The following is a 56,166-nucleotide window of genomic DNA, read 5'->3' on the forward strand; positions in this document are numbered from 1 at the left end:
CTCCGTGGCGACGACCGTGCGCGCCCGGCTCGACGTCGAGACCGAGGGCGTGTTCACGCGCGGTGCGACGAGCGTGGACCTCCTCGGCGCGCTCGGCACGGCGCCGAACGCCACGATCGCGATGGATCTCGACGTCGACCGGTTCTGGGCCCTCATCGAAGAGGCGGTCGGCACCCTCGCCTGAGCGATGCCCGCGCCTACGCGGCCCTTGCGCCGGGGCGCTGAGCGCTTGCCCCGCACGGACGAGCACGAGGGCGCCGGCCCGCGGGCCGGCGCGGGAACCTAGGGTGGAATCATGACGATCCCCGGAATCCTGCTCAACGACGGCCACACGATCCCCCAGCTCGGCTACGGGGTGTTCAAGGTCGATCCGGCCGACACCGAGCGCGCGGTCAGCGAAGCCCTCGAGATCGGATACCGCCACATCGACACCGCCGCCATCTACGGCAACGAGGCGGGCGTCGGGGCGGCGATCGCCAAGAGCGGCATCCCGCGCGACGAGCTGTTCATCACGACCAAGCTGTGGAACGACCGGCACGACGGCGACGAGCCGGATGCCGCCATCGCGGAGAGCCTGGAGAAGCTCGGCCTCGACCACGTCGACCTCTACCTCGTGCACTGGCCGACCCCGGCGAAGGACAACTACGTGCACGCCTGGGAGAAGGTCGTCGCGATCCGCGATCGGGGGCTCGCGCGTTCCGCCGGTGTCTCGAACTTCCTCGTGCCGCACCTCGAGCGCATCGTCGCCGAGACGGGCGTCACCCCCGCGGTCGACCAGATCGAACTGCACCCGGCGTACCAGCAGCGCGACGTCGCCTCCTGGGCGCGCGACCATGACGTCAAGATCGAGGCCTGGGGCCCGCTCGGCCAGGGCAAGTACGACCTGTTCGGGATCCCGGCCGTCGCCGAAGCGGCCGCCGCGCACGGCAAGACCCCGGCGCAGGTCGTGCTGCGCTGGCACCTCCAGAAGGGCAACATCGTCTTCCCGAAGTCGGTGCACGCCGAGCGTCTGCGGGAGAACCTCGACGTGTTCGACTTCGCGCTGAGCGATGCCGAGTTCGCCGCGATCTCGGCGCTCGACCCGGGAGACGGATCCGGTCGCGTCGCCTCGCACCCGGACGAGGTCAACTGACCTCCGCACCCGGGATCGCGGGGGAGCACGGTCGCGGCGCCCGCGGCCGGCGTAGCGTGAGGCCATGAGCAACCGCCTCGCCGGCACCGGCAGCCCCTATCTGCGCGCGCACGCCGACAACCCGGTGGACTGGTACCCCTGGGGCGAGGAGGCGTTCGCCGAGGCGCGGCGCCGCGACGTCCCGGTGCTCATCTCGATCGGCTACTCCACGTGCCACTGGTGCCACGTCATGGCGCGCGAGTCGTTCCAGGATCCGGACACCGCTGCGCAGCTCAACGGCGGCTTCGTGTCGATCAAGGTGGATCGCGAGGAGCACCCCGAGGTCGATGCCGCATACCTGGCGGCTGCCTCGGCGTTCACCCGCGATCTGGGCTGGCCGCTCACGGTCTTCGCCACGCCGTCCGGGCGGACCTTCCACGCGGGGACGTACTTCCCGCCGGTCGATCGCGGCCGGATGCCCGGATTCCGCACGGTGCTCGCGGCCGTGCGCGAGGCGTGGACCGATCGTCGCGGGGAGGTGGAGGCGCAGGCCGGGGCGGTCGCCGAGGTCCTCGCGGCCTCGGCGGCATCCGAGGCCGCGCCGCTGCCGGACGAACGCGCGCTCGCCGCCGCCGCGGACGAGATCGTCGCCCGGGAGGATCGCCGGTACGGCGGCTTCGGCACGGCGCCGAAGTTCCCCGTCGCCACGACCCTGCGCTTCCTGCAGGCCGAGGGCCGCACCGAGGTCGTCGCGCGCGCCCTGGACGCGATGGCGGCCTCGGAGCTCCGCGACGAGGACGGCGGGTTCTTCCGCTACGCCACGCAGCAGGACTGGTCGGTGCCGCACTACGAGCGGATGCTCATCGACAACGCCCAGCTGCTCGATGTGGCGATCGATGCCGGACGGGCCGATGTCGCGCGGGGCATCGCGGACTTCCTCCTCGCCGTCCTGCAGCGCCCCGGAGGCGGTTTCGGCGCCGCGCAGGACTCGGAGTCGTGGATCGAGGGGCAGCGCAGCGAGGGCGGCTACTACCGTGTCCCGCTCCACGCGCGGGCACAGCTGGAGCCGCCCGCGGTGGACGGCAAGATCATCACGGGCTGGAACGGGCTCGTGATCGGTGCGCTCGCCCGGGCCGGGGCCGATCTCGGCGAGTCCTCGTGGATCGACGCCGCCGTGCGCGCCGCGGGGCTCGTGCTGACGGTGAACCGCGACGCCGGCGGGCGACTCGTGCGCACCTCGCTCGACGGCGTCCCCTCGGCGGCCGTCGCCACCGACGCCGACCTCGGGCTGCTCGCCGACGGCCTGCTGGCCCTCGCACTCGCCACGGGCGACCCTCGGTGGGCGGCACGGGGGCTGGAGGTGCTGGCGGCTGACGCGGTCGCCGACCCCGTGCTCGCCGGGCAGGGGATCCCCGGGTCCGTCGACGGCGGAGACGGCGATCTCCCCTCGGGCGCCTCCGCCCGCGCGGCCGCGCACCTCACCGCCTGGCGGCTCGGCGCGGGGGAGCAGCATCGCGAGCGCGCGGCCGCCCTCGTCCGCGCCGGCGCGGCGCAGGCGCTGCGCCACCCGTTCGGATCCGGTGCGCTGCTGCGCGCGGCGGCGGGCCTGGCCCGCCCGCCGCGGCAGATCGTCGCGGTGACCTCGGATCCGCGAGGACCGCTCGCGGCGGCGGTGCGCGCGGCGGACGCCGACCTCGCGGCGGTGCTGAGCCCGCAGCAGGTGCGGGCCTTCGCCGAGGTCGGCTTCACGCTGTTCGAGGGGCGCGACGGCGTCGACGGCGTCGCCTATGACTGCCGCGGCTTCGTCTGCCGTCTGCCGGTGTCGGATCCGGCGCTCGTTCCTGCGGCACGCTGAGCGCCGCGGATCGATTGCTGTACATTCTGACCAGGGTTGAGCGGTAGAAGGGCGACAGGCTGTGCGACATGCGCAGGCTCAGCTGTCCCGTTTGTCCAGCGATCGTCGCCCTGGATACAGTGGCCGGACCCCCGGCGACGTCGCCGCTCCGGCCCTGCCGCCCGACGCGCCGCCCTCCGGCCCGAACGAACCGCAGCAAGGACGCCACGACGATGCCCCTCCCTGTCACCCCGCCCGCCGAGACCCCGCCCACCAATCCGCGGCTCGACGCCGTTCCGGCCTACAAGCAGGGACGCTCCGCCCCGGCCGGCGCCTCGAAGCTCTCCTCGAACGAGTCCCCGCACCCGCCGCTGCCCTCCGTGGTCTCGGCGGTCGCCGACCGGCTCGGATCCCTCCACCGCTATCCGCAGATGGCGGCGCCCGAGATCATCGGCCGCCTCGCCGAGCGCTACCGGGTCGACCCCGCTCTCGTCACAGTCGGCGCCGGATCCGTCGAGCTGGCCTCCCAGCTCATCCACGCCGTGGCGGGCGAGGGCGATGAGGTCGTGTTCGCCTGGCGCTCCTTCGAGGCGTATCCGTCGCTCGTCCGCATCGCGGGTGCGACCCCGGTGATGGTCCCGCTGGACGCGGAGCACCGGCACGACCTCGACGCGATGCTCGCGGCGATCACCGACCGCACCCGCCTCGTCTTCGTCTGCAACCCGAACAACCCCACCGGCACGGTCGTGGGCCCGGAGGAGCTCGAGCGCTTCGTGGCGGCGGTGCCGCGCGACGTGCTCGTCGTGATCGACGAGGCCTATGTGCACTTCGACGGCTCGGCGTACTTCGCCGATGCCCCCGGGGCGACGGATCCGGAGCGCGGTGCGGGCCTCGAGCTGTTCCGCCGCCACCCGCACGTCGCCGTGCTGCACACGTTCTCCAAGGCCTACGGGCTTGCAGGCCTGCGGATCGGCTACGCGATCGCGCCCTCCGCGATCGCCGCCGCGCAGCGCAAGGTCGCCGTGCCCTTCGGCGTCACCGACCTGGCGCAGGCCGCCGCCGTCGCCTCGCTCGACGCGCAGGACGAGCTCGCGGTGCGCATCGCCGAGGTCACCGCCGAGCGCGACCGCCTGCACGACGTGCTCGTCGACGCGGGCTGGCCCGCGGTGCGCTCCGAGGCGAACTTCGTGTGGGTTCCGGCGGGGGAGCGCTCCGCCGAGCTCGACGGCCTCCTGCACGACGGCGGCGTCGTCGCCCGCACGTTCCCGGGCGAGGGAGTGCGCATCTCGGCCGGATCCGCCCAGGACGTCGACCGCGTCGCGGCGGCCCTCGCCGCCTCGACGGACCCCGCCCACCCCACCGCTGCCGTTCGCGAGGAGGCGACCGCATGACCACCGAAGTCCCGCTGACCACGACCACGACCAAGGGCCTGCATCCCGGGCTCACCCGTCGGCAGATCTCGATGATGGGCCTCGGCGGCGCGATCGGCGCCGGCCTCTTCGTCGGCTCCGGCCAGGCGATCGGCATCGCCGGCCCCGCCGTGATCGTCTCCTACCTCGTCGCGGGCACGATCGTCGTGCTCGTGATGGCGATGCTCGCCGAGATGGTCGCCGCCAACCCGTCCTCGGGCGCGTTCAGCTCCTACGCGCAGAAGGCGATGGGCCGCAGCGTCGGCAGCGCGGTCGGCTGGCTGTACTGGATCCAGCTCGTCGTCGTGATCGCCGCGGAGGCGACCGGGGCCGCCGGCATCGTCGCGCACCGCTTCCCCGGCCTGCCCGAGTGGGCGTGGGTGCTGCTCTTCGTCCTCGCGCTCACGATCGTGAACCTGCTCGGGGTGCGCAACTACGGCCGGTTCGAGTTCTGGTTCGCGGCGATCAAGGTCGCCGCGATCATCGCGTTCCTCGTCGTCGGCGTGCTCGCGATCGTCGGACTGATCCCCGGCACCCCCGCGACCGGCGTGGGGAACCTCGTCGACCAGGGCGGCTTCGCGCCCACCGGCATCGCCGGGATCGCGGGCGCCCTGCTCATCGTGGTCTTCGCATTCGGCGGCACCGAGGTGGTCGCGATCGCGGCAGCCGAGTCGGACGACCCCGCGCGCAACATCAGCCGCATCGTGCGCCAGGTGATGGTGCGGATCCTGGTGTTCTACGTCGGATCCATCTTCGTGATCGTCGCGGTGCTGCCGTGGAACTCGAAGGAGGTGCTCGCCGGTCCCTTCTCCGCCGTGCTGGACACCCTGAGGATCCCGGGCGTCGGTCTCGTGATGGACCTCATCGTGATCGTGGCGCTGCTGTCGGCCATGAACGCCAACATCTACGGCGCCTCCCGGATGGCGTTCTCGCTGGGCGAGCGCGGTCTCGCCCCGCTCGCGCTCACCCGGACGAGCCTCGCCGGGGTGCCCCGCGTCGCCGTGCTGGCCTCGGTCGCGTTCAGCTTCGTCACGGTGATCCTGAACTGGATCTGGCCCGAGCAGGTGCTTCCCACCCTGCTGAACGTGGTGGGATCCACCCTGCTGGTGATGTGGACGGCGACGGCGGTCACGCAGCTGATCCTGCGCCGCCGCGCCGACGCCGAGGGCACCCCGCTGCCCATGCGCATGTGGGGTTTCCCGTGGTTGTCGATCGTCACCATCGTGCTGCTGGGCGCCGTGATCGTGCTCACCATGTTCGACGCCGGCGCGCGCACGCAGCTGCTGCTCACGATCGGCCTCACCGTGGTGCTGCTCGTGGTGGCGCGCCTCACGCGCGGCCTCTCCCGTCCCGGAGTGCTCAAGGACTCCGCCGACGAGGTGTTCCGGAGCTGACGATGCGCATCGATGCCCTCGACGCGGCCCTCATCCGGCTGCTCACCGACTCGCCGCAGCTACCCGTGCTGGAGTGCGCGCGGCGGCTCGGCGTGGCGCGCGGCACCGTCACCAGCCGGCTCGCCCGGCTGCACGAGAACGGCGTGATCGAGGGCATCGTGCCGCGCATCGACCCGCGCGGCTTCGGATACGCCCTGACGGCGTTCTGTCAGGTCGAGATCGACCAGAAGGTCGGGCACGACGACGTCGCGGAGGCTCTGGCGTCGGCGATCCCCGAGGTCGTGGACATGTACACCGTCACCGGGGCGAGCGACATGCAGCTGCGCCTGGTGGCGCACAGCGCGGAGCAGCTGCAGGAGGTGCTGGACCGCATCGCGCTGGTGCCCGGGGTGGCCCGCACCGCCAGCTCGATCGCGATGCGCACGCACCTCAGCGGACGGGTGCTGCCGCTCGTGGAGCACGCCGCCCGCGGCTGACGCGGCGCGGGCCGCAGGGGCGGGATCCGGCTCAGCCGCTGTTGCGCGGATGACGCCGCGCGGCCCGCTCGTTGCCGCGCCGGTAGTTCCCCGTGACCCGGGCCATGAGCAGCTGGGGGTCCTGCGTCTGCACCTGGTCGAGGAACTCGGCGGCGCGACGGCCGCGCAGCGTGGTCGCGACCGCGCCGCGGTGCGTGATGACGACGTCCTCGCCGCGCACGGCGTAGGTGAAGCCCGAAGGTGCCGGCATCGTCCTACTCGTCGTTCCCGGTCCAGCCCTTGCGGCGGAACCACCACCACATGATCGCCCCCGAGATCACCATGGATCCGATGCCGAGCAGGAAGAAGGACCACGGACCGGACAGCACGTGGGCGATCGACCAGTCGAAGTTCATCCCGAAGAAGCCGGTGAGGAAGCTCAGCGGCAGGAAGATCGATGCGATGATCGCGAGCTGCTTCGAGGTCTCGCCCTGACGGTTCGCGACCATCGAGAGGTAGAGGTCGGTGCAGCCGGCGACCATGTCGTGGTAGCCGTCGAGCTCATCGGTGATGCGGATGAGGTGGTCGTAGATGTCGCGGAAGTAGTCGTGGCTGTCGGCCTCCAGACCCGCGAGATCCGTGATCACCTCGACCTGCCGGGCGAACAGGTCGCGCATCGGCACCACGGCGCGGCGCAGGGTGAGCAGCAGGCGCTTGAGGCCGAAGGTCTGCTGCAGCTCCTTGCGGCCGCCGCTCGCGACGATCGCGTCCTCGAGGGCGTTGATCTCCTCGTCCAGGTCGCTGAGCACGGGGAAGTAGCTGTCCACGATCACGTCGATGATCTTGTAGACGTAGTACCGCTCGGTCTTCGGACTGGTCGAGTTCTGCAGCAGGGTCCGCACCTGGCTCAGGTCGGTGAACCGGCCGCCGTGCACCGTGATGAAGTAGTCGCCGGTGAGGTGGCAGTGCACCTCTTCCAGCGGATGGTCGTTCTCGTCCTCCGGGTGCGCGGCGATCGCGGCCTGCAGCACGAGCAGCGCCCCGTCGCCGTACACGTCCAGCTTGGGCCGCTGCCCCATCCTCTGGGTGTCCTCGATGGACAGCGGATGCCAGCCCAGCGCCGTCCCGATCCGCTGGATCTCCTCGGCGGAGGGCGCGATCAGATCCAGCCAGAAGAACTCGTCCTGCGCGCGCAACTGCGCGATGAGCTCCTCGTCGAACGTGTCCAGGATGCGCATGTCAGATCCAGGTGATCATCCAGTTGTGGGCCTGCCAGAACCACCACGGCACCGGCAGCCCGATCCACAGCGGATACCAGAAGGCGCTGACGAGCAGGATCAGCACCACGATCACCAGGACGGTGCGCTGACCGGCCTGCCGGCGATGGCGAGGAGCGCTGCGTCGTCCGGCGATGTCGCGCAGCGCGAGCACCAGGGCGAGGATCAGGAACGGCGCCATCACCACCGTGTAGAACTGGAAGATCGTGCGCTCGGGGAACGCCAGCCACGGCAGGTACGTGGCGGCGAGCCCGACCAGCGGGATCGCGTAGCTCCAGGGCATCGGGGAGCGCAGCACGAGGCCGCGCACGAAGCGCACCAGCAGGTAGACCGCGGCGGCGACGCCGAGGTACCAGATGAGCGGGTTCGGGATCGACGTGATCGTGCCGATGCAGTGATCGGTGCCGAAGCAGGGGGCGTCCTGGCCGCCGACCCAGAACGCGGTGGGGCGGATGAGCAGCGGCCACTGCCACGCCGGGCTGGCGTACGGGTGCGAGGAGGTGAGCCCCACATGGAACGCCAGGATGTCCGAGTGGTACTTGAGCCAGGAGGCGAGCGCGCCGTCCGCCGCGTTGCGGTCGTAGCCGCCCGAGGTCAGGAACCATCCGCTCCAGGACGCGAGGTAGGTGGCGGCGGCCACCGGCACGAGCAGCAGGAAGCTCACCGGCCCCTGGCGCAGCACGGCATCGGTCGGCCACAGGGCGACGCCCGCGCGGCGTCGCGCCAGCGCGTCGGTGACGACGAGATAGATCCCCGCGGCGGCGAGGACGTAGGCGCCCGACCACTTCACGCTGGTCGCGGCGCCGAGCGCGAGTCCGGCCAGGACGACCCAGGGGCGGCCCCAGAACACCCGGCCCCACAGCGTCGGCGCGTCGCCGCGCTCGTGCGAGGTCCGGTCCTCCAGGCGGGGCATCACCCGCTGCCGGTCGTACACGAGGAAGAGGATCCCGAGCACGATGAAGAACGTCAGGATCCCGTCCAGCAGGCCGATCCGGCTCAGCACGATGCCGAGCCCGTCGACGGCCAGCAGGAGTCCGGCCAGGGTGGCCGCGACGACGGAGCGGGTCAGCGCCTTGGCGAGCAGGTACACGACGAGCACCGTCAGCGTGCCGATGATCGCCGTGGAGATGCGCCAGCCGAAGCTGGATCCGGGGCCGAAGGCGGCGATGCCCAGCGCGATCAGCCACTTGCCGAGCGGCGGGTGCACCACGAAGGAGCCCGCGGTCTGCAGGGCGCTCGTGTCGCCGGACGCGAACAGCTCGTTCGCCTTGTCGCCCCAGGTGCCCTCGTAGCCCTGCACCCACAGCGACCAGGCGTCCTTGACGTAGTACGTCTCGTCGAAGACGATCGCGTGCGGATGCCCGATCCCCGTGATCCGCAGCACCGCGGCGAGCAGCGTGACGAGGGCCGGGGCGAGCCAGCTCACCAGCCGCAGCCTCGCCGGATCCCCGAGCCACGCGTCGCGCAGACGCTCCCAGCCGGTGGGACGGTCGTCGTGCCGTTCCTCGAGGGGCGGCAGCAGGGGCGCGGTCACCCGCTCAGCCTATGCTGGGGCGGGTGATCATCCTCGCGGCCACTCCGATCGGAAATCTCGGCGACGCGTCCCGCCGCCTGGTCGAGGTGCTGGAGGGCGCCACGATCATCGCCGCGGAGGACACCCGCACCACGCAGCGGCTGCTGCAGGCCCTCGGCATCGCGAACCGGCCGAGGCTCATCGCGCTGCACGACCACAACGAGAAGGCCAAGGCCGCGGAGCTCGCCGAGCTCGCCGCCTCCGAGGACATCGTGGTGCTCAGCGATGCGGGCATGCCGACCGTGAGCGACCCCGGGTACGGGCTGGTCGCCGCGGCCGCCGCGCGGGGCGTCACCGTCACCGCGATCCCGGGGCCGAGCGCGGTCGTGACGGCCCTCGCCGTGTCGGGGCTGCCCACCGACCGGTTCACGTTCGAGGGGTTCCTGCCGCGCAAGCCGGGGGAGCGCCGCTCCGCACTCGCGGCGCTCGCGACCGAGCCCCGCACGATGGTGTTCTTCGAGTCGCCGTCGCGCCTGGCCGCGACCCTGGACGACATGGCGACGGCGTTCGGCGCGGACCGCCGCGCCGCCGTGTGCCGCGAGCTCACGAAGCTGTTCGAAGAGGTGCGTCGCGGCGGTGCGGCCGAGCTGGCCGCCTGGGCGGCCGAGGGCGTGAAGGGCGAGATCGTCGTCGTCGTGGAGGGCGCGGCGCCCCGCGTCGTCTCGCCGGAGGACGCGCTGTCCCAGGTGCAGGCGCTGGTGGCCTCGGGGGTGCGGCTGAAGGACGCCTGCGCCGAGGTCGCCGCCGCCACGGGACTCGGATCCCGCGATCTGTACCAGGCGGCGCTCGCCGCCCGCAGCGCCTGACCCCTCCGGCGCCGTGCCTCCGGCGCCGGCCGCGCGCCCGCTGCGCCGTCGAGCGCACGCCGTGCCGTCGAGCGCACGGGTCTTCCGCGCGGAGTTCCCGTGCACTCGACAGGATCCGGTGCCTTCGAGGAGCACCGGATCCTGTCGTCGCGTCACTGCCGCGGGTCGGGGACGGCGGGATCGGCGGGCGGTCGGAAGATCGGCGGCACAGGCACGCTGATCGTCGGCGGCAGCGTCAGCGCGGAGGGGGTGAGTGCGGGTCGCATCGCCGTCACCCGTTCTCGTCGCGCGCGGGCGTGGTCGCCGGCGGTGCGGTGTCGACGACCGTGACGGACATCGCGGTCAGGACCGTCTGCTCCTCGCCCGCCGCCACCGCGCCCGCGGGGAAGAACCGGCGTTCTCCGATGACCTGGCCCGTGCCGGGGTCGATGATGATCTCCTGGCGCTCGCCCGAGCGCTGCGGCTCGTCACGCCCGATCGCCACGCCGACCCGCCCGTCGAGGTTCGCCACGCCGTCGGTCGACGTGGTGCCCGGGATCAGCGCGAGCGCCTCGAAGAGACGCGCGCGCACGGGAGCCGGCACCGGGTAGGTGCGCAGCAGATCCGTGATCCGCACGAAGTCGTCCTCGTCCCGGCTCGCCGAGCCGCCCTGGTACTGCGCGTCGAAGTAGGCGAGGGTCTCGGCGCCGGATCCGATCGGGATCGCGTTCAGGTCCTGCGAGGCCCAGGGGCTGCCGTAGAACCGGCCCTCCGGGGCGTGGATCGTCTCAGCGACGAACGCGCCGTCTCCCGTCTGGCCGTGCTCCCAGTCCCGGTACAGCGCCCATTCGGCGCTCGGATCGGAGGGGATGTAGACGTCCACGTTCTGGATGTTCGACGGCAGCCTCGTGACCGTCTGGTCGGACGTGCCCTGGTAGCTGGCCCAGTCGGAGCGGGTGTGGAACTTCAGATACTGCCCCGGTCCCGCCTCGGGATCGCTGTAGGTGATCGCTTCGGCGGCGGCCTGGCGCAGCACGATCGCCGCGGCGCTCGCCGATTGCGGATGCGGCGGGGCGAGCACGCCGCCCACGACGACGGCCGCGGCGACGGCGGCCGCGGCGGTGAGGCCGACGGCGGCCCAGCGCACCGGGTGCCGGCGGCGCGGCGCGCGGGATGCGGAGGTCTTCTCGGCCGCGCGCATCGCGGTCTCGAGCTTCCGGTACGCAGGAGCGAGCCGGGCCGCGTCGGGCTCGGCGACGTCGTCACGCAGTCTGCGGAGCAAGGTCAGGTCGTCCATTTTCACCCTCCTCAGGTGTGGAGCGGAGCAGGCGCCGGGCGCGGTTGAGTCTCGACTTCACCGTGCCGACGGGGATGTGCAGGGCCTCGGCGATCTCGTCGTACGAGAGCTCGGCCCAGGCGAACAGCAGCAGGCAGTCGCGGTCCCCGGCGGAGAGCCGGCGGATCCGCCCGGCGAGACGTCCGACCGCGAGCTGCGCGTCCAGCGCCTCGTCCGGGTGGTGCGTCGTCACCGGCGATGGCGCGCTGCGCTCCATCGCCTTCAGCACCCGCGCGGTGGCGATGCGATGGCGGTGGATGAGGTTCGTCGCGATGCCGAACAGCCAGGGTCGGGCATCCTCCCGTGCGGGATCGAACCGGGCGCGGCGCTGGAACGCGATCAGGAAGGTCTCGCTCGTGACGTCGTCGGCGACGGCGTCACCGGCCCGTCGGGCCGCGTAGCGATGCACTGCTCCTGCGTAGCGGTGGAAGATCTCGCCGAAGGCCGACGGATCCGTCACCGACCTCGCGATCACCGTGTTGTCGTTGTTCACATCCTGTATTCCTCGGAGGAGTCGTTCGTGTTCACGATTCTTCCGGGTGGGGCCTCCTCGGCGTCCTCGACGGCGCGGCGCGGGCCGTGGATCCGCGTCGAAGGGAAGGCTGGGGGGATGCGGGACGAGCAGGTGGCGGCGGCCTACGACGCGCGGGCGGCCGAGTACATCGCGCTGATCGGGAGCATCGAGCAGTTGGAGGACGCCGATGTGGCGCTCATCGCGCGCTGGCGGGACGAGACCCCCGGACAGCTCCTCGACGCCGGCTGCGGGCCGGGCCTGTGGACCGCGTTCCTCGCGGAGAGCGGACGGGACGTGATCGGGGCGGACGTCTCCGTCGAGTTCCTCGCCGCGGCGCGTGCCGCGCATCCCGGCCTGCGTTTCGAGGCGGCGTCGATCCGCGACCTGCCGTACCCCGACGGCGCCTTCGGAGGGATCCTCGCCTGGTACTCGCTGATCCACGCGGAGCCCGAGGAGCTGCCGGGGATGCTCGCCGAACTGGCGCGGGTGACCGCCCCCGGAGGCCGGATCCTCATCGGCTTCTTCGACGGCGCACCGGGCGAGGAGTTCGCCCACGCCGTCGCACCCGCCCGCTACTGGTCGGCGCCGGCCCTTGCCGCGCTGCTCGGCGACGCGGGGCTCGACGTCGTGCACGCCGAACGACGGGAGCGAGAGCCGGGCGCCGCGGGCAGCGTCCGACCGCACGGGGCCGTGATCGCCGAACGCCGTTGAAGACGGGTCGAGACAGGGTCCGGGCCCCTGGCAGGGGGTTCCGCTGCGCGGAGGGGCGTGCGCGCCGCTCGGAGATGTGCGATTGCTTCGGACGAAACGGGTGATTCCGTCCGATCGAAGCGCACATCTCCGCGCGAGGCGCCCGCCGGGCTCGGACCGGATCCGCGGATCCCGTCCGAAGATCGCGTCCTTCTCCGAGCGAAGCGTCCGCCGTCGTCATCGTCGGAACCGCGCCCCGCATCCCGCCTAGAATCGAACGCATGCCCGCAGGCGAGTCCTTCTACATCACCACGCCGATCTACTACCCCTCCGACGTGCCCCACATCGGGCACGGCTACACCAGCGTCGCCGTGGACACCCTCGCGCGCTGGCACCGCCAGTCGGGTGACGACACCTGGATGCTCACCGGCACCGACGAGCACGGCCAGAAGATGCTGCGTGCGGCGGCCGCGAACGGCGTGACCCCGCAGGAGTGGGTGGACAAGCTCGTCAGCGAGAGCTGGTTCCCGCTGCTGAAGACCCTCGACGTCGCCAACGACGACTTCATCCGCACCACCCAGGAGCGGCACGAGACCAACGTGCAGGTGTTCTTCCAGAAGCTCTACGACGCGGGCTACATCTACGCGGGCGAGTACGAGGCGCTGTACTGCGTGGGCTGCGAGGAGTTCAAGCCCGAGTCCGAGATCGTCGACGGCACCGGTCCCTTCGAGGGCCTCAAGGTCTGCGCGATCCACTCCAAGCCGCTCGAGCTGCTGCAGGAGAAGAACTACTTCTTCAAGCTCAGCGAGTTCCAGGACCGCCTGCTCGAGCTCTACAAGACCGAGCCCGACTTCGTGCGCCCCGACTCGGCGCGCAACGAGGTCGTCTCCTTCGTCTCGCAGGGACTCAAGGACCTCTCCATCTCGCGCTCCACGTTCGACTGGGGTATCCCGCTGCCGTGGGACACCTCGCACGTCATCTACGTGTGGGTCGACGCGCTCCTCAACTACGCGACCGCCGTCGGCTACGGCTCCGACGAGGAGACCTTCGCGCGCCGCTGGCCGGCGTACCACGTGGTGGGCAAGGACATCCTGCGCTTCCACGCGGTGATCTGGCCGGCGATGCTCATGGCGGCGGGCCTCGAGGTGCCCAAGGGCGTGTTCGCGCACGGCTGGCTGCTCGTGGGCGGCGAGAAGATGTCGAAGTCGAAGCTCACCGGCATCGCGCCGACCGAGATCACCGACGTCTTCGGATCCGACGCCTACCGGTTCTACTTCCTCTCCGCGATCGCGTTCGGGCAGGACGGATCCTTCTCCTGGGAGGACCTCTCCGCCCGCTACCAGGCCGAGCTCGCGAACGGGTTCGGCAACCTCGCCTCGCGCACGATCGCGATGATCGAGCGCTACTTCGACGGCGTCGTGCCGGCGGCGGGGGAGTACACCCCGCAGGATCTCGCGGTGCAGGAGCTCGTGGCGAAGGCCGCGGTCGACGCGGACGCCGCCGTCGAGCGGTTCCGCATCGACGAGGCGATCGCCGATGTGTGGACGATCGTCGACGCGCTCAACGGCTACATCACCGAGAACGAGCCGTGGGCGCTCGCCAAGGACGAGGAGCAGCGCGACCGCCTCGGGACCGTGCTGTACACCTGCGCCGAGGGGCTGCGTGCGCTCGCGGTCCTGCTGTCGCCGGTGATGCCGCAGTCGACCGCGAAGCTCTGGGACGCCCTGGGTGCGGAGGGCGGCCTCGGCGCGCTCACCGCGCAGCCGCTGCGCGACGCCGGGCGCTGGGGGCAGCTGCCGGCGGGGATCCGCGTGCAGGCGCTCGCACCGCTCTTCCCGCGCATCGAGGCCAAGGCCTGACCGCATGAGCGAGACCCCGGACACCTATGTGCGCGAGCGGGCGACCGAGGGGCGCAAGGACCTGCGCTACCCCGAGGCGCCCGAGCCGCTCGCGGTGCCGGTGTACGACAACCACTGCCACCTCGAGATCGCCGACGGCGACGTGGGCCTGTCGCTCACCGAGCAGCTGGACCGGGCTGAGGCCGTCGGGATCGCCGGCGTCGTGCAGGCCTCCGGCGACATCGAGTCGTCGCGCTGGGCCGTCGATGCCGCCGAGTCGGATCCGCGCGTGCTCGCCGCCGTCGCGATCCACCCGAACGACGCTCCCGCCTACGCCGACGCCGGACGTCTGGACGAGGCGCTCGCGGTGATCGACGGTCTCGCCGCCCGCCCGCGCACCCGGGCGATCGGCGAGACCGGGCTGGACTACTTCCGCACCGAGGAGCCGGGGCGCGCCGCCCAGCACGCCTCGTTCGAGGCGCACATCGCGCTCGCGAAGAAGCACGGGATCGCGATGCAGATCCACGACCGCGACGCCCACGACGACGTGCTGGAGACCCTGGGCCGCGTCGGCGCCCCGGAGCGCACGGTGTTCCACTGCTTCTCGGGCGACGAGGCGATGGCGCGGGTCTGCGCCGATGCCGGGTACTACCTCTCCTTCGCCGGGAACGTGACGTTCAAGAACGCGCAGAACCTGCGCGACGCGCTCGCCGTCACGCCGCGTGAGCGGATCCTCGTCGAGACCGATGCGCCGTTCCTGACGCCGGTGCCGCTGCGGGGGCGCCCGAACGCGCCTTACCTGATCCCGATCACGCTGCGCTTCCTGGCTGCCGAACTCGGCGTCGACGTCGACGAGCTCGCCGCGCAGATCGCCGCGAACACGCTCGAGGTCTACGGCTCGTTCGCCTGAACCTCGTCGAGCACGGGACGCGCGGAGACGATCTGCGAGATCGGCCGCCAGACGAACAGCAGGGTGAGCGCCGCTCCGGCGAAGGCGAACCACCACGGCGCGGTGAGCCCCCACGCCTGCGCGAGCACCCCGCCGAGCGCCTGGCCGATGACCATCCCGCCGAACACCCCGACGGAGTTCACCGACGACACCCGGCCCTGCAGCTCATGCGGCACGAGCCGCTGCCGCACCGTGGTCGAGATCGTGCCCCAGACGAACGCGTAGAAGCCGAACACGAACATGATGATCAGGGCGATCCAGCCCTGGGTGGTCAGGGCGAACGCGAGGTGCATGACGACCTCGAGCGAGAGGCAGACGCGCATCATGGTGGCGAACGACACGTGCCGCTCCAGCCAGCCGAAGCTCATCGTCGCGAGCAGTCCGCCGGCGGCCGACGCGGTCGTGAGCATGCCGTAGCCGATCGCCCCCATGCGCAGATGCTCGGTCGCGTAGAGCACGAGCACGCCCCAGGGTGCCGCCCAGGTCACGTTGAACAGCAGGATGATCACCACGAGCATCCGCACCGGAGGGTTCCGCCACAGCCAGCGCAGGCCCTCGGCGATGCGATGCACTGAGCTCGTCGAAGTGTCGGTGTGCACCTTCGCGGGGCGCGGATCCGCAGCGGCCGTCGTCGAGCCGCCCGCGTCGCGCGGAGGCACCGAAGTCCGCGCGATCCGGGAGATCAGCACGACCGCCAGGCTCACGCACACGGCCTCGAGCAGGAACGGCCAGGCGTGGCCCGCGGCGAACAGGAACGCGCCGAGCGGAGGACCGGCGAACTGGTTCGCGACGAGGAACCCCGCCTGCAGGCGGGCGTTGCCGAGCCCGAGGTCCACCGGCTTCAGGAGCATCGGCAGCAGTGTGGATCCCGCGGTGTCGACGAACACCTCCGCGGTGCCGTAGAGGAACGCGGAGGCCAGCACGATCCAGATGTTCGCCATGCCGGTCACGAGGAACGCGCACAGCGCGAGCAGCACGAGCGCGCGCGCACCGTTCGCCACCATGACCAGCCGGCGGCGGTCGAAGCGGTCGGCGATCGCGCCCGCGTGCAGGCCGAACACCAGCCAGGGCAGGAACTGCAGGATCGCCCCGGCCGCCACGAGGATCGGCGAGGAGGTCATCGACGCGATCAGCAGGGGAGCGGCGGCCAGCGCCACGCCGTCGCCGACGTTGCTGGTCCAGCTCGAGGCGAGCAGCCAGCGGAAGTCGGTGCCCAGGCGGCGCGGCGCGACGACTTCACCGATCCAGGACATCCGAGAAGACTATCGACGGTAGGGGACAATGGTCAGATGACCGTCTCCCTGCTCGGCGCCGCCGATATCCGCCGGCTCGCCGCCGAACTCGATGTGACGCCCACCAAGAAGCTCGGCCAGAACTTCGTCGTCGATGCGAACACCGTGCGCAAGATCGTCCAGGCCGCCGCCGTGCAGCCGTCGGAGCGGGTCGTGGAGATCGGCCCGGGTCTCGGATCGCTGACCCTGGCGATCCTCGAGACGGGCGCGAGCGTCACCGCGGTGGAGATCGACCACCGCCTCGCCGCGCGCCTGCCGCAGACCGCGCGCGACCGCGGCGTGCCGGAGGGGGCGCTGACCGTCGTGGACGCCGACGCGATGCGGGTGACGGAGCTGCCGGGCGAGCCGGCCGTGCTCGTCGCGAACCTGCCCTACAACGTCTCGGTGCCGGTGCTGCTGCACTTCCTCGAGACCTTCCCCTACCTCCAGCGCGGCGTCGTCATGGTGCAGGCCGAGGTCGCGGAGCGGCTGGCGGCGAAGCCCGGCTCCAAGATCTACGGAGCCCCGAGCGTCAAGGCCGCCTGGTACGGGCCGTGGAAGCTCAGCGGCACGGTGTCGCGACAGGTGTTCTGGCCGGTGCCGAACGTCGACAGCCTGCTCGTCGGGTTCCATCGGGATCCGCAGCCGCGCGGATCCGACCAGGAGCGTCTGCGCACGTTCGCGATCGTGGACGCCGCGTTCAACCAGCGGCGCAAGATGCTGCGTCAGGCGCTGTCCGGGATCTTCGGCAGTTCCGCCGAGGCCTCCGCCGTGCTCGAATCGGCCGGCGTCGCGCCGACGGCGCGGGGTGAGGATCTCACCGTGGACGACTATCACCGCATCGCGCGGGTCGCGCCGAAGGACTGAGCGGATCGAGCCCGGATCCGTTTCCCCCGAAGTTGTTCCCTCTCGGGTTTCGGGTTCCCGAGAGGGCACATTCACTTCACTTGGAGGTACCTTCACGTCGACCGAGTCCCCAGATCCCGGTCGACTTCCTCAGCTGAGGTCTCGACAATAACACCGGATCACCTTGTCCCCCAAATGGGGGACAAGGACAAATGCTGAGAGTTTGCCGTGAATGGGCGCGGCGCGGCGGGGCGCGGGCGCCGTACCCGCGTCTCGAGGGTGTGCAGCCAGGCGATCACGGAGCCGAAGGCGAGCGCCTCGAACACCGTGAGCGTGATGACCCCGGCGACCAGGGCCGTCATGCCGACGGCGAGCACGATCGTCGCTCCGACGGCGAGGCGGTCGAGCGTGCGGGACGCCCCGCGCAGGTGCAGGCGATGCATGAGGAGCAGCCCCGCGGAGGAGGCGAGGGCGCCGTTGGCGGCGCGCTCATGCGCGAACACGTTGTAGGAGAGCGGCAGGACGCCGACGAGCGCGAGGCTGAGGCCGAGCCCGACGATGAGCAGCGGCACGACCGTCGAAACAGCCGCATTCGCGCCGATTCCCGCGAGGGATCCGCTCTTGAGGCCGCGACGGACCGGCACGGCGGCGAGGGCGATCACCGCACCCGCGAGCACCATCCCGAGGTTGAAGTACGCGCTGGAGTCGTCCTGCATCGCTCCGAGCCTGCTGAAGCAGGAGAGCCACCACCGGGGGTCGGCGGTGGTCAGCGCGGCTGCGGGAATGCATACGCAGAGCACTCCCGCGGCCAGGAGCACGAGGGGGGTACGCCGAGGCCAGTGCATGACGGATCCTGTCGCCGCACGCTCGGGCGAATGCACTTTTCGGGTGGAGATCCGCACTGGGGGCGAGCGTGATCGGACGCGGATCGGGCTCGGTCCGCGGTTGGCCGATCATCCTAGCGAGTCTGCGAGATATCGGCGAGCGCCGCCCAGGGCCCCGGCCCGCCCGAACCGCGGAAAGAGAGCCGGGGAATCGGGTGCGACGAGGCGCAGCGCCGCTAACCTGGGACGGTGACCGAGCCGCGCTTCCGCCCAGACGTCCTCGACATCCATCGCCCCCACACCGCCGCCGCGGACCGCTATGAGGGGGCCCATTTCCGGCAGGTCGGGTCGTCCGGCCTCTTCCTGCCGGCGATCTCGCTCGGGCTGTGGTGGAACTTCGGCGACAACATCCCGATGGACGGTCAGCGCGCCCTCCTGCGGCACGCGTTCGACCGGGGGATCACGCACTTCGACCTGGCGAACAACTACGGCCCGCCGTACGGCTCCGCGGAGAAGAACTTCGGGCGGATCTTCGCCGAGGACCTGCGGCCCTACCGCGACGAACTGATCATCTCGTCGAAGGCGGGCTGGGACATGTGGCCGGGGCCGTACGGAGACCTCGGCAGCCGCAAGTACATCCTGGCCAGCGCCGAGCAGTCGCTGACCCGGATGGGGCTGGACTACGTCGACATCTTCTATTCGCACCGGGTGGATCCGGAGACGCCCATCGAGGAGACCATCGGCGCGCTGGACACTCTCGTCCGGCAGGGCAAGGCGCTGTACGTCGGCATCTCGTCCTACAGCGCGGAGCGCACGGAGGCCGCGGCGGACATCGCCCGCGAGCTCGGCACGCCCCTCGTGATCCATCAGCCCTCGTACTCGATCCTGAACCGCTGGGTGGAGGACGGTCTCACCGAGACGCTCCGCGAGGAGGGGATGGGGGCGATCGCGTTCACACCGCTCGCGCAGGGGCTGCTCACCGGCAAGTACCTCGACGACGGCACCGCCGAGCGCGCCCAGAAGCGCGGCTCCCTGCCGGACCGCCCGCTCAGCGACGAGGGCCTCGGGGTCCTGCGTGCGCTGAACGACCTCGCCCGGGAGCGCGGACAGAGTCTCGCCCAGCTGGCCCTGCAGTGGGTGCTGCGCGACGGCGTCGTGGCCTCGGCGCTCATCGGCGCCTCGCGGCCCGCGCAGCTCGACGAGAACCTCGGGGCGCTCGACGCGCCCGAGCTCACGGCCGAGGAGCTCGCGCGCATCGATCGGGTGGCCGGCGCGGGTCTCGATGTGAACCTGTGGTCGGTCTCCTCGGAGCTCTGAGGCGATGAGCATCGCGGAGGAGGCGCCGGACGACCAGCCCGTGCGCCGGGTGCACGTGCGGGCTCCGGGGAAGGTCAACCTCTTCCTCGGCGTGGGAGACCTCGACGACGACGGCTATCACGAGCTGTCCACGGTCTTCCAGGCGGTGTCCCTCTACGAGGACGTCATCGCGACGCCCGCCGACGACTTCACGATCAGCGTGTCGGGCGTCGCGGATCCGTCCACGGTCCCGCTCGACGACCGCAACCTCGCGATGCGCGCGGCGAAGCTCCTCGCCGCGGCCACGGGGTACGCGGGGGGAGCGCACCTGGACGTGCGCAAGAGCGTGCCGGTCGCCGGGGGGATGGGCGGCGGATCCGCGGATGCCGCGGCCGCCCTCGTCGCCTGCAACGAGCTGTGGCGCACGGGGCTCGACCACGGTCGCCTGCAGGAGCTCGGGGCCAGGCTCGGCGCCGATGTGCCCTTCTCGCTCCTGGGCGGCACCGCCGTCGGCTCGGGGCGCGGCGATGTGCTGACCCCCGCGCTCTCCCGTGGCCGGTACCAGTGGGTGCTGCTCCTCGACGACGAGGGGCTGTCCACTCCCGCGGTGTACCGGGCTTTCGACCTGGTGATGGCGGAGGACCGGCAGAGCGATGCGGAGCGCCACGCCGAGCGGCGCCGGCTGGACCCCGTGCAGGTGCCTCCGTCCTTCTTCGAGTCGCTCCTCTCGGGGGAGGCGTTCGAGCTCGGGCAGAGCCTGCGCAACCAGCTGGAGGCGGGATCCTTCCGGCTGCGCCCGCAATTGGAGGAGACCATCGACAGGGTGATCGGCGGAGGCGGCGGGCCGGTCGTCGGCGGGATCGTGTCGGGGTCCGGTCCGACCCTCGCGTTCCTCTGCGAGACGGCCGAGGGGGCGGACGCCACCGCCGAGATGCTCCGCGGCTGGGGGCGCACGGCGCTGCGGGCGCACGGGCCGGTGCGCGGCGCGCACGTCGTCTCGATCGAGTCCTGAGCCGATCCTCCGTCTCGCGCCGGGCGGATCGGGTCCGTGCGTGCGCGTCGGCGGCTTGGCCTCCATAATGGACTCATCCATGTGACCGTGCACATCGAGGAGGCTCTGCATGTCGACCTCCTCCGAGCGTGCCCGGATGCCCAGCATCCGCGACGTGGCACGCCTGGCCGGGGTCTCGCACCAGACCGTCTCGCGGGTGCTCAACGACCACCCCAGCATCCGGCCGGAGACGAAGGAGCGGGTGCTCGACGCGATCCGCGTGCTGGACTACCGGCCGAACGTGGCGGCGCGCGCGCTCGCCACGAGCCGGTCGAACATCCTGGGCGTGCTCTCGGCGACCACCGGCGAGTTCGGCCCGACGTCCTCGATCGCGGCGATCGAGGACGCGGCGCGGGCCGAGGGCTACTCGGTCAGCACGCTCAACCTGCCCGACACCACCCCGGAGGCGATCGGCGCCGCGGTGCGGCAGCTCGTCGGCGAGTCCGTCGACGGCATCGTGGTGCTCGCGCCGCAGGTGCGGGTGTTCAACGTGCTGCGGGGGATGGCGGTGACGGTGCCGTTCGTCAGCCTGCAGACCGCCTCCGGCTCGGACGGCTTCAGCCATTCCGCGGATCAGCTCGCCGGCGCGCGCATGATCACCGAGTACCTCATCCGGCTCGGGCACAGCGACATCCTGCACCTGGCGGGTCCGCAGGACTGGATCGAGGCCGAGTCGCGCATGCGCGGGTACCTGGATGCGATGCGCGACGCCGATCTGCCCACCATCCCGCCCATCCGCGGCGACTGGACCGCCGACTTCGGCTACTTCGCCGGTCAGGAGCTCGCGCGGCGCCGTGACTTCACCGCCGTGTTCGCCGCCAACGACCTGATGGCGATCGGCCTGATGCACGGCTTCCGCGACGCGGGGCTGCGGGTGCCGATCGATGTGAGCGTCGTGGGCTTCGACGACATCCCGGTGGCGGCGCACGTCGCGCCGCCGCTGACGACCGTGCACCAGGACTTCGCCGAGCTCGGCCGGCGGGCGGTGCGGATCCTGCTGGCGCAGCTGCGCGGGGACGCGGCGCCGGAGTTCGGGCCGGTCGTGCCGGTGCTGTGCGGACGCGAGTCCGCCGCGTCACGGTAAGGACACGAAATCGGCGTCGGCACTTGACACTGCCGAAGCGCGCAAGGCACCATGTAACCCGATGTGAACGGTAACATTGACCGGAACATCATCGGACCTGGTATCGAAGGAGATCCGTGAGCGAGACGACGGCGTTGCCCACCGTGGCGGGACCGATCCTCGAGATGCGCAGCATCACGAAGGAGTTCCCGGGCGTGAAAGCCCTCTCCGATGTGTCCATCACCGTCCGCACCGGCGAGGTGCACGCCATCTGCGGCGAGAACGGCGCGGGCAAGTCGACCCTGATGAAGGTGCTGTCCGGGGTCTACCCCTACGGCACGTACGACGGCGAGATCCTGCTCTACGGGCAGGAGCAGCGCTTCCGAGACATCGCCGCGAGCGAACATGCCGGAATCGTGATCATCCACCAGGAGCTCGCGCTGATCCCCGAGCTCTCGATCACCGAGAACATCTTCCTCGGCAATGAGATCCGCCGCGGCGCCCGCATCGACTGGACCGCGCAGAAGCAGCGCACGGTCGAGCTCCTCGCCCGCGTCGGCCTCAAGGAGGATCCCGACGTCGCGATCAAGCACCTCGGCGTCGGCAAGCAGCAGCTCATCGAGATCGCCAAGGCGCTCAACAAGGACGTCAAGCTGCTGATCCTCGACGAGCCCACCGCGGCGCTCAACGAGAACGACTCGCAGCACCTGCTCGACCTGATCCTCGGCCTCAAGGCCAAGGGGATCACGTCGATCATCATCAGCCACAAGCTCAACGAGATCGAGCAGATCGCCGACGAGATCACGATCATCCGCGACGGCCGCACGGTCGAGACGCTCGACGTCGGACGCGGCGAGATCAACGAGGACCGCATCATCCGCGGCATGGTCGGCCGCTCGCTGGAGAGCCGCTACCCCGACCGCACCCCCGAGATCGGCGAGGTGTTCTTCGAGGTCAAGGACTGGTGGGTGCGCCACCCCTCGGTCTCCGAGCGCATGGTCGTGAAGGGTTCCAGCATCGAGGTGCGCCGCGGGGAGGTCGTCGGCATCGCCGGCCTCATGGGGGCAGGGCGCACCGAGTTCGCGATGAGCATCTTCGGCCGCTCCTACGGGCAGTTCCTCTCCGGCACGATCGTCAAGGACGGCCAGGAGATCGCGCTGCCCGACGTGCGCAGCGCGATCCGGCACGGTCTCGCCTACGTGAGCGAGGACCGCAAGGTGCTCGGCCTCAACCTGCTGGACACCATCAAGCGCTCGATCGTCTCGGCGAAGCTCTCCAAGATCTCCCGCAACGGCGTCGTCAACGACATCGAGGAGGCGCAGGTGGCCGAGCGGTACCGGAAGTCCCTGCGCATCAAGACGCCGACGGTCGACCAGGGCGTGGGCACGCTCTCGGGCGGGAACCAGCAGAAGGTCGTGCTGGCCAAGTGGATGTTCACGGATCCGGATCTGCTGATCCTGGACGAGCCGACCCGCGGCATCGACGTCGGCGCCAAGTACGAGATCTACGGCATCATCAACGAGCTCGCGGCGCAGGGCAAGGGCGTCATCGTGATCTCCAGCGAGCTGCCCGAGCTGCTCGGCATGTCCGACCGCATCTACACCGTGTTCGAGGGACGCGTCACCGACTGCCTCCCCGCATCCGAAGCAACCCCGGAGGCGCTCATGCGCAGCATGACCTCCCTTACTCAGAAGGCGTCCGCATGAGCACCACGACCACGCCCGCACCGCAGGTACCCGCGCCCGAGCCGGGCTTCCGCTTCCGCGATCTCGGCAAGATGATGGGCGGCGGCCAGTCCACCGGACGTCAGTTCGGCATCCTCGGATCACTGATCGTCATCATCCTGATCTTCCAGGTCTGGACCGGAGGTCTGACGCTGTCGTCGGGCAACCTGATCAACGTCGTCAGCCAGTACTCCTACATCCTGATCCTGGCCATCGGCATGGTGATGGTCATCATCATGGGCCACATCGATCTCTCGGTCGGCTCGGTGGCCGCGTTCGTCGGCATCGTCGTGGCCCAGTCCATGGCGAACTGGCACTTCCCGTGGTGGGCGGCGATCCTGCTCGGCCTCGCCCTCGGCGCGCTCGTCGGCGCCTGGCAGGGCTTCTGGGTCGCGTTCGTGCGGGTGCCCGCGTTCATCGTCACCCTCGCCGGCATGCTGTTCTTCCGAGGCGCCAACCAGGCGGTCGGGCAGTCGACGTCGGTGGCGGTTCCGGCCGACTTCCAGTTCATCGGCGCGGGCTACCTTCCCGAGCTCGCCGTGCCGCTCAACTTCAACGTGCTGACGATGCTGCTCGCGGTCCTGGCCGCGGCATGGGTCGTGTTCTTCGAGTTCCGCATGCGCGCCTCGCAGCGCAAGGCCGGCACCGAGAGCGCCCCGCTCTGGGTGAGCGTGGTGAAGATCGTGGTCCTCGCCGCGATCATCCTCGCGGCCGGCTGGCTGTTCGCCAACGGACGGCCGGGCACGAGCTTCCCGATCTCGGGGCTCATCCTGCTGGTGCTCGTCATCGTCTACACCTTCGTCACCAACAACACCGTCTTCGGCCGCCACATCTACGCGGTCGGCGGCAACCGCCAGGCGGCTCGCCTCAGCGGCGTGAAGGACCGGTGGACCGACTTCTTCGTCATGATGAACATGTCGGTGCTCGCCTCGGTCGCGGCGATGATCTACGTCGCCCGCGCCACGGCCTCCGGTCCTCAGGACGGCAACGGCTGGGAGCTCGACGCGATCGCGGCCGTGTTCATCGGCGGCGCGGCCGTCTCCGGCGGCATCGGCACCGTGATCGGCTCGATCATCGGTGGCCTGGTCATGGCCTTCCTCAACAACGGCATGGCGCTGCTCGGCGCGGGCGCCGACACGGTCGCGATGGTGAAGGGACTCGTGCTGCTCGGGGCCGTCGCCGTCGACGTCTGGAACAAGCAGCAGGGCCGGCCGTCCATCACCGGATTCATCACCCGACGGTTCTCCCGCGCGGAGGAGCCGTTCCCCACCACCGCTGGCGGCACTGCGAGCGGAAAGTAAGAAGAGGTCCGGGCCGCTCGCGCGGCGCGATCCTGCATTCACCTGAGATGCAACACCAAGAGAGAAAGAGATCCCAATGAAGAAGATCCTCCTTTCGGCGACAGCGCTCGTCGTCGCGGGTGCCTTCGCCCTGACCGGCTGCTCGTCCGAGCGTGGCGGAACCCCCGCCGCGAGCGGCGACAGCACGGCCAAGGGCTTCGCAGCCGACGCGAAGATCGGTGTCGCCCTGCCGGACAAGACCAGTGAGAACTGGGTGCTGGCGGGCAAGCTGTTCACCGACGGGCTGACCAAGGCGGGCTTCAAGCCCGACGTGCAGTACGCGCCGGCCAGCAACACGGTCGCCGAGCAGCAGAACCAGATCCAGGCGATGGTCACCGGTGGTGCGAAGGTCATCATCATCGGCGCCAAGGACGGCAAGCAGCTGTCCACCCAGGTCAAGGCGGCGCACGACGCCGGCGCGACCGTCATCGCCTACGACCGCCTGATCGAGAACACCGACGCGGTCGACTACTACGTCGCGTTCGACAACTTCAAGGTCGGCCAGCTGCAGGGCCAGGCCCTGCTCGACGGTCTCGCCAAGCGCGCGGGCCACCCGGCGCCGTACAACATCGAGCTGTTCTCCGGATCCGCGGACGACGCGAACTCGGCGGTCTTCTTCAAGGGCGCCATGGACGTGCTCGAGCCGAAGATCAAGGACGGCACGCTCAAGGTGGTCTCCGGCCAGACCGAGATCACCCAGACGGCGACCGACGGCTGGAAGGCCGAGAACGCGCAGCGCCGCATGGACGCCCTGCTCACGGCGAACTACAGCTCCGCCACGATCGACGGCGTGCTGAGCCCGAACGACACCCTGGCCCGCGCCATCATCACCTCGGTGCAGCAGGCCGGCAAGCCGGTTCCGGTCGTCACCGGCCAGGACTCCGAGGTCGAGTCCGTCAAGTCGATCATGGAGGGCGTGCAGTACTCCACGATCAACAAGGACACCACGCTGCTCGTCGCCCAGGCGATCAAGATGACCGAGCAGCTGCAGAAGGGCGAGAAGGTCGACGTCAACGACACCAAGTCGTACAACAACGGCGTCAAGGTCGTCCCGTCCTACCTGCTCGCTCCGGTCATCGTGACCAAGGAGAACGCGGCGGAGGCGTACGCCAACGTCCCGAACCTCCTCGAGATCGTCAAGTCGTACAAGTAACACCCATATCGCGAAGGGCCGCGCGGACAGCACCGCGCGGCCCTTCGTCGTACCCGGCCCGAGGGGCGGAGGATCAGGCCGTTCCGCGGCGGTCGGCGCCGGGTCGCGCACGCAGGCGCCGTCGTGCGGCGGCGGCCGTGCTGCGTGCGGTGCGCACGGCGCGCAGCACGGCCGCGCGCGGGCGGGCGGAGACGCCCCAGCGCCAGTCGTGCGCGTCGCCGAATGCGACGAGCTCGATGTCGTTCGGCTCCTCCGAGGCCAGGAGCGCGACCGAGTACTCGGCGCGCCTCGCCAGATACGGCTCGCGCCGGAAGACCGTCGGCAGGAACGGTTCGAGCCGGCCGGCGATGTCCAGCGTCAGCATGGTCCGCATGCACTTCCAGCAGCGCGAGCAGTTGGTCGCGCGTCCCGGATCCGCGTCCACGCAGACATCGAGATACCTCGCGTACGGCGTGCCGGCGAGGGCGAGGGTCCGATCGATGCGGGAGAGGCCGGAGCTCGTCGACTCCAGCGTCAGCGCCGGGGTCGACAGCATCGGGAAGGTCATCGCGCCGGCGAGGCCGATGTCGCCGTGCGGAGGCGGCATCCGCACGTTCCGGTAGGCGCCCTCCGAGGCATGGTAGGAGCGCCCCATCCCGCCGCCGAGCAGATGCGCCGCGGCCGCGTTGCGGAAGGTCACGGTCTCCATGAAGCCCATCTGCGGATAGTGCGCGTCGAGATTGCTGTCGATGCGGAGGAAGGGCAGCCCGAGCTCCGCGGCCAGCGGTGCCAGCGCCCGCCAGCGCGCCTCCCAGAGCGCGTCGTTGCGGTCGCCGTGGGCGCCGACGTTGTTGTTGAGCAGGTGGGTGATGCGCATGCCGGCCGGGATGTCCGAGGCGAGCGCGTACTCCGCGAGCGTCGCGAAGCTGTCGACGCCGCCGGAGAAGCCGGTCACGACGCCGGGTGCCGGCGCACCCGAGGCGACGGTGCCGTCGGCGGTCACGGGGATGCGACGGTACTCCGCGTGCACCGCGCGCACGAGCGCCTGCAGATCGTGGTTCAGCCGGTGCAGGAGCACGTCCGTGACGGATCCTCCGACGTGCAGCGCGCGCCCGTAGCGCATGGCGGGCAGCAGCAGGGCGACGGCCACGTGGTCCGCACGATCGCCGAGCAGGTCCGCGTGCTCCTCGGGCACCGAGAACCACAGCGGTGCGGCTCCCGCGACCTCGGCGATCGAGCGCACGTTCCCGCTCCCGTCGCGCGATCGCCGCGGCGGCGCGGCGACCAGCGCCGCGGCGGAGTCGAGGACCATGTCGAAAGGATAGCGAGCCGCACCCGGCGCAGGGCAGCGGCGTCGTGCGCGCGGGTGGTGCTTCATCATCAGCGCCGCGAGGGCCGCTCTGACTAGACTGGGCGGCGGATCGACGTCGCTCCACCCACCCACTCACCTCTTGAACAAGGAGCACCCTGTGGCACTGATCGAGGCTGTAGGCGCACGCGAGATTCTCGACTCCCGTGGCAACCCGACCGTCGAGGTGGAGGTGCTCCTCGACGACGGCATCGTGCAGCGCGCCGCCGTCCCCTCCGGTGCGTCCACCGGTGCGTTCGAGGCGTACGAGCTGCGCGACGGCGACAAGAGCCGCTACGGCGGCAAGGGCGTGCTCAAGGCCGTCGAGGCGGTCATCGACGAGCTCGGCCCGGCGATCGAAGGCGTCGAGGCCAGCGAGCAGCGCATCATCGACGAGATCCTCATCGAGGTCGACGGCACCGACAACAAGAGCCGGGTCGGCGCGAACGCGATCCTCGGCGTCAGCCTCGCGGTCGCCAAGGCCGCCGCGGACTCCGCCGACCTGCCGCTGTTCCGCTACCTGGGCGGCCCGAACGCGCACCTGCTGCCCGTTCCGCTGTTCAACGTCATCAACGGCGGTTCGCACGCCGACAACGGCATCGACATGCAGGAGTTCTTCCTCGCCCCGATCGGTGCGGACAGCTTCTCCGAGGCGCTGCGCTGGGGCACCGAGGTCTACCACGTGCTCAAGGGAGAGCTGAAGGCGGCGGGCTTCGCCACCGGCCTCGGCGACGAGGGCGGCTTCGCCCCCGACCTGCCCAGCAACCGCGAGGGCCTCGAGTTCCTGGTCAAGGCCATCGAGAAGGCCGGCTTCACGCCGGGCACCGACATCGCCCTGGGCCTCGACGCCGCCGCCACGGAGTTCTTCAACGACGGCGCGTACCGCCTCGACGACAAGGACTGGGACGCGGCGTCGCTCACCGACTACTACGTGAGCCTGGTGAAGGACTTCCCGATCGTCACGATCGAGGACGCTCTCGCCGAGGACGACTGGGACGGCTGGAAGGCACTCACCGAGAAGCTCGGCTCGCAGATCCAGCTCGTCGGCGACGACCTGTTCGTCACCAACCCGGAGCGTCTGCAGAAGGGCATCGACCTGGGCGTCGCCAACTCGCTGCTCGTCAAGGTCAACCAGATCGGCACGCTGTCCGAGACCCTCGACGCGATCAGCCTCGCGCACCGCTCGGGCTACACCACGATGCTTTCGCACCGCTCGGGCGAGACCGAGGACACCACGATCGCCGACCTCGTCGTCGCCGTGAACTCGGGCCAGATCAAGAGCGGCGCGCCCGCTCGGTCGGAGCGCGTCGCGAAGTACAATCAGCTTCTGCGCATCGAGGAGGAGCTGGGTGACGCCGCGGTGTTCGCCGGGCGTTCCGCCTTCCCGCGTTTCAAGGGCTGACCAGCACATCTGCTGACACGCTCTGTCAACCGGCTGACGGTGGAGGAGGAGTCATGACCGAACGGCGGACTCCTCCTTCGTCGTCTCCGAGAGCGACCGCCGCGCCGCGCCAGGCCGGCGCCCGCGCCGTGGACGTGCGGGGCTGGGTCGGCGGCATCCGGCTCAGCGGGTTCATGGTGATCATGCTCTCCCTCGTCGTGCTGGGAGCCTGGGTCCTGGTGCCGACGCTGGGCACCTACCTCGACCAGAGGCAGCGGATCGCGGCGCTCGAGCACTCCGTGACGGTCACTCAGAAGCAGATCGACGATCTCAAGGCCGAGCGGGCGCGCTGGAACGACCCCGCGTACATCACCGCGCAGGCGCGTCAGCGGCTCTTCTACGTCAAGCCGGGAGAGGTCGTCTACCTCATCGACAACGACATCGATCCCGCGGCTCGTCCGGTCGAGCAGGCGAGGGTCAGCGACACCGTGCAGGAGAAGTCCTCCGACTGGGCGGGCCAGCTGCTGCGCAGCGTGACCGAGGCCGGGCTCGCCAAGACCGCGACCGGCTCGACCGGCCGCTGAGGACCCTCCCGGTTCGACCCCGTACCCTGGAGGGGTGACCACGCCGCCCTTCGCCCCGCCCACCGACGCCGAGATCGCGGTCGTCTCCGCACAGCTCGGCCGCGAGGCCCGCGGAGTCGTGGGCATCGCCGCCCGCTGCGTGTGCGGCAACCCGACGGTCGTGGCGACGCTGCCGCGGCTGCCCGACGGCTCGCCGTTCCCCACGTTCTACTACCTCACGCACCCCGTCGCGGCGGCCGCGATGTCGACCCTCGAGGCCGAGCACGCGATGCCGGAGCTCGCCCAGCTGCTCGACGACGAGGAGGTCGCCGCCGCCTACCTGCGCGCGCATCAGGCCTTCCTCGCGGACCGGTCGCAGTACGGCGACGTGCCCGAGATCGCCGGGGTGTCCGCGGGGGGCATGCCCACTCGCGTGAAGTGCCTGCACGCGCTGGCCGGCCACGCGCTCGCCGCGGGGGAGGGCGTCAACCCCATCGGGGACGAGGCTCTGCGCCGCGCCCGGTGGTCGCCGGAGCGCTGCGAGTGCGTCGAGCCGGGAGCCGCGCGGGGACGGTGAGCCGAGCCCGATGACCGCGCCCCGCATCACGCCCCGCGCCCGACGGCTCCGCACCGTCGTCGCGCTCCTCGTGCTCGCCGTCGCGACGCCGCTGGCGATGGCGGCGACGCCCACCCCGACTCCGACGGCGGATCCCGAGCGCGCGGCGGAGTACTGGCTCGAGGGTGCGCACATCGACGCCGCCTGGAAGACCACGCGCGGCGCGGGCGTGACGATCGCGATCATCGACACCGGCATCGCGAACGGGCCGAGCGCGTTCCAGGGCGCCGTCACCGACGGCACGGACGTGTCGGGCATCGGATCCGACGACGGTCGCACGCCGCTCGGGCCCCTGGACAGCGACCACGGCTCCCGGGTCGCCTCGCTCGCCGCCGGACGCCCGAACGCCGACGGGACGGGCATGATCGGGGTGGCGCCGGAGGCCAAGCTGCTCTCGATCTCGCTGGGGTTCGGCACGACGGCCCCGGTGCCCTTCACGAAGCAGGTCGCGGACGCGATGCGGTGGGCGGTGGATCACGGCGCGAACGTGATCAACCTGTCCTTCACCACGAACACCCTGGAGTGGGACCGCAGCTGGGACGACGCGTTCCTCTACGCGTTCCAGCACGATGTCGTGGTCGTCGTCGCGGCCGGCAACCGTGGCAGCGGCACCGCCATGGTCGGGGCCCCCGCGACCATCCCGGGCGTGCTCGCGGTCGGAGGCGTCGACCAGCGCGGGGTCGCCAGCCGTGCGGCCTCGACGCAGGGCATCTCGATCGCGGTCTCGGCACCCAGCGAGTCGCTGCTCGGCGTCGACGCCGACGGCACCGTCGAGACCTGGAACGGGACCAGCGGCGCGGCCCCCATCGTCGCCGGCGTGGTGGCGCTGGTGCGCGCCGCGCATCCGGACATGGATGCGAACAACGTGATCAACCAGATCATCCAGACCGCCCGGCCCGCGCCGCAGGCGACGGCGCATCCGGATCCTCTGTACGGCTACGGACTGATCGACGCCTCCGCCGCCGTGAGCTCGGCCGTGCCGCCCGTCGACGAGAACCCGCTCGGCGACCTGTCGGACTGGATCCGGTTGCACCGCCGCGCCGAGGCTCCGGCGCCCGCGCAGTCCACCTCGACACCGCTCGCCATCCCGCCTCTGCCGAAGGCCGATGCCCCGACGAAGGCGACCTCGCCGCTGATCCCCAGCCCGGATTCGCTGCTGTACGGTACCCTCCCGCTCGCGGCGCTCACGGTGCCTGGTATCCTTATAGCGCTTGGCGTCACCGCTGCTGCCCGGCGCATCCGTTCGGCGCGCGCTTCCGCACGCCAAAATCCCGATGACTGAGGAGTTAGCCTCCGTGACTGAGAGCACCGTGGCAAAGAGCGCTGCTGCGCCCAAGATCCTGATCGTGGGCGGTGGTTACGCCGGTTTCTACACCGCGTGGAAGCTCGAGAAGCACCTCCGCAAGGGTGAGGCCGAGGTCACGATGGTGGACCCGCTGCCCTACATGACCTACCAGCCCTTCCTGCCCGAGGTCGCTGCCGGGTCGATCGAGGCGCGGCATGCCGTCGTCGCACACCGTCGCCACCTCAAGCGCACCCACGTGGTCACCGCGAAGGTCACCGGCATCAACCACGCCGACAAGGTCGCGACGATCACGCCGTCGGTGGGCGAGCCCTACGAGTTCGCGTACGACCAGATCGTGGTCACGGCCGGCGCCGTCTCCCGCACGTTCCCGATCCCCGGCATCGCCGACAACGCGATCGGGCTCAAGACGATCGAAGAGGCTGTCGCCGTGCGCGACAAGCTGCTCTCGAACTTCGACAAGGCCGCCTCCATCCCTGCCGGGCCGGAGCGCGACCGGCTGCTCACGGTCGTCGTCGTGGGCGGCGGCTTCGCCGGCATCGAGGCGTTCGCCGAACTGCGCTCGTTCGCCTCGGCGCTCATCTCCAAGTACCCGCAGCTGTCGTTCGAGGACACGCACTTCCACCTCATCGAGGCGATGGGCCGCATCATGCCCGAGGTCTCCCTGAAGACGAGCGAGTGGGTGCTCAAGGACCTCGCCAAGCGCGGTGCGAACGTGCACCTGGACACCCAGGTCAAGGGCGCCGTCGACGGCAACGTCGAGCTCTCCACCGGTGAGGTCATCCCGACCGACCTCATCGTCTGGACCGCGGGCGTCATGGCCAACCCCACCGTCGTGCGCGGCGGCGATCTGCCGGTCGAGGAGCGCGGACGCATCCAGACGCGTGCCGACCTGCGGGTCGGCACCCCCGATGCGTTCGTCGAGGGCGCGTGGGCCGCGGGCGACGTCTCGGCCGTCCCCGACCTGTCCGGCGGCGGCGTCGGCGGCATGTGCGTGCCCAACGCGCAGCACGCCGTCCGTCAGGCCAAGCTCCTCGCGAAGAACCTCGTCGCGGTGCTGCGCGGAGAGACGCCGAAGGACTACGTGCACAAGAACCTCGGCGCCGTCGCGGGCCTCGGTCTCTACAACGGCGTGTTCCAGTCCGGCAACCTCGCGCTGAAGGGCTTCATCGCCTGGCTCGCGCACCGCGGTTACCACGGCCTCGCGATGCCGTCCTGGGAGCGCAAGTGGCGCGTGCTGTGGGGCTGGTGGAACAACCTGTGGCTCGGCCGCGACATCGTCGGCCTCGAGGCCGTGCAGACGCCGCGCGCGGTGTTCGACGAGTTCGCCGCCCGCCCGCGCCCTGCGGTCGACGCCGCTCCGGCGCCCGCCGCGGTGGCCGCGCCCGCTCCGGCCGACAGCAAGCCGGTCGCCGCGCCGAAGGCGGCCGCGGCCAAGAAGCCGGCTGAGGCCGCAGCCAAGTAAGACCCCTCGGGAACGCCCCTGCTCCTCCTCGGAGCGGGGGCGTTTCTCGTTCACCGCACCGATCGCCGGCGATGCTAGGGTGACGCCCGAACATCGCGAACGCATTCGGGAGTGGCCCATGTCGCAGGAACGCATCCACATCAACCCGCTGCACCGCCGGGCGGGATCCGGCGTCTCCGTCGACAAGCACCGGATCCCCGATCGGGGCATGGACCCACTGACGGCCTATCACGTGGTCAGCGACGAGACCATGCTCGACGGCAACGCCCGCCTCAACCTGGCCACCTTCGTCACGACGTGGATGGACGAGGAGGCGCAGCGGCTGTACGCGGAAGCGGTCGACAAGAACATGATCGACAAGGACGAGTATCCGCAGACCGCGGCGATCGAGACTTACTGCCAGCGCATGATCGCCGAACTCTGGTACGCGCCGGATCCCGCCGCGGCGCCGGCCACCTCGACGATCGGATCGAGCGAGGCGTGCATGCTCGCCGGCATCGCGCTCAAGCGGCGCTGGCAGGAGAAGCGGCGCCAGGCGGGCGCGGATGCCACTCGCCCCAACCTCGTGATGTCGAGCGCGGTGCAGGTGTGCTGGGAGAAGTTCTGCAACTACTTCGAGGTCGAGCCCCGGTACGTGCCGGTGAGCGCCGAGCACCCGGCCCTGGACGGCGATCTGCTCGCGCAGTACGTCGACGAGAACACGGTCGGCGTCGTCGCGATCCTCGGCGTCACCTACACCGGCGCCTACGAGCCGGTCGCCGAGATCGCGGCGGCCCTCGACCGCATCGCGGCCACGGCCGGCCACGACGTGCCGATCCACGTCGATGCCGCGTCGGGCGGGATGGTCGCGCCGTTCCTGGATCCGGATCTGGCCTGGGACTTCCGCGTGGAGCGCGTCGCGTCGATCAACACCTCCGGTCACAAGTACGGTCTCGTGTATCCCGGCCTGGGCTGGGTCGTATGGCGTGACGCCGAGGCGCTGCCGGAGTCGATGGTGTTCCGGGTCAGCTATCTCGGCGGGGACATGCCGACGCTCGCCCTGAACTTCTCGCGTCCCGGCGCCCAGGTGCTGCTGCAGTTCTATCTCTTCCTGCGGCTCGGCAGGGAGGGCTACGCGGAGGTGCAGGGCACGTCGCGGGCGGTGGCGCGCTATCTCGCGGACGGCATCGGCGGCCTCGAGCCGTTCGCCCTGATCAGCGACGGCTCGACGATCCCGGTGTTCGCCTGGCGGCTGCTCGACGGTCACACCGCGAACTGGACGCTCTACGACCTGTCGGACCGTCTGCGCATGCGGGGGTGGCTGGTGCCGGCGTATCCGCTTCCCGCGGATCTGGAGCAGATCACCGTGCAGCGGATCGTGATCCGCAACGGCGTGACGATGGATCTGGCCGAGGCGCTGCTCGCCACGATCCGAGAAGAGGTCGCCTACCTGGATGCGCTGACCTCACCGCTGCCCGACCGTTCGACGGCTGGAACCGGCTTCACGCACTGACCCGTCCTCTGCGCCGGATCACGTTCTGAAGCGCGGAGAAATCGAAAGCTCCCGTCCGCCTCTCGGCGGACGGGAGCTTCCCCCCTCCCTCCGCCCTTCACCATCGACCGGGGAGGGACCGATGGTGAAGGGTGTGGAGGCCCCTGCCCCTCGCCAAAGCGGGAAACGAGAGACAGGGGCGGTCTCCGCACATCCCCATTGTGCGGAGAGCGCAGGCAGCAGCAGCGCCTGCGGGTCTTGATGTCAACCGGTGTGCGGCGAAGTCGCAGCCGGAGTCCCCGGGATCATGACCAGGTGACGGTGACGAGGCCTTCGCCTCGTGCGTCCGAGCGTGGCACGGGTGCGGTCGCGGTGGCCCCGGAAGCGTTCACGAAGCTGGATCCCGCACCGCCGGCGGAGCCTCCTTCGAGCAGCCCAGAGGGGCCTGAGGTCTTCGAGAACGCACGACCGCCACCACCGCCAGCCCAGCCGCCTCCGCCGCCCCCGCCGTTGACGCCGCTGGACAGGCCCTGCCCGGTGGGGGAGCTGATGAACGGACCGTCGCCGCCGTCCCCGCCGCCATTGGCGCCGGATCCGTTGGCTCCGCCCGCGCCGCCGGGGTACTCGGTCGCCGTGCCGCTGCCATTGACCAGGGGCGCCGCGCCGGCGCCCCCGACGGCACCGATCGCTGCGCCGCCGCCGCCCGCAGCGAACACGAGCGTGCCGCTGTTGCTGAAGCCGAAGCCGTAGCCCACCGCGCTGCCGCTCGATGAGCCGAGGCCGGCGTCGACACCGTACTTCGGCGCGGTGAGCGTCTCGGTTCCGGTGCCGCTCATGGAGATGTTGACGTTGGCTCCGCCTCCGCCGCCACCGGCCACGACGACGGGCGTGCCGTCGACCAGGATCGCGCTGCCCGCGCCGCCGGCTCCCACGGCTCCCCAGGCATCGCCGCCGCTGCCGAAGCCGGCTCCGCCCGCACGCGGGTTGGTGGATCCGCCTCCGGCACCCGCACCGCCCGCGATGAGCGTCAGCACATGGGTCCCCGGGGTCAGCACGAGGTCGCCCGAGATCGTGGCGCCGCGACCGGCGGCGGTCCCGCTGTAGCGACCGCCGTCCCCGCCGGCCAGGACGAACGTGACTTTCTTCGCACAGGCTGGAATCGTCACGGTCGTCATGGACAGGGTCGCGCCTGTGCCGAGGATCGTGAGCGTACCCGGCGTGCAGCCGCTCGCCGCCGCCAGCGGCGCTGCGGCCGCTGCGGCGATGACCGGCACGCTCCAGGCCGCACCCTTGACGATCGCACGGCGGCCGATCCCGCGCGACGTCGTCGCCCCCGTGGCCTGATCGTTCGGTTGTGGGGTTTCGAGCATGGTTCTCCCCTTGGTTGTTCTGAGATGGCTTGCCGACGTTGACGCCGGATACCGCCGGTCGTTCCTCAAGCCCCCCTGGGTGAGAGCACGACGCGTGACGCGCAGCTAAGAACCATGCTGTCGCGCACGATCCGTCGGCCGCGATCCGTGGAACTACCTGTTCGACTACCTGGTCGCCCGCGCGCGGAGCGGCGGCGGAGCCGCTACTCCGATCCCGCTGCGCCGTTCGCGCCATCGACGGTGCGGCGCACATACCAGGTGCTGATGTCGACCCGGGAGCGGACTCCGAGCTTGCGGCGGATGCGCTCGACGTGGCCCTCTGCGGTGCGCACGGAGATGGTCAGGGCTGCGGCGATCTCCTTGTTGATGCGGCCTTCCGCGATCAACGCCGCCACTTCGAGCTCCCGGGGGGACAGGACCGCGGCGTCCGCAGCGGGGTGCCGCTGCAGGGCGTACTCCACGGCCTGCGCGGGAGTCATCCGGTAGCCGCGAAGGGTGGCGGCAGGGTGGAGGACCTCGGTGATCTGGGCGTGCCGCTGCGCGAGGCGGTCGCGCTCCTCGATCGTCTCGGAGAAGAGCGCGGTGGATGCGATGTGGGTCGTCGACGTCCCCACGGACGCGCCGAACAGCGTCGCCGCACGCTCCGTCTGATCGTCCGCGGCGGCGATGAAGCCTGCGATCAGCAGCGCGTCGGGGTTCTCCGGGCGGTTCGGCACCCACACCGAGGAGCGCATCGCCGAGTCGGAGAGACGGCGCGCATCGCCCAGTTCCCCCTGCCGCCAGGCGTACAGGGCGAGCACGTGCTGGGCGAACGCCCGGTAGTAGGTCTCGCCCGCGGCGGCCGACAGGTCGATCAGCTCGTTGCAGGAGCGGGTTCCCCGTTCCACGTCGCCGAGTGCGTTGCAGGCGTAGACCAGCACCTGGCGGAGCCGGTACGGTGTCGCGTCCGCGGGGTCCATCGTCCGGGAGTGCTCGATGCCGGCCGTGGCGACGGCAGCCGCATCGTCGAACTGCCCGAGCAGCAGGTGCCGGAACGCACGCCCGAACGCCATCCGGGCACGGGAGTCCGCGGAGGCGACGCCGGGGGCCGCCGCCACCTCTGCCGCGCGCCGGAGATGAGCGTCCGCGGACGCGAGGTCGCCCTTCGCCAGGGCGAGCGACTCGGCATCGAGCAGTGCGATCAGCAGCTCGTCCGAAGGCTCGCTCATGAGACAGAGAGCCCGCTCGACCCAGTGGCGGCCCTCGTCGATGCGTCCCGAAGCCCACCACAGCTGCGGGGTGCACACCACGCACGCGCGGTACGCGGTCGCGGCGTCGCCGCGGCCGATCGCGTGCTCGCTCGCGGCCCGGATGTCCGGCAAGGCAGCCTCGAGATTCGCGACGAGGCGCTGCTGCTGCGGACCGATCCACTCCTCCTCAGCGCGGGCGGCCACCGTCGCGAACCACTGGGCGTGCGCGTCGAGCACCGCGCTCTCCCGTTCCGGGTCCTCGGCGAGCCGCTCCCGCCCGAACCGGCGCAGCACGTAGAGCATGCGGTAGCGCGCCCGTCGATCCTGGTCGTCGTCGGCGCGAAGCAGCACCGACTTCTCGAGGAGGGCCTCGATGAGATCCAGGACCTCGGCGGCCTCCAGTCCGCTGACCTGGACCGCGTCGTCGAGCGCGAACGGACCCGCCAGGGCCGACAGGGAATCCCACAGCAGGCGCTCCCGCGCACTGCAGAGCGAGTAGCTGTCCGCGATCGACGCGATCAGCGACGTCGTGCGTCCCGGCTCGCGGCCCGCGCGCCGCAGCAGGCCGATCGACGTCCGCGTCTGCTCCAGGATCTGGAGAGGCGAGAGGGCTCCGATGCGGCAGGCCGCCAGTTCGATCGCCAAGGGCAGGCCGTCCACGAGGCGGCAGATCTCGGCGACCTCGCCGTCGCCCGTGCCGGTGCCGCGGAAGGCCGGATCCGACCGCCGCGCCACAGCCGCGAACAGCTCCACCGAGGCGCCCCGGGCAGAGGTGTCCAGGCCGCCGAGCGCGACGGTGACCTCCTCATCCACGCCCAGCGGCTGCCGACTGGTCGCGATCACCCGCACGTTGCGGGTCGTCGCCAGGAGAGCGCTCACGAACTCCGACACGGCCGCGGCGATGTGCTCGCAGTTGTCCAGGAGCACGAGACTCGGCTCCTCATCCAGGTAGGAGCTCAGCGCGGCGAGGGGCTCGGCCAGGGTCGACTTGATGCCCAGCGTGGCGATGACGGTCTCGGCGAGCAGCGCACCCGAACCCAGCGTCCCGAGAGGGACGAACCACACCCGGTCCCGCCCTCCGGCGATCAGCCCCGTGGCGAACTCGATCGCCAGACGGGTCTTTCCGACTCCCGCCGGACCGCGAAGCGTCACGAGACGGTGGGCCGCCAGGTGGGCCTCCACGCTCGCCAGGTCCTGCTCCCGCCCGACGAACGGGCCCGCTGTACGTGGAAGACGCATCGCACGACCTCCCCGGAGTCCTGAGCGCTCTGCAACCGACAAGCTAGCAGGGGTCGTCAGGTGCGGGGTATCGGCATGACGTCGTCCGCGTGAGGAAGCGGCGAGGGCTACGATCCGGGGTGTGGACTTCGTCCGGGTGGGCGAGGTGTTTCCTCGATGAGTAAACGATGGCCGCCTCTGCTTTTGCGGCGGCCTGTGCCTCGCGATCGCGCTCTGCGAGGTTGACGAGGATCCGGGCTCCGATGTCACCAGACCGCCGCCAAGCGGCATCCGATGGTTCGCTCCGAGACGTCACCCGCACGTTCATGGCTTCAATACCTACTGGAGCCGCGGACAGTCCGCGCGGCACCGCTGGACTCATCGTTACTGGTGCGACAGACTGCGACCATGGACATTCGTCGGGCGATGCCAGTGATCACAACCAGTCACCCCGCCGAGACACGCAAGTTCTATGAGGGCCTTCTCGGCTTCCGAACTGCGATGGACGAGGACGGGATGCTCATGCTCGCCTCGCCGAGCAACCCGACGACCCAGATGATCGTGGCCTGGGCGAGTGAGACGGCAGCAGACCCGGAGCTCGTATCCGTGGACGTGTCGATCGAGGTTGCCGATGTGGACGCTGCGTACGTGAGGGCCAAGGCGGACGGACTCGAGATCGTCCGAGATATCCGCGACGAGCAGTGGGGCATCCGCAGGTTTTTTCTCAGGGATCCCGCGGGTCAGATCATCAACATTGCCAGCCACATCTGACTCTGCCGGTGAGTGAGCGCTATCACCAACGCGGGTGTATGACGACGAAATCGAGCCGATGGCTCCTCCATGAGCGAGCCGACAGCGCAGGTGGCGGCAATGTGCGGCTCGTCCGGGTGCCCTTCAATCCGCCGTAGAACGAGGGTGAGGGTCCCGGTACAAGACCGGGACCCTGACCCTCGCGTGTTGCAGTCAGACGAGCTGGATGTTCGCCGCCTGCATGCCCTTCGGGCCGCGCTCCGCGTCGAAGGAGACCTTCTGGTTCTCTTCGAGGTTGCGGTATCCGTCGCCGGTGATCGCGCTGAAGTGCGCGAAGACGTCGGCGGTGCCGTCGTCGGGAGCGATGAAGCCGAAGCCCTTTTCGGAGTTGAACCATTTGACGGTGCCAGTGGCCATGACGTCATTCCTTTGTTGTCTGGGACCAAGTGTGTGATCCGTGAGTGCGCGACGATCTCGTCGCGACGTGTGGTGGGCGCCGGTCGGCGCGGGCGTGTGCCGGGATTGGGTCGAAGCGGTCGCGGCTTCTACCGAGGCTCGGGCGTCGCCCAACGATGCTGCGCGACGGAGTCGGCGTCCTTGGGCGTCGTAGGCCGCATAACCGGACTCGTCCTGCGCGACGAAGCCTGCGAACTCGCCTGAGCGTGATGTCGCTGCGAACACATCGTCGGCGGCTTGTCGCCATACAGTTGGCGAGGTCGGTGACGACGAGACAGCCGGAAAAGAGATGAGAGAGATGGGGGGCCAATCGGCGGAGAAGCACATCACGTTGGCTGATGCGACCAGAGCCACTGAACTGAATGCCCGCCCGGATGTCGATCCAGGGCCAGAAGAAGGTCCGGAGCTGACTCCGGCAGAAACGCAACCTCAATAACCTGAGATCGACCATACCCCATCTCCCTGGGAACGAGGCCCGCTCGCCGTGCGAGGTCGGGGCCGATACGTCGGTGGACGCACCCGTGTCGCCTGTCTTTCGGCGTCTATGCGTGGGACGGTGGATGTCGTCACCACAGAGCGATCACCTTGGTCGTGCCTCCTGGCAACGGGTTCCCGTGGCGGCAAGCAGACGAGAATGGTGATCCTCATGGGTGTGCTTTTCTATGGCAGCTCTGAGCATGCGATCGAGATCGAGGATGTCGCCCTCGCGCATCTCAAGGTCGTGATCGCAACCAAGCTCCGTCGTAACGAGAGCTTCACGCTCTCCTGGATGCATGACGACACGCAGCCGCGCGGGCGCTCCACGATCTGGCTGCACCCCGCGATCCAGCTCCGATTCGAGTTCGACGAGCCGACACCCCCACCGCTGGATCCGGAGCGGATTCAGGCGTATGCGAACTCCGCGAACACGTCCGGAGGGATCCTCATCCCCGAAGAGCACATCCTCGGATAGCGGGCTATCCGCCCCATATCGTGAACCAGATCCCGTAGATTCCGGCGATGCACATGAGCACGGTCGTGAGCCAGCCCAGGGTGGCCGCGAGCTTGCCGTTGCGGTACTCGCCCATGATGTTCTTGTCGCGGGAGATGAGCATGAGCACGATGAGGAACGGGCCCGCGGCGATCCCGTTGACGATCGCGCTGAGCACGAGCAGTCCGATAGGGTCCGTCGAGACCACCGCGAGGATCGTGCCGCCGATCATCCCGACGCCCAGCAGGACGTAGAACAGGGGCGCCTTGCGGGGGCCCTCTTCGAGCCCCCAGTTCTTGTTCATCAGCGCGGACAGGCCCGCCGCCCCTGCAGCGGCGAGGACGGGGACGGCGAGCATTCCCGAGCCGATGAATCCGAGGGCGAACAGGACGCTGGCGAAATTGCCCGCGATGGGCTCGAGAGCCTTCGCCGCTTCGGCCGCGCTGGAGACCGTCTTGTGGTGCGCTCCGAGGGTCGCGGCGGACGAGGCGATGATCGCGAACATGATGAGGACGCTGAAGATCATCCCGGTGAACACGTCGACTCGCCCGTTGCGAAGCCGGCGATGCGCTTCCCGCGCGGGCCGCTCGTCAAGGGCGGGTGCTTCATCGCCGCCGCGTTTCTCCTCCCGGAGCTCTTCAACGCGTTGCGCGGATTGCCAGAAGAACATGTACGGCGAGACGGTCGTCCCGAGGACACCGACCGCGAGGCCCAGGTACGCCGGCGAGAGCTGGAGCTGGAACCCTGCAAGGCCGGAGGCGACGCTGCCCCAGTTCACGTGCGTTGCGAAGAGCACTCCGATGTAGACGAGCAGGACCAGGCACAGCCATTTGAAGATCTTCCCGATCAGTTCGAAGGACCCGACGACGACGGTGACGAGGATCGCGATGCCTGCGACGATGCTCCAGATCCACGCCGGTCCGGCGTGGAGGAGTTGCATGCCCTGTCCGATCGCGTTGAGGTCCGCGGCGAGGTTCAGGCAGTTCGCCGCGATCAGAGCGACGATCAGCACACCGATCGCGATACCGACACCTCGACGGAATCTGCGACGGATCAACGCGCCGAGGCTGTCTCCGGTCGCGAGCGCCATCCGGTCGCAGATCTCCTGCACCGCCATCATCAACGGCAACGACAGCGGAACGGTCCACAGCAGCCCGTTACCGAACGTCGCACCGGCCTGTGAGTACGTCGCCACACCGGAGGGGTCGTCATCTGCGGCGCCCGTCACGAGCCCCGGCCCCAGCACCCGGAGGAAACGCATCACCGGATTGCGCTTCTTGTTCTCCCCATCGTCGGACCCGACCGTCTCTCCTGACCGACCGGACTTCTCCTCCGACCTCGGATTCGTGGCGGCCATCGCGTTCCTCGCTCTCGCAAAGCCGCGGCAACCGCGGACCTGTGTGCTCGTGTCCTGGCAAGCTACGGCCAGAACAACGAGAGCAGCTACGGGCTTGCGCGACCCGGAACGAAGGCGGTAGGCGGGCTGGGCCGTAACGACCACGAGAACTCAAGAAGGCCACGAGAACTCAAGAAGGCAAGGGGGCCGTGGTGAAGACGTCAACTGAGGTCGCGGCGCAGCGTGTCGGGTCCGATGTCGACGGTGCGTTCGACGGCTGTGGCCGCGGTGTTCGCCACCGACGTGCTCACCCGACGTGGGATTGACTCCTCCTGCGAAGGGGGGGTGTTCCCCTCCGCTATCGGCGCCCTCCGATGGCCGCGCAACCTGGGCCGGAACCGGTGCGAGGCGCGCGTCGGAACGGTCTGCAGATCAATCTGAGTACTTCGCAGTGCCCCCGCCGGGATTCGAACCCGGACTGAAGCGATTTTAAGTCGCCTGCCTCTGCCGTTGGGCTACGGGGGCCTGTCCCGAGCCTAGCGAGGGGGAGGGCCGGCGCGATGTTGACTCCGAGCCAATAGGGTGGAGGGGTGCTCGAGCTCATCGCCGATCAGGGCAGCATCCCCGCGTCCGCGCCCCTGCGCGCCCACCCGTGGCGGGACCCCGCGCGATGGTGGCCCCGGCTGACCGCGGCCACCGCGCACCTGCCCGCGCCCGTCGCCGTGATCGACCTCGAGGCGCTGCGCTACAACGCGATGGACATGGTCGTGCGAGCGGGCGGGCTGCCGATCCGCGTCGCGACGAAGTCGGTCCGGGTGCGCGAGGTCATCGACGCGGCCCTGCGGGTACCCGGATACCGCGGCCTGCTGGCCTTCACCCTCGCCGAGGCGCTGTGGCTCGCCGAAGACCACGACGACATCGTGCTGGCGTATCCCACGGCCGATCGCCCGGCGCTGCGGCGCCTGCTGGCCGATGAGCAGGCCTGCCAGCGGATCACCCTCATGGTGGACGACGAATCGCAGCTCGACCTCATCGATGCGGTCGTCGCGCCCGCGCAGCGCCCGCGCGTGCGCATCGCGATCGACGCGGACGCCTCCTGGCGAGCGCCGGCCCTCGGGCACATCGGGGTGTTCCGCTCGCCGCTGCACTCCGCGGACGAGGTGGCGCGCTTCGCCCGGCGCGCGGCGGAGCGCGACGGGTTCCGCCTCGTCGGGCTGCAGATGTACGAGGCCCAGATCGCGGGACAGGGCGACGACACCGGCAGCGGCGACGCGGTGATCCGCACGGTGCAGGCGCAGTCCCGTCAGGAGCTGCGCGAGCGCCGCGCCCGCATCGCCGAGGCCGTGCGCGCGCTGGTGCCGCTGGAGTTCGTCACCGGCGGCGGCACCGGATCTCTGGAGTACACCGGATCCGATCCCGCCCTCACCGAGATCACCGCGGGCAGCGGCCTGCTCGCCGGGCACCTGTTCGACGGCTACCGCTCCTTCGAGCTCGCCCCGGCGAGCGCCTTCGCCTTCGACGTGGTGCGCCGGCCCGCCGCCGACATCGCCACGATCCTGGGCGGCGGCTGGATCGCCTCCGGGCCGCCTGTGGCGTCGCGGCAACCGCTGCCGGTGTGGCCGCAGGGGCTGCGCACCGCGCCCCGGGAAGCCGCGGGCGAGGTGCAGACGCCGCTGCGCGGCGACGCCGCCCGCACGCTGCGGGTCGGCGACCGCGTCTGGCTGCGGCATGCGAAGAGCGGCGAGCCCGCCGAGCGGATCCTGAGCTATCACCTCGTCGACGGCGACCGTGTCGTCGGCGAGCTGCCGACGTATCGCGGCGAGGGAAAGGCGTTCCTGTGACACGACCCGGCGGGACCTGGCAGAACTGGGGCCGTTCAGCCTCGATCCGACCGATCCGGGTGGAGCGTCCGCGCTCGCCGGAGGGCGTGCAGCGCGCCGTGCGGGCCGCGGCGGCGCAGGGCCTGCGCATCAAGGCGGTCGGCGCCGGGCACAGCTTCACCGACGTGGCCGTCGCTCCCGACGTCCTGCTCGAGCTCGACGATCTGCAGGGGACGGTGTCCGTCGATGAGGCGCGAGGACGCGTCACGCTTCTCGCCGGCACCCGCCTGCACCGGATCCCGGCGCTGCTCGCGCCGTTCGGGCTGGCGATGGAGAACCTCGGCGACATCGACCGGCAGTCGATCTCCGGCGCGATCTCGACCGGGACGCACGGTACCGGCGCGGGTTTCCGCGGCATCGCCGCGCAGGTCGTCGGCGTCACGCTCATCACCGCCGCCGGCGAGTTCCTGCGCGTCGACGAGGAGCACAACGCCGAGCTGCTGCCCGCGGTCGCGCTCGGGCTCGGCGCGCTCGGGATCCTCGTCGAGGTCACGCTGCAGTGCGTCCCCGCGTTCGTCATGCACGCGGTGGACGCGCCGGCGCCCCTGGACGAGGTGCTGGAGACCGTGCACGACCGGGTCGCCGCCGCCGACCACTTCGAGTTCTACTGGTTCCCGCATACCGACGTCGCGCTGACGAAGACCACCGAACGCCTGCCCGAGTCCGCGGTCCGGCATCCGCTGCCCGCCGTGGGGAAGTGGATCGACGAGACCCTCCTCTCCAACGGCGTGTACCGGGCGGTGTGCGCCGCCGGGGTCGCCGTGCCGGCGATCACGCCGCCGTTCAGCCGGCTCGCGGTGAAGCTCACGGGCGACCGGGAGTACACCGACCTCTCGCATCGGGTGCTGACGCAGAGCCGCACGGTGCGCTTCCGCGAGATGGAGTACGCGCTGCCCCGGGACCAGGTGGTGCCCGTGTTCCGCGCGGTGCAGGCGCTGATCGCGAGGCGCGGCTGGCGCGTGGAGTTCCCGATCGAGGTGCGCTTCGCCGCCGCCGACGACCGGTGGCTGTCCACGGCGCACGAATGCGATTCCGCCTACATCGCCGTGCACCGCTACTGGCGGCACGATCCGCGCGAGTACTTCGACGCGGTCGAGGCGATCTGCGTCGAGCACGGCGGGCGGCCGCACTGGGGCAAGATGCACTCGCTCGACGCGGAACGGTTCCGCGAACTCTATCCGCGCTTCGGCGACTTCGTCGCGCTGCGCGATCGGCTGGACCCGGAACGCCGTTTCGGCAACCGGTATCTGGAGCGCGTCCTCGGCGCCTGACTGTTGCCTGGCAGCCCGGCAAACACGAAGGGTGCCGGGATAGGATGGGCGAAATCGCGTCTGCAAGGGGGGTCGTCGTCCGTGGATGTTCTCGTTCCAGTGCTCGTCGTCGTCGGAGTGATCGTCGTTCTGATCGTCGCCGTCGGCATCTATCTGTGGGCCACGTACAACTCGCTCGTGCAGTTGGGGGTCCGCGTCGACGAGGCGTGGAGCGACATCACGGTGCAGCTCAAGCGCCGAGCGGATCTGATCCCGAACCTCATCGACACCGTCAAGGGGTACGCCGCGCACGAGAAGGCCGTCTTCGAGAACGTCACGCGCGCTCGGGCCGAGACGCTCTCGGCCTCCACGCCGGGTGAGGCCGGGGCGGCGGAGGGCCACCTGCAGCAGGCGCTGAAGAGCCTGTTCGCGGTCGCCGAGGCCTACCCGCAGCTGCAGGCGAGCCAGAACTTCCTGCAGCTGCAGTCCGCCCTCGTCGACACCGAGGACAAGATCCAGGCCTCCCGCCGGTTCTACAACGGCGGCGTCCGGGAGCTGAACACCAAGATCAAGGTGTTCCCGAACAACCTGTTCGCCCGCAACCTGGGCTTCACCGAGCGGGAGTTCTTCGAGGTGGCCGACGGCACGGCGATCGCCGAGCCGCCCCGCGTCCAGTTCTGACGGGACGTCGTTCGACGTCCGCGGAGGCGTTCACGCCCCCAGGGGCACCTGATCCGCGCGCCCCGCGTCATGCCGCTGCACGCGCTCCGGATGCGCGTCGAGCGCTCCGGCGAGGGAGCTTGACGCGTCGCCCCAGCCGGACACGGAGACGTGCTCCAGCCCCTGCCATCGTGCCGCCGCGCGGAGCTCGGCCGCGATGGGCTCCGCGTCCTCGGCGGGCCGCGCCGACGGCTCCCACCATGCCGACTGCACGCGCAGCGTCCCGGTCGACCGGTCGGCCTTGAGATCCACGCGCGCCGCGATGCGGTCGCCGACAAGCACGGGGAGCGAGTAGTAGCCGTAGCGCCGCTTCGCCGCCGGTGTGTAGATCTCGATCCGGTAGTCCAGACCGAACGTCCGCAGGGCGCGATCGCGGAACCAGACCACGGGGTCGAACGGGGTGAGGACGGCCGTCGTGTCGATGCGCCGGGGGAGGGACGCCTCGGCGTGGCGCCAGGCCCGCACGGGGCGTCCGTCGCGCTCCCAGCCGCGCACGCGCACCGGCACCAGCTCGCCCTGCTCCACCAGGTCGGCGATCGACGCCAGCACCAGAGCCCGGTCCTTGATGCGGTAGTAGTCCGCGATGTCGGCGGCGGTCGCCACCCCGGACGATCTCGCCGCCCGCCGGACGAGCTCGCCGACGGCCGTCGCGCGGTCCGCGTCCCGGCCGAGCAGCTCGGCGGGCACGACGTCCTCCGCCAGCGCATACCGGCGCTCGAAGCCGTCCCGCCCGGCGATCGCCACGTCCCCGATCCGCCAGAGGTACTCGAGCGCGTGCTTGACCTCGTCCCACTCCCACCAGCCGCCGCGCCCGCCGGGCGCGTCGCCGCGGATCTCGGCGGGGCGGGACGGGCCGCGGTCCCGCAGCTCGGCGCGCACCCAGTCCAGCGTGCGCGCCGAGGAGCTCTGCCCCCAGAACGCGCCGCGCTTGGCCCGGAACGCATCCCGGCGGAAGCCCCAGAGGGGCCAGTCCTCGACGGGCAGGAACGTGGCCTCGTGCGCCAGATACTCCGTGTAGCGCCCCGCCCGCCCGATGCCGGGCCGAGCCAGGAACGCGCGCTCCAGCACCGCGGGGTCGTATGCGCCCAGCCGTGAGAACAGCGGAAGGTAGTGCGACCGGGCGAACACGTTCACCGAGTCGATCTGCAGCACGCCCATGCGCTGCATCGCCGTGTGCAGGTGCCGCACTCCCGGCGAGGCGGGGCGACGGCGCGAGAAGCCCTGCGCCGCGAGCGCGATCCTCCGGGCCTCGGCCGCGCTCAGGGTGTCGACGGGGGAGGGGACGGCAGCGGATCCTGTCACGTCCGCCAGCGTAGCGACCGCCGCCGACACCGCCCGGAGGTCCCCGTACCCCCGGGGCCGACACGGCGCGGGGAGCGGTCCGACACGCCCGTAGACTGGGTCGATGAGCGAGGAAAGCACACCCCGGCTGCGCGATCTGCTCCGACAGCGCTCGGTCACCGGCCGTATCGACGTGCGCGACGACGTGCAGCGCACGCTGCCGTCGGGACTGCGCATCGCCACGGCATACTCCTGGCGGCTGCTCGTCATCGCGGCGGCTCTCGGCGTGATCATCTGGCTGGTCATGCTGTTCAAGATCCTGGTGATCCCGCTCATGGTCGCGATCCTGCTCACGGCCCTGCTCTGGCCCGTGTTCAGCACCATGCTGCGGGCGCGCTGGCCGCGCTGGCTCGCGATCGTGGTGGCCCTCATCGGAACCCTGGCGATCGTGGTCGGCCTGCTGTGGCTCGCGATCTGGCAGATCACCCAGCAGTGGGACGGGGTGCAGGCACGGTCCGTCGCCGCCTGGGGCCAGTTCCAGCAGTTCCTCCTCGACGGCCCGCTGCACCTGACCGCGAAGCAGATCCAGGATCTGCTCGACCAGGCTGTGACCTTCCTCAGCGAGCAGGGGGAGCTGCTCAAGAGCGGGGCGATCGCGGTCGGCACCACGTTCGGGCACGTCGCGACCGGGGCCGTGCTCACCCTGTTCATCCTGCTCTGCCTGCTCGCCGACGGCGGCGGCATCTGGAACTGGACCCTCAAGCTCTTCCCGAAGGCCTCGCGCCCCGCGGTCGACGCCGCCGCGCGCAACGGCTGGGCCACCGTGATCAACTACGCGCGCACGCAGATGCTGGTCGCCTTCATCGACGCGCTCGGCATCGGCCTCGGTGCGTTCCTGCTGGGGGTGCCGCTGGCCGTCCCCGTCGCCGTGCTGGTGTTCCTCGGATCGTTCATCCCCATCGTCGGCGCGGTCGTCACCGGAACCCTGGCGGTCTTCCTCGCCCTCGTCTACAACGGGCCGTGGATCGCCCTGTGGATGCTCGTCGTCGTGCTCGCGGTGCAGCAGATCGAGGGGCACATCCTGCAGCCGATCCTGATGGGATCCGCGGTCAAGGTGCACCCGCTCGCGGTGGTGCTCGTCGTGGCCGGTGGCGCCCTGATCGCCGGCATCCCCGGCGCCCTGTTCGCGGTGCCGCTCGCGGCGTTCGTGAACGTGGCGGCCGTGACCATCAACTCCGGTGCGTGGCGCACCGGCGCCGATCCCGACGGCGACTACATCTGGCAGACCGTGCCGCGGGCGCGGAGAAGGAGCAAGCGATGACGAACGACGCGACCCCCACGCTCGCCGAGATCCCGATCCTGGCGGAGATCCAGCAGGCGGCGGACGGCCTGGACGGCGTCATCGTGCGCACCCCGACGCTGCCCTCGGTCGCGCTCACCAAGGTGCTGGGCGCGCCCGTGCTGCTGAAGATGGAGAACCTGCAGCGCACCGGGTCGTTCAAGATCCGCGGCGCCGTGCACCGCCTCTCCCGGCTCACGCCCGAGGAGCGCAGCCGCGGAGTCGTCGCCGCGTCGGCCGGCAACCACGCCCAGGGCGTGGCGCTCGCCGCCCAGGCGCTCGGCATCCCCGCGACGATCTTCATGCCCATGGGCGTGCCGGTGCCGAAGCTGCTCGCGACCCGCGGGTACGGCGCCGAGGTCGTGCTCGAGGGGGAGACCGTGGCGACCTCGCTGCGCCTGGCGGCCGAGTTCGCCGAGCGCACCGGCGCGGTGCTGATCCCGCCGTTCGACCACCGCGACATCGTCACCGGGCAGGCCACCCTCGGCCTGGAGCTCATGGAGGACGTGCCGGACGTCGACACGATCCTCGTCGGCATCGGCGGCGGCGGTCTCATCGCCGGCGTCGCGGCGGCCGTGAAGGCCCGCGCGGCCGAGCAGGGGCGCACGGTGCGGATCGTCGGCGTGCAGGCGGAGAACGCCGCGGCCATGGGGCCGTCCCTCGAGGCGGGGCATCCGGTCGAGATCGTCACGCAGCCCACGATCGCCGACGGCATCCTCGTGGCGCGCCCCGGCGACGTGCCGTTCGAGATGATCCGGGAGCTGGTCGACGAGGTCGTGACGGTGAGCGACGACGACATCGCCCGAGCGCTGCTGCTCCTGCTCGAGCAGGCCAAGGTCGTGGTGGAGCCCGCCGGAGCGGTGGGCGTGGCCGCGATCGTCGCGGGCAAGGTGGCCGGCACCGGCACGACTCTCGCGGTGCTCTCCGGCGGCAACATCGACCCGCTGCTCCTGCAGCGCGTGGTCTCGCACGGTCTGGCGGCGTCGGGGCGCTACATGACCGTGCGGATCCCGCTGCCGGACCGCCCCGGCCAGCTGGCCCAGGTCTCCGAGCTCATCGCGCACGCCGGCGCGAACGTCATCGAGGCGATGCACACACGCCACGGGCACGGCCTGCAGATCAACGACGTCATCCTCGAGCTCAGCGTGGAGACCCGCGGTCCGGAGCACTCCGAGCTCACCCTGGACACTCTGCGCGCGGCCGGCTTCGAGCCGATCGTGGTGCAGGACTGACGGCCCCGCGGAGACCAGAGCAGACGACGAACCCGCCGGCCCTCGATGGCGCGGCGGGTTCGTCGTCTGCGGATGCGGTCAGCCCGCGAAGGTCTCGACCTTCAGGATCTCGACCTGGATCGAGCGGCCGTTGGGCGCCTCGTAGGACGTCTTGTCGCCGACCTTGAGGCCCTGGATCGCGGATCCGAGCGGGCTCGCCTCGCTGTAGACGTCGAGGTCGGTGCCGCCCGCGATCTCGCGGCTGCCGAGGAGGAAGACCTCCTCGCCGCCGGCGACCGTGGCCGTGACGACGGTCCCCGGCTCGACGATGCCACGGCTGGCCGGGGCCTCGCTGACCTTGGCCGTCTTCAGCAGGGTCTCGAGGGTGCGGATGCGCGCCTCGATCTTGCCCTGCTCGTCCTTGGCGGCGTGGTAGCCGCCGTTCTCCTTGAGATCGCCCTCCTCGCGCGCGACCTCGATGCGCTTGGCGATCTCCTCGCGGCCGACCGTGGAGAGGTTCTCCAGCTCCGCGACAAGACGGTCGTAGGCCTCCTGCGTGAGGAAGGGGACCTGTGCGTCGTTCGACACGGTGAACTCCTTGCGAATCGGATCCGGATGCAGAGCGCCCCGGATATGCCAAGACGCCCCGGCACCTGCCGGGGCGTCGATCAACACGATGAGCCTAGGACACCCAGCAGGAGTTCACCAAACCCGTCGTCGCCGCCGAGACGATCGGCACGTGCTCGGTGAAGGCACGGGAGTGCTTCTCGGATCCGGGGTAGGTGACGAGGCGCCAGCCCACGATCCCGAACTCCTCGTCCTGCGCCTCCACGATGCAGTGCACGGGCCGGTTCGGGGGCGCGGTGATCTGGAAGGACACCGTGACGCTGTGATCGTCGACGAGGTGGAAGCCCGTTCCCGTCACGTCGACGGTGTCGGCCGATCCCTGCCAGGTCCACCAGCCGAACACGCCGACGACGACCGCGGCGACGGCGATGGCGAGGATCATCGGAAGGCGCCGACGGGGTCCGCGACCGTAGCGCTCGTCGAGCTGGGCGGGGGTCGTCACGGCGGGGTGCATCCGATCGTTAGGCTTGAGGTTCCAGGTTATCCCGCGCAGGGCCTCCGCCCGAACGCGGCCGACCACCTCGAGAGCCCCGTACCCGAAGGGCTCGAGTCCGCAGGCCGATCGGCCCGGAGGGGTGAAGACGAAAGGCGTTCTGATGATCGAGGCGATCCTCGCTGCGGCGGCCACCCCCACCCCCACCCCCACGGTCGACCCGAACCTGGTCACCCCGGGGCCGGTGGGCTTCGTGATCGTCGCGGTGGTCGTCGTGTTCGCCGCCCTCCTCATCTGGGACATGCAGCGCCGCATCCGGCGCGTGCGCTACCGCGAAGAGGTCCGTGCCGAGCTCGACGCCGAGGAGGCGGCGACGAACGGCGACGGCGCGGGAGAGGCCGACCCGAAGGCCTGACCTCGGCGAGGCGATCGGACTCAGCCGGGAATCCCCAGCGAGGGCTGCAGCGGCGCCAGCGAGATGAGCAGGCACGCGGTCCAGTGGCAGAGGAAGGCGAGCACCGTGCACACGTGGAAGATCTCGTGGAAGCCGAACCGCCCGGGCCACGGGTTGGGCTTCTTCAGCGCGTAGACGATCGCGCCGCCGGTGTAGAGCAGTCCGCCGACGCAGACCAGGACCATCATCGCGACGTTCGCCTGCACCAGGTCCACCATGTACATCACGGCGGCCCAGCCGAGCAGGAGGTACAGCGCGACGTAGAGCCAGCGCGGCGCGTTGATCCAGAACACCCGGAACAGGATCCCGAGCAGCGCTCCGGACCAGACCACGATCAGGAGCAGCGCGCCCTTGCCGGGCGGCAGCGCGAGGACCGCGAGCGGGGTGTACGTGCCGGCGATGAGCAGGAGGATGTTGGCGTGGTCGATCCGCTTGAGGATCGACTTGGTCCGCGGCTTCCAGTTGAAGCGGTGGTAGAGCGCGGAGTTGCCGAACAGCAGCATCGAGGTGGCGGTGAACACGACCGCGGCCCATTTGGCGGGCGCGCCCTGCGCCAGGACGATGAGCACGATGCCCGCGGCGACCGCGACGGGGAAGGTGCCCGCGTGGATCCAGCCGCGCCAGGTCGGCTTGAGCTCGACCTGCGCATCGACGGTGGCCGCCTCCATGAGAGGCAGCTCGGGCACTTCGGCAGCGGTTCGGGTCGCTCTGCGCATGCTTGCATGCTAGGCCGCCGCGCATGCCGCGAGCCGTACATATCCCGAGCGCGACATGGGCACCCGCACATCGCGGGGCGCCGTGCGCGCGGTAGCGTATTCACGTGAGCGCACGGTCCGATCAGCCAGGGAGCGGCCCCCTCTATCGGCTGTACACCCGACGGCTGCGGCGGAGGCTCGACCCGTCGACCGTGCCGCACCACATCGCCATGATGATCGACGGCAACCGCCGCTGGGCGCGACAGCTCGGCTACGCGACTCCGGCGCACGGGCATCGGGCCGGGGCCGCGAAGATGCACGAGTTCCTCGGGTGGTGCGACGAGCTCGGGATCGGCGTGGTGTCGCTGTATCTGCTCTCCGCGGACAACCTGCGCAAGCGCGACTCCGCCGAGCTCGCCGACCTCATCGAGATCATCGGAGAGCTCGCCGACGCCCTCTCGCACGAGGGCAACTGGCGGGTCAAGCATGTGGGCCGCGCCGAGATCCTCCCGCCCGAACTGGCGCGGGTGCTGGCCGACGCCGAGGAGCGCACCCGCACGCACACGGGCCTGCACGTCAACCTCGCGGTCGGCTACGGCGGGCGCAACGAGATCGTCGACGCCGTGCGATCGATCCTCGCCCAGCACGACGCCTCGGGCGGCACGATGGAGGATCTCGCCGCGCATCTCACGCCCGAGATGATCGGCGAGCACCTGTACACCGGGGGCCAGCCGGATCCGGATCTCGTGATCCGCACGAGCGGTGAGCAGCGGCTCAGCGACTTCCTGCTCTGGCAGAGCGCGCACAGCGAGTTCTACTTCGTGGAGGCGCTGGGGCCGGATCTCCTTCAGGTCGACTTCCTGCGCGCGATCCGGGACTACGCCGACCGCGACCGGCGCTTCGGGCGCTGACGTCGATCGGCCGTGTCAGACTGGCCGGATGCGCGCCATCGACCAGTACACGGACACCTTCGGCGAGCAGCCCGGATACCTGGACTGGGCCGCGTTCGGGCCGATGTCCCCCGGGGCGGCGACCGCGCTGCGCGACACCGCCGCGCTGCTCGCGACCGGGCGGAGAGCCGATGTCGATGCGGCGTCGGCGGCCGGCGTCGCCGCGCGCACCGGAGTCGCCGACCTGCTCGGCGCCGCGTCAGACGAGGTCACGCTGCATCCCTCGTCGACCCATGCGCTGCAGCAGGCGTTCGCCGGGCTGGACGGCGCCGTCATCGCCTCCGCCGCGGAGTTCCCGAGCGTGACGATCACCCTCGACCGCGCCGCGGCGGCCGCCCAGGGGCGCCTTCTGCCGCGCTGGATCTCGCCGGCCCGGACCCGCGTGACCCCCGACGCCGTCGCCGAGGCGCTCGATCCGGCGGTGTCCGCCCTCGTCGTGAGCCACGTGGACTTCCGCTCCGGCTATCGCGCCGACCTCGCCGCGCTGCGCAAGGTGCTCGGTCCCGATCGGCTGCTGATCGTCGATGCCGTGCAGTCGTTCGGCGTGGTGGACGAGGACTGGTCCGTGGCCGATGTCGTCGTCGGGCACGGGTACAAGTGGCTGAGAGCGGGGCGCGGCACCGGTTTCGCACGGTTCGGCGACGCCGCGCGGGAGCGGATCCGCCCGGTGCTGAGCGGCCGGATCGCGACCGCGGCGGACGGCCTGCCCACCGATGCGCTCCCCGCACCCGTCGCCTCCGCGCAGGCCTTCGCCGTGAGCGCGCCGGATCCCCTGGCGGCCGCCCGGCTCGCCGCGGCCGCGACAGAGATCCGCGGCGCCGGCGTCGCCGCTGTCGCCGCGGCGCTTGCGGACCGCGTCGACGCCGTGATCGCCATCGCCGACCGGCACCGGATCCCGGTGGGCTCGCCGCGCGGCGAGGCCGAACGCGCGGGGATCGTGGTGCTCGAGGTCGCCCGGCCGGAGGAGCTCGGCGCAGCGTTGGCCGCCGCGGGCGTGGATGTGACCCAGCGCGCCGGGACGGTGCGCGTCTCTCCGCACGCGGGCACGTCGGAGGACACCCTCGCGATGCTCGACGCGGCGCTGGCCGGCGCTCAGGAGTTCATCGGCTCTTAACCTTCAACCACGCGTGTCGCGGATGCGCCGGGGTGCGGGGAAGTCGTACGGTCATGGCATCGGACACGGCGTCCGATCGAGTCGGCCTCAAGGATCGCGACTCGTGGCCCTGGCCGACTCGCCTAGTTCCGGGAATCCCCGGGTCGGGAGAGGGTCGTGGCCGCACGTACCGCACTGAACAGCAGCACTCGCACCAGCGCCGTGAACGCCGCCGGCGAAGCGGCAGGACCTGCCGTCGACGAGACGGCGGGATCTCGAGGAGGGGCAGCGCCCGATCAGGATCTGAAGACGTACGTGCTCGACACGTCCGTGCTGCTGTCGGATCCGCAGGCGTTCTTCCGCTTCGCCGAGCACTCCATCGTCCTGCCGGTCGTCGTGATCGGCGAGCTGGAGGGCAAGCGCCACGATCCCGAGCTCGGATACTTCGCCCGGCGGGCCCTCCGCCATCTCGACGAGCTGCGCGTCGAGCACGGCCGGCTCGACTTCCCGGTGCCCATCGGCGACGGCGGCACCCTGCGCGTCGAGCTCAACAACACCGACCTCTCGGTGTTGCCGAGCGGCATCCGCCTCGGAGACAACGACAGCCGGATCCTCGCCGTCGCGATGCACCTCGCCGACGACGGGCAGGACGTCACCGTCGTCTCGAAGGACCTGCCGATGCGCGTCAAGGCGGCGTCGCTGGGCATCAACGCCGAGGAGTACCTGGCCGAGCAGGCCGTGGACTCGGGCTGGACCGGGATCAGCTCGATCTCGCTCTCCGGCGATGAGATGAGCGACCTGTACGAGAGCGAGGTCGGCACGAGCGAGGAGGCGCTCGGTCTCCCCGTGAACACCGGGCTCATCATCCACTCCGAGCGGGGCTCCGCCCTCGGTCGCGTCACGGGGGACGGCGAGTACGCGCTCGTCCGCGGCGACCGCGAGGTGTTCGGCTTGCACGGGCGCTCGGCCGAGCAGCGCATCGCGATCGACCTGCTCCTCGACCCCGAGGTCGGGATCGTCTCGCTCGGCGGACGCGCGGGCACCGGCAAGTCGGCCCTCGCCCTGTGCGCCGGGCTCGAGGCGGTGCTGGAGCGGCAGCAGCAGAAGAAGATCATCGTCTTCCGCCCGCTGTTCGCCGTGGGCGGTCAGGAGCTCGGCTACCTGCCCGGCGACAAGGACGAGAAGATGAGCCCGTGGGGGCAGGCGGTGTTCGACACGCTCGGATCCGTCGTCTCCGGAAACGTCGTGGAGGAGATCGTGGCGCGCGGGATGCTCGAGGTGCTCCCGCTCACGCACATCCGCGGACGTTCGCTGCACGACGCGTTCGTGATCGTCGACGAGGCGCAGTCGCTCGAGCGCAACGTGCTGCTCACCGTGCTGAGCCGGATGGGCCAGAACTCGCGCGTCGTGCTCACCCACGACGTCGGGCAGCGCGACAACCTGCGCGTCGGACGGCACGACGGCATCGCGAGCGTGATCGAGTCCCTCAAGGGGCACGACCTCTTCGGGCACGTCACGCTGCAGCGCTCCGAGCGGTCGGCGATCGCAGCCCTCGTCACCGAGCTCCTGGAGGTCGGCGAGCTCAGCTGAGAACGGGGCGGGCCGGGTTCGGGAGCCGAACTCAGGCCAGAGCTCATCGGATGGCGTGAATCAGGTCGGATCCGGGCTTCCGGCCCGGATCCGACCTGATTCAGGCACGGGGTGACGCCGTCATCCTCCCTTGCGCGGGCGGACCTAGGCTGGAGCCGTGACCTCGATCGATGACCTCCCCGTCTCCGAGTACGCCTTCCCCGGACCTCTGCGCGACAGGCTGATCGCGGCGATCCTGGGCGGGGAGAAGACCGCGACGACGAGCCTCGTGGCCGATTACGAGCTCGAGGGCGAGGCACTGCCGTCCGTCGGCGATCGTGCGGCGATCGTGGACTCAGCCGGTGAACGGATCGCGGTCGAGGAGATCACCGACGTGCGGGTCGCCTGCGTCGGCGACGTGGATCTCGCTCATGCGGTCGCCGAGGGCGAGGGCTTCGAGACGGTCGCCGCGTGGCGCGCCGGTCACGAGCGCTTCTGGCACGGCGCCGAGTACCGCTCGGCCATCGGCGATCCGTCCTTCACGGTCGACGACGGCACCCCCGCCGTGCTCGTCCGCTTCCGCGTCCTGCCGGCCTGACGCGCTTCGCGGCGACCCGAGGCCCGCACAGCCCGCCGGAGACGACGGATGCCGCGGCCCCGAGGGGACCGCGGCATCCGCGTGAGGGATCCGGGATCAGCCGGCGTGCGTCATCGAGAGCAGGTCGAGCTTGGCGTCGAGCTCCTCGAGGGTGATCTCCCCGCGCTCCACGTAGCCGAGGTCGATCACGGCGTCGCGGACGGTGATGCCCTGGGCGACGGCGTGCTTCGCGATCTTCGCCGCGGCCTCGTAGCCGATGACCTTGTTCAGCGGCGTGACGATCGACGGGCTCATGCCCGCGAACGCGGCGGCGCGCTCGACGTTGGCCTGCAGGCCGTCGACGGTCTTGTCGGCGAGCACGCGCACGGCGTTCGAGAGCAGGCGGATCGACTCGAGCAGCGCGGTGCCCATGACGGGGATCGCGACGTTGAGCTCGAACGAGCCGGAGGCGCCGGCCCATGCGACGGTCGCGTCGTTGCCGATCACGCGCGCGCACACCATCAGGGTCGCCTCGGGGATGACCGGGTTGACCTTGCCCGGCATGATCGAGGAGCCCGGCTGCAGGTCGGGGATGTGCAGTTCGCCGAGGCCGGTGTTGGGGCCCGAGCCCATCCAGCGCAGGTCGTTGTTGATCTTGGTCAGCGAGACCGCGATCGTGCGCAGTGCACCCGACGCCTCGACGAGGCCGTCGCGGTTCGCCTGGGCCTCGAAGTGGTCCTTGGCCTCGGTGATCGGCAGCTCGGTCTCGGCGGCGAGCAGGGCGATGACCTTCTGCGGGAAGCCGAGCGGGGTGTTGATGCCGGTGCCGACCGCGGTGCCGCCGAGCGGGACCTCGGCGACTCGGGGGAGGGCCGCCTGCACGCGCTCGATGCCGAGGC

General features: G+C 70.7%; 52 protein-coding genes and 1 tRNA gene (2 of these 53 running past the window's edge). 35 read left to right on the forward strand and 18 right to left on the reverse strand.

Translation table 11 applies throughout. The annotated features are described in order from the left end of the window. The 6 genes from WFJ17_RS14780 to WFJ17_RS14805 all read left to right on the forward strand — a co-directional run. On the forward strand, positions 1-184 hold the 3' end of the coding sequence (locus tag WFJ17_RS14780; protein ID WP_336648816.1) for a nucleoside hydrolase. 749 nt of this gene lie to the left of the window's left edge; the window shows 184 of its 933 coding nt (coding positions 750-933); its start codon lies beyond the left edge, outside the window; the stop codon is at positions 182-184. A gap of 111 nt (positions 185-295) precedes the next feature. Further along, positions 296-1,132 (forward strand): aldo/keto reductase, encoded by an 837-nt coding sequence (locus WFJ17_RS14785; protein WP_251446706.1) that lies wholly within the window; start codon positions 296-298, stop codon positions 1,130-1,132. Positions 1,133-1,196: 64 nt separating this feature from the next. Continuing rightward, a complete protein-coding gene (locus WFJ17_RS14790; RefSeq protein ID WP_336648817.1) occupies positions 1,197-2,966 on the forward strand; it encodes a thioredoxin domain-containing protein in 1,770 nt (589 codons plus the stop codon). 212 nt (positions 2,967-3,178) lie between these two features. Then, complete coding sequence (locus tag WFJ17_RS14795; protein ID WP_336648818.1) at positions 3,179-4,336, forward strand: histidinol-phosphate transaminase; 1,158 nt, start codon at positions 3,179-3,181, stop codon at positions 4,334-4,336. After that, the gene (locus WFJ17_RS14800; RefSeq protein ID WP_251446715.1) at positions 4,333-5,748 is read left to right on the forward strand and encodes an amino acid permease; all 1,416 of its coding nucleotides are present in this window, start codon (positions 4,333-4,335) and stop codon (positions 5,746-5,748) included. Before WFJ17_RS14795 ends, WFJ17_RS14800 begins: the two co-directional genes overlap by 4 nt. A gap of 2 nt (positions 5,749-5,750) precedes the next feature. Then, positions 5,751-6,224, forward strand: a complete 474-nt coding sequence (locus WFJ17_RS14805; RefSeq protein ID WP_251446718.1) for an Lrp/AsnC family transcriptional regulator — start codon at positions 5,751-5,753, stop codon at positions 6,222-6,224. A gap of 31 nt (positions 6,225-6,255) precedes the next feature. Here the strand turns inward: WFJ17_RS14805 and WFJ17_RS14810 are convergent, their stop codons facing one another. Genes WFJ17_RS14810 through WFJ17_RS14820 form a run of 3 tightly spaced genes read right to left on the reverse strand, consistent with a single transcriptional unit; the run spans position 6,256 to position 9,014 of the window. Next, positions 6,256-6,474, reverse strand: coding sequence for a hypothetical protein (locus WFJ17_RS14810; protein WP_251446721.1), 219 nt, complete (start codon positions 6,472-6,474; stop codon positions 6,256-6,258). Positions 6,475-6,478: 4 nt separating this feature from the next. Next, positions 6,479-7,441, reverse strand: a complete 963-nt coding sequence (locus WFJ17_RS14815; protein ID WP_336648819.1) for a magnesium transporter CorA family protein — start codon at positions 7,439-7,441, stop codon at positions 6,479-6,481. A 1-nt stretch (position 7,442) separates the two neighbouring features. Further along, the gene (locus WFJ17_RS14820; RefSeq protein ID WP_251446728.1) at positions 7,443-9,014 is read right to left on the reverse strand and encodes a dolichyl-phosphate-mannose--protein mannosyltransferase; all 1,572 of its coding nucleotides are present in this window, start codon (positions 9,012-9,014) and stop codon (positions 7,443-7,445) included. A gap of 23 nt (positions 9,015-9,037) precedes the next feature. Here WFJ17_RS14820 and rsmI point away from each other — a divergent pair, with 23 nt between their 5' ends. Beyond that, positions 9,038-9,859 carry a 16S rRNA (cytidine(1402)-2'-O)-methyltransferase gene (gene rsmI, locus WFJ17_RS14825; protein ID WP_251446732.1) on the forward strand — a complete coding sequence of 274 codons (822 nt, stop codon included), beginning with the start codon at positions 9,038-9,040 and terminating at the stop codon, positions 9,857-9,859. Positions 9,860-10,130: 271 nt separating this feature from the next. Here the strand turns inward: rsmI and WFJ17_RS14830 are convergent, their stop codons facing one another. Together WFJ17_RS14830 and WFJ17_RS14835 are read right to left on the reverse strand one after the other, a co-directional pair. Next, a complete protein-coding gene (locus WFJ17_RS14830) occupies positions 10,131-11,135 on the reverse strand; it encodes a CU044_5270 family protein (protein WP_336648820.1) in 1,005 nt (334 codons plus the stop codon). Further along, positions 11,101-11,667, reverse strand: coding sequence for an RNA polymerase sigma factor (locus WFJ17_RS14835; protein ID WP_251446738.1), 567 nt, complete (start codon positions 11,665-11,667; stop codon positions 11,101-11,103). Before WFJ17_RS14835 ends, WFJ17_RS14830 begins: the two co-directional genes overlap by 35 nt. A gap of 117 nt (positions 11,668-11,784) precedes the next feature. Here WFJ17_RS14835 and WFJ17_RS14840 point away from each other — a divergent pair, with 117 nt between their 5' ends. The 3 genes from WFJ17_RS14840 to WFJ17_RS14850 all read left to right on the forward strand — a co-directional run bounded on the left by WFJ17_RS14840 (position 11,785) and on the right by WFJ17_RS14850 (position 15,126). Next, positions 11,785-12,399, forward strand: coding sequence for a class I SAM-dependent methyltransferase (locus tag WFJ17_RS14840; protein ID WP_336648821.1), 615 nt, complete (start codon positions 11,785-11,787; stop codon positions 12,397-12,399). A 260-nt stretch (positions 12,400-12,659) separates the two neighbouring features. Beyond that, complete coding sequence (metG, locus tag WFJ17_RS14845; protein WP_336648822.1) at positions 12,660-14,237, forward strand: methionine--tRNA ligase; 1,578 nt, start codon at positions 12,660-12,662, stop codon at positions 14,235-14,237. Positions 14,238-14,241: 4 nt separating this feature from the next. Further along, complete coding sequence (locus tag WFJ17_RS14850; protein WP_251446747.1) at positions 14,242-15,126, forward strand: TatD family hydrolase; 885 nt, start codon at positions 14,242-14,244, stop codon at positions 15,124-15,126. Here the strand turns inward: WFJ17_RS14850 and WFJ17_RS14855 are convergent. Then, entirely contained in the window at positions 15,108-16,418 is a 1,311-nt protein-coding gene (locus WFJ17_RS14855) for an MFS transporter (protein WP_251446750.1), read from the reverse strand. The genes WFJ17_RS14850 and WFJ17_RS14855 overlap by 19 nt on opposite strands. 36 nt (positions 16,419-16,454) lie before the next feature. Here WFJ17_RS14855 and rsmA point away from each other — a divergent pair, with 36 nt between their 5' ends. Continuing rightward, positions 16,455-17,303, forward strand: coding sequence for a 16S rRNA (adenine(1518)-N(6)/adenine(1519)-N(6))-dimethyltransferase RsmA (gene rsmA / locus WFJ17_RS14860; RefSeq protein WP_251446753.1), 849 nt, complete (start codon positions 16,455-16,457; stop codon positions 17,301-17,303). A 158-nt stretch (positions 17,304-17,461) separates the two neighbouring features. On the opposite strand, the gene WFJ17_RS14865 is transcribed toward rsmA, so the two are convergent. Continuing rightward, entirely contained in the window at positions 17,462-18,127 is a 666-nt protein-coding gene (locus WFJ17_RS14865; RefSeq protein ID WP_251446756.1) for a DUF998 domain-containing protein, read from the reverse strand. Positions 18,128-18,355: 228 nt separating this feature from the next. On the opposite strand from WFJ17_RS14865, the gene mgrA reads away from it, so the two are divergent. The 6 genes from mgrA to WFJ17_RS14895 all read left to right on the forward strand — a co-directional run bounded on the left by mgrA (position 18,356) and on the right by WFJ17_RS14895 (position 25,733). Beyond that, a complete protein-coding gene (gene mgrA, locus WFJ17_RS14870) occupies positions 18,356-19,423 on the forward strand; it encodes an L-glyceraldehyde 3-phosphate reductase (RefSeq protein ID WP_336648823.1) in 1,068 nt (355 codons plus the stop codon). A 4-nt stretch (positions 19,424-19,427) separates the two neighbouring features. Continuing rightward, complete coding sequence (locus WFJ17_RS14875) at positions 19,428-20,414, forward strand: 4-(cytidine 5'-diphospho)-2-C-methyl-D-erythritol kinase (protein WP_251446758.1); 987 nt, start codon at positions 19,428-19,430, stop codon at positions 20,412-20,414. 109 nt (positions 20,415-20,523) lie between these two features. Continuing rightward, positions 20,524-21,537 (forward strand): LacI family DNA-binding transcriptional regulator, encoded by a 1,014-nt coding sequence (locus WFJ17_RS14880; protein WP_251446761.1) that lies wholly within the window; start codon positions 20,524-20,526, stop codon positions 21,535-21,537. Between the two features lie 164 nt (positions 21,538-21,701). Then, positions 21,702-23,222 carry a multiple monosaccharide ABC transporter ATP-binding protein gene (gene mmsA, locus WFJ17_RS14885; protein ID WP_285814422.1) on the forward strand — a complete coding sequence of 507 codons (1,521 nt, stop codon included), beginning with the start codon at positions 21,702-21,704 and terminating at the stop codon, positions 23,220-23,222. Beyond that, on the forward strand, positions 23,219-24,541 hold the full coding sequence (gene mmsB / locus WFJ17_RS14890) for a multiple monosaccharide ABC transporter permease (protein WP_251446764.1): 1,323 nt from the start codon (positions 23,219-23,221) through the stop codon (positions 24,539-24,541). The genes mmsA and mmsB overlap by 4 nt, the downstream gene beginning before the upstream one ends. Before the next feature lie 76 nt (positions 24,542-24,617). Beyond that, positions 24,618-25,733, forward strand: a complete 1,116-nt coding sequence (locus WFJ17_RS14895) for a substrate-binding domain-containing protein (RefSeq protein ID WP_251446768.1) — start codon at positions 24,618-24,620, stop codon at positions 25,731-25,733. Positions 25,734-25,806: 73 nt separating this feature from the next. On the opposite strand, the gene WFJ17_RS14900 is transcribed toward WFJ17_RS14895, so the two are convergent. Further along, positions 25,807-27,024, reverse strand: coding sequence for a hypothetical protein (locus tag WFJ17_RS14900; RefSeq protein WP_336648824.1), 1,218 nt, complete (start codon positions 27,022-27,024; stop codon positions 25,807-25,809). A gap of 157 nt (positions 27,025-27,181) precedes the next feature. Between WFJ17_RS14900 and eno the strand changes: the two genes are divergently transcribed. From eno to WFJ17_RS14930, 6 genes are all read left to right on the forward strand, one after another. Next, the gene (eno, locus tag WFJ17_RS14905; protein ID WP_251446774.1) at positions 27,182-28,462 is read left to right on the forward strand and encodes a phosphopyruvate hydratase; all 1,281 of its coding nucleotides are present in this window, start codon (positions 27,182-27,184) and stop codon (positions 28,460-28,462) included. Between the two features lie 53 nt (positions 28,463-28,515). Next, the gene (locus tag WFJ17_RS14910; RefSeq protein WP_251446777.1) at positions 28,516-29,025 is read left to right on the forward strand and encodes an FtsB family cell division protein; all 510 of its coding nucleotides are present in this window, start codon (positions 28,516-28,518) and stop codon (positions 29,023-29,025) included. Positions 29,026-29,059: 34 nt separating this feature from the next. Beyond that, positions 29,060-29,581, forward strand: a complete 522-nt coding sequence (locus WFJ17_RS14915; RefSeq protein ID WP_251446780.1) for a DUF501 domain-containing protein — start codon at positions 29,060-29,062, stop codon at positions 29,579-29,581. A 10-nt stretch (positions 29,582-29,591) separates the two neighbouring features. After that, positions 29,592-30,902 carry a S8 family serine peptidase gene (locus WFJ17_RS14920; RefSeq protein WP_251446783.1) on the forward strand — a complete coding sequence of 437 codons (1,311 nt, stop codon included), beginning with the start codon at positions 29,592-29,594 and terminating at the stop codon, positions 30,900-30,902. 13 nt (positions 30,903-30,915) lie between these two features. Further along, the gene (locus WFJ17_RS14925; RefSeq protein ID WP_251446786.1) at positions 30,916-32,388 is read left to right on the forward strand and encodes an NAD(P)/FAD-dependent oxidoreductase; all 1,473 of its coding nucleotides are present in this window, start codon (positions 30,916-30,918) and stop codon (positions 32,386-32,388) included. 118 nt (positions 32,389-32,506) lie between these two features. After that, positions 32,507-33,880, forward strand: coding sequence for a glutamate decarboxylase (locus WFJ17_RS14930; RefSeq protein WP_251446789.1), 1,374 nt, complete (start codon positions 32,507-32,509; stop codon positions 33,878-33,880). Between the two features lie 284 nt (positions 33,881-34,164). Here WFJ17_RS14930 and WFJ17_RS14935 read toward each other — a convergent pair whose 3' ends face one another. Both WFJ17_RS14935 and WFJ17_RS14940 read right to left on the reverse strand, forming a co-directional pair. Continuing rightward, positions 34,165-35,229, reverse strand: coding sequence for a hypothetical protein (locus tag WFJ17_RS14935; protein ID WP_336648825.1), 1,065 nt, complete (start codon positions 35,227-35,229; stop codon positions 34,165-34,167). A gap of 203 nt (positions 35,230-35,432) precedes the next feature. Then, complete coding sequence (locus WFJ17_RS14940) at positions 35,433-37,697, reverse strand: ATP-binding protein (RefSeq protein ID WP_251446793.1); 2,265 nt, start codon at positions 37,695-37,697, stop codon at positions 35,433-35,435. A gap of 387 nt (positions 37,698-38,084) precedes the next feature. Between WFJ17_RS14940 and WFJ17_RS14945 the strand changes: the two genes are divergently transcribed. Next, positions 38,085-38,447, forward strand: coding sequence for a VOC family protein (locus tag WFJ17_RS14945; protein ID WP_251446796.1), 363 nt, complete (start codon positions 38,085-38,087; stop codon positions 38,445-38,447). A gap of 192 nt (positions 38,448-38,639) precedes the next feature. Here WFJ17_RS14945 and WFJ17_RS14950 read toward each other — a convergent pair whose 3' ends face one another. Further along, the gene (locus WFJ17_RS14950) at positions 38,640-38,843 is read right to left on the reverse strand and encodes a cold-shock protein (protein ID WP_251446799.1); all 204 of its coding nucleotides are present in this window, start codon (positions 38,841-38,843) and stop codon (positions 38,640-38,642) included. Between the two features lie 685 nt (positions 38,844-39,528). Between WFJ17_RS14950 and WFJ17_RS14955 the strand changes: the two genes are divergently transcribed. After that, on the forward strand, positions 39,529-39,834 hold the full coding sequence (locus WFJ17_RS14955; RefSeq protein WP_251447258.1) for a DUF7882 family protein: 306 nt from the start codon (positions 39,529-39,531) through the stop codon (positions 39,832-39,834). Between the two features lie 4 nt (positions 39,835-39,838). On the opposite strand, the gene WFJ17_RS14960 is transcribed toward WFJ17_RS14955, so the two are convergent. After that, positions 39,839-41,113 (reverse strand): Nramp family divalent metal transporter, encoded by a 1,275-nt coding sequence (locus WFJ17_RS14960; protein ID WP_251447260.1) that lies wholly within the window; start codon positions 41,111-41,113, stop codon positions 39,839-39,841. 527 nt (positions 41,114-41,640) lie between these two features. After that, a tRNA-Leu gene (locus tag WFJ17_RS14965) sits at positions 41,641-41,713 on the reverse strand. 65 nt (positions 41,714-41,778) lie between these two features. Between WFJ17_RS14965 and WFJ17_RS14970 the strand changes: the two genes are divergently transcribed. The 3 genes from WFJ17_RS14970 to WFJ17_RS14980 all read left to right on the forward strand — a co-directional run bounded on the left by WFJ17_RS14970 (position 41,779) and on the right by WFJ17_RS14980 (position 44,999). Then, entirely contained in the window at positions 41,779-43,029 is a 1,251-nt protein-coding gene (locus tag WFJ17_RS14970; protein ID WP_251446805.1) for an alanine racemase, read from the forward strand. Beyond that, positions 43,026-44,339, forward strand: coding sequence for a D-arabinono-1,4-lactone oxidase (locus tag WFJ17_RS14975; RefSeq protein WP_336648826.1), 1,314 nt, complete (start codon positions 43,026-43,028; stop codon positions 44,337-44,339). The genes WFJ17_RS14970 and WFJ17_RS14975 overlap by 4 nt, the downstream gene beginning before the upstream one ends. A gap of 81 nt (positions 44,340-44,420) precedes the next feature. Beyond that, a complete protein-coding gene (locus tag WFJ17_RS14980; protein ID WP_251446811.1) occupies positions 44,421-44,999 on the forward strand; it encodes a LemA family protein in 579 nt (192 codons plus the stop codon). 30 nt (positions 45,000-45,029) lie between these two features. On the opposite strand, the gene WFJ17_RS14985 is transcribed toward WFJ17_RS14980, so the two are convergent. Then, the gene (locus WFJ17_RS14985; RefSeq protein ID WP_336648827.1) at positions 45,030-46,340 is read right to left on the reverse strand and encodes a winged helix-turn-helix domain-containing protein; all 1,311 of its coding nucleotides are present in this window, start codon (positions 46,338-46,340) and stop codon (positions 45,030-45,032) included. A gap of 103 nt (positions 46,341-46,443) precedes the next feature. On the opposite strand from WFJ17_RS14985, the gene WFJ17_RS14990 reads away from it, so the two are divergent. Together WFJ17_RS14990 and ilvA are read left to right on the forward strand one after the other, a co-directional pair. Then, positions 46,444-47,640 carry an AI-2E family transporter gene (locus WFJ17_RS14990; RefSeq protein ID WP_336628666.1) on the forward strand — a complete coding sequence of 399 codons (1,197 nt, stop codon included), beginning with the start codon at positions 46,444-46,446 and terminating at the stop codon, positions 47,638-47,640. Further along, positions 47,637-48,890 carry a threonine ammonia-lyase gene (ilvA, locus tag WFJ17_RS14995; RefSeq protein ID WP_336648828.1) on the forward strand — a complete coding sequence of 418 codons (1,254 nt, stop codon included), beginning with the start codon at positions 47,637-47,639 and terminating at the stop codon, positions 48,888-48,890. The genes WFJ17_RS14990 and ilvA overlap by 4 nt, the downstream gene beginning before the upstream one ends. 78 nt (positions 48,891-48,968) lie before the next feature. Here ilvA and greA read toward each other — a convergent pair whose 3' ends face one another. Both greA and WFJ17_RS15005 read right to left on the reverse strand, forming a co-directional pair. Further along, positions 48,969-49,457 carry a transcription elongation factor GreA gene (greA, locus tag WFJ17_RS15000; protein WP_045251388.1) on the reverse strand — a complete coding sequence of 163 codons (489 nt, stop codon included), beginning with the start codon at positions 49,455-49,457 and terminating at the stop codon, positions 48,969-48,971. A gap of 94 nt (positions 49,458-49,551) precedes the next feature. After that, positions 49,552-49,938, reverse strand: coding sequence for a DUF4307 domain-containing protein (locus tag WFJ17_RS15005; protein ID WP_251446819.1), 387 nt, complete (start codon positions 49,936-49,938; stop codon positions 49,552-49,554). 154 nt (positions 49,939-50,092) lie between these two features. On the opposite strand from WFJ17_RS15005, the gene WFJ17_RS15010 reads away from it, so the two are divergent. After that, complete coding sequence (locus tag WFJ17_RS15010; protein WP_251446822.1) at positions 50,093-50,344, forward strand: hypothetical protein; 252 nt, start codon at positions 50,093-50,095, stop codon at positions 50,342-50,344. 20 nt (positions 50,345-50,364) lie between these two features. On the opposite strand, the gene trhA is transcribed toward WFJ17_RS15010, so the two are convergent. Next, entirely contained in the window at positions 50,365-51,099 is a 735-nt protein-coding gene (gene trhA, locus WFJ17_RS15015) for a PAQR family membrane homeostasis protein TrhA (protein ID WP_251446825.1), read from the reverse strand. A 104-nt stretch (positions 51,100-51,203) separates the two neighbouring features. Here trhA and WFJ17_RS15020 point away from each other — a divergent pair, with 104 nt between their 5' ends. From WFJ17_RS15020 to WFJ17_RS15035, 4 genes are all read left to right on the forward strand, one after another. Beyond that, on the forward strand, positions 51,204-51,989 hold the full coding sequence (locus tag WFJ17_RS15020) for an isoprenyl transferase (RefSeq protein ID WP_336648829.1): 786 nt from the start codon (positions 51,204-51,206) through the stop codon (positions 51,987-51,989). 28 nt (positions 51,990-52,017) lie between these two features. Next, positions 52,018-53,142, forward strand: a complete 1,125-nt coding sequence (locus tag WFJ17_RS15025) for an aminotransferase class V-fold PLP-dependent enzyme (protein ID WP_336648830.1) — start codon at positions 52,018-52,020, stop codon at positions 53,140-53,142. Positions 53,143-53,424: 282 nt separating this feature from the next. After that, a complete protein-coding gene (locus tag WFJ17_RS15030; protein WP_251447265.1) occupies positions 53,425-54,711 on the forward strand; it encodes a PhoH family protein in 1,287 nt (428 codons plus the stop codon). Positions 54,712-54,868: 157 nt separating this feature from the next. Continuing rightward, complete coding sequence (locus WFJ17_RS15035; RefSeq protein ID WP_251446834.1) at positions 54,869-55,288, forward strand: ASCH domain-containing protein; 420 nt, start codon at positions 54,869-54,871, stop codon at positions 55,286-55,288. Positions 55,289-55,384: 96 nt separating this feature from the next. Here WFJ17_RS15035 and WFJ17_RS15040 read toward each other — a convergent pair whose 3' ends face one another. Continuing rightward, positions 55,385-56,166, reverse strand: the 3' portion of a protein-coding gene (locus tag WFJ17_RS15040; protein ID WP_336648831.1) for a class II fumarate hydratase. 640 nt of this gene lie beyond the right edge of the window; only the last 782 of its 1,422 coding nucleotides appear in the window; its start codon lies beyond the right edge, outside the window; the stop codon is at positions 55,385-55,387.

The sequence above is a fragment of the Microbacterium sp. MMO-10 genome (assembly GCF_037148715.1).
GTDB lineage: Bacteria > Actinomycetota > Actinomycetes > Actinomycetales > Microbacteriaceae > Microbacterium.

What these genes read in the sequence shown, in the direction of transcription:
- WFJ17_RS14785 (WP_251446706.1), top strand. Translation starts at nt 296, where the DNA reads ATGACGATCCCCGGAATCCTGCTCAACGACGGCCACACGATCCCCCAG.
- WFJ17_RS14790 (WP_336648817.1), top strand. Translation starts at nt 1,197, where the DNA reads ATGAGCAACCGCCTCGCCGGCACCGGCAGCCCCTATCTGCGCGCGCAC.
- WFJ17_RS14795 (WP_336648818.1), top strand. Translation starts at nt 3,179, where the DNA reads ATGCCCCTCCCTGTCACCCCGCCCGCCGAGACCCCGCCCACCAATCCG.
- WFJ17_RS14800 (WP_251446715.1), top strand. Translation starts at nt 4,333, where the DNA reads ATGACCACCGAAGTCCCGCTGACCACGACCACGACCAAGGGCCTGCAT.
- WFJ17_RS14805 (WP_251446718.1), top strand. Translation starts at nt 5,751, where the DNA reads ATGCGCATCGATGCCCTCGACGCGGCCCTCATCCGGCTGCTCACCGAC.
- WFJ17_RS14810 (WP_251446721.1), bottom strand. Translation starts at nt 6,474, where the DNA reads ATGCCGGCACCTTCGGGCTTCACCTACGCCGTGCGCGGCGAGGACGTC.
- WFJ17_RS14815 (WP_336648819.1), bottom strand. Translation starts at nt 7,441, where the DNA reads ATGCGCATCCTGGACACGTTCGACGAGGAGCTCATCGCGCAGTTGCGC.
- WFJ17_RS14830 (WP_336648820.1), bottom strand. Translation starts at nt 11,135, where the DNA reads ATGGACGACCTGACCTTGCTCCGCAGACTGCGTGACGACGTCGCCGAG.
- WFJ17_RS14840 (WP_336648821.1), top strand. Translation starts at nt 11,785, where the DNA reads ATGCGGGACGAGCAGGTGGCGGCGGCCTACGACGCGCGGGCGGCCGAG.
- metG (WP_336648822.1), top strand. Translation starts at nt 12,660, where the DNA reads ATGCCCGCAGGCGAGTCCTTCTACATCACCACGCCGATCTACTACCCC.
- WFJ17_RS14850 (WP_251446747.1), top strand. Translation starts at nt 14,242, where the DNA reads ATGAGCGAGACCCCGGACACCTATGTGCGCGAGCGGGCGACCGAGGGG.
- WFJ17_RS14855 (WP_251446750.1), bottom strand. Translation starts at nt 16,418, where the DNA reads ATGTCCTGGATCGGTGAAGTCGTCGCGCCGCGCCGCCTGGGCACCGAC.
- rsmA (WP_251446753.1), top strand. Translation starts at nt 16,455, where the DNA reads ATGACCGTCTCCCTGCTCGGCGCCGCCGATATCCGCCGGCTCGCCGCC.
- WFJ17_RS14865 (WP_251446756.1), bottom strand. Translation starts at nt 18,127, where the DNA reads ATGCACTGGCCTCGGCGTACCCCCCTCGTGCTCCTGGCCGCGGGAGTG.
- WFJ17_RS14875 (WP_251446758.1), top strand. Translation starts at nt 19,428, where the DNA reads ATGAGCATCGCGGAGGAGGCGCCGGACGACCAGCCCGTGCGCCGGGTG.
- WFJ17_RS14880 (WP_251446761.1), top strand. Translation starts at nt 20,524, where the DNA reads ATGTCGACCTCCTCCGAGCGTGCCCGGATGCCCAGCATCCGCGACGTG.
- mmsA (WP_285814422.1), top strand. Translation starts at nt 21,702, where the DNA reads ATGCGCAGCATCACGAAGGAGTTCCCGGGCGTGAAAGCCCTCTCCGAT.
- mmsB (WP_251446764.1), top strand. Translation starts at nt 23,219, where the DNA reads ATGAGCACCACGACCACGCCCGCACCGCAGGTACCCGCGCCCGAGCCG.
- WFJ17_RS14895 (WP_251446768.1), top strand. Translation starts at nt 24,618, where the DNA reads ATGAAGAAGATCCTCCTTTCGGCGACAGCGCTCGTCGTCGCGGGTGCC.
- WFJ17_RS14900 (WP_336648824.1), bottom strand. Translation starts at nt 27,024, where the DNA reads ATGGTCCTCGACTCCGCCGCGGCGCTGGTCGCCGCGCCGCCGCGGCGA.
- WFJ17_RS14910 (WP_251446777.1), top strand. Translation starts at nt 28,516, where the DNA reads ATGACCGAACGGCGGACTCCTCCTTCGTCGTCTCCGAGAGCGACCGCC.
- WFJ17_RS14920 (WP_251446783.1), top strand. Translation starts at nt 29,592, where the DNA reads ATGACCGCGCCCCGCATCACGCCCCGCGCCCGACGGCTCCGCACCGTC.
- WFJ17_RS14930 (WP_251446789.1), top strand. Translation starts at nt 32,507, where the DNA reads ATGTCGCAGGAACGCATCCACATCAACCCGCTGCACCGCCGGGCGGGA.
- WFJ17_RS14935 (WP_336648825.1), bottom strand. Translation starts at nt 35,229, where the DNA reads ATGCTCGAAACCCCACAACCGAACGATCAGGCCACGGGGGCGACGACG.
- WFJ17_RS14940 (WP_251446793.1), bottom strand. Translation starts at nt 37,697, where the DNA reads ATGCGTCTTCCACGTACAGCGGGCCCGTTCGTCGGGCGGGAGCAGGAC.
- WFJ17_RS14945 (WP_251446796.1), top strand. Translation starts at nt 38,085, where the DNA reads ATGGACATTCGTCGGGCGATGCCAGTGATCACAACCAGTCACCCCGCC.
- WFJ17_RS14950 (WP_251446799.1), bottom strand. Translation starts at nt 38,843, where the DNA reads ATGGCCACTGGCACCGTCAAATGGTTCAACTCCGAAAAGGGCTTCGGC.
- WFJ17_RS14955 (WP_251447258.1), top strand. Translation starts at nt 39,529, where the DNA reads ATGGGTGTGCTTTTCTATGGCAGCTCTGAGCATGCGATCGAGATCGAG.
- WFJ17_RS14960 (WP_251447260.1), bottom strand. Translation starts at nt 41,113, where the DNA reads ATGCGTTTCCTCCGGGTGCTGGGGCCGGGGCTCGTGACGGGCGCCGCA.
- WFJ17_RS14990 (WP_336628666.1), top strand. Translation starts at nt 46,444, where the DNA reads ATGAGCGAGGAAAGCACACCCCGGCTGCGCGATCTGCTCCGACAGCGC.
- ilvA (WP_336648828.1), top strand. Translation starts at nt 47,637, where the DNA reads ATGACGAACGACGCGACCCCCACGCTCGCCGAGATCCCGATCCTGGCG.
- WFJ17_RS15010 (WP_251446822.1), top strand. Translation starts at nt 50,093, where the DNA reads ATGATCGAGGCGATCCTCGCTGCGGCGGCCACCCCCACCCCCACCCCC.
- trhA (WP_251446825.1), bottom strand. Translation starts at nt 51,099, where the DNA reads ATGCGCAGAGCGACCCGAACCGCTGCCGAAGTGCCCGAGCTGCCTCTC.
- WFJ17_RS15025 (WP_336648830.1), top strand. Translation starts at nt 52,018, where the DNA reads ATGCGCGCCATCGACCAGTACACGGACACCTTCGGCGAGCAGCCCGGA.